This window comes from Paractinoplanes rhizophilus, assembly GCF_042664765.1.
Taxonomy (GTDB): domain Bacteria; phylum Actinomycetota; class Actinomycetes; order Mycobacteriales; family Micromonosporaceae; genus Actinoplanes; species Actinoplanes rhizophilus.
The window spans coordinates 57672-114968 of the sequence record NZ_JBHTBJ010000017.1 but is presented as its reverse complement, the minus strand read 5'-3'; the positions used below and the strand labels follow the sequence as shown (position 1 = coordinate 114968).

50 protein-coding genes (2 of these 50 running past the window's edge) are annotated in these 57297 nt (G+C 71.8%); 22 read left to right on the top strand and 28 right to left on the bottom strand.

The annotated features are described in order from the left end of the window. The 5 genes in view from manA to ACFQS1_RS22900 are tightly spaced (at most 43 nt apart) and all read right to left on the bottom strand, a layout consistent with a single transcriptional unit that may run on beyond the window. Positions 1 to 462, bottom strand: partial view of a mannose-6-phosphate isomerase, class I gene (gene manA, locus ACFQS1_RS22920; RefSeq protein WP_378971691.1) — the beginning only. 693 nt of this gene lie to the left of the window's left edge; the window shows 462 of its 1155 coding nt (coding positions 1-462); it begins with the start codon at positions 460 to 462; its stop codon lies beyond the left edge, outside the window. Between the two features lie 13 nt (positions 463 to 475). Next, positions 476 to 1441 (bottom strand): cation diffusion facilitator family transporter, encoded by a 966-nt coding sequence (locus ACFQS1_RS22915; RefSeq protein WP_378971689.1) that lies wholly within the window; start codon positions 1439 to 1441, stop codon positions 476 to 478. Further along, positions 1438 to 2643, bottom strand: a complete 1206-nt coding sequence (locus ACFQS1_RS22910; protein WP_378971686.1) for an SIS domain-containing protein — start codon at positions 2641 to 2643, stop codon at positions 1438 to 1440. The genes ACFQS1_RS22915 and ACFQS1_RS22910 overlap by 4 nt, the downstream gene beginning before the upstream one ends. Next, complete coding sequence (locus ACFQS1_RS22905; protein WP_378971684.1) at positions 2643 to 2828, bottom strand: Trm112 family protein; 186 nt, start codon at positions 2826 to 2828, stop codon at positions 2643 to 2645. The genes ACFQS1_RS22910 and ACFQS1_RS22905 overlap by 1 nt, the downstream gene beginning before the upstream one ends. Positions 2829 to 2871: 43 nt before the next feature. Beyond that, on the bottom strand, positions 2872 to 4251 hold the full coding sequence (locus tag ACFQS1_RS22900; RefSeq protein ID WP_378971681.1) for a phosphomannomutase/phosphoglucomutase: 1380 nt from the start codon (positions 4249 to 4251) through the stop codon (positions 2872 to 2874). 142 nt (positions 4252 to 4393) lie between these two features. Between ACFQS1_RS22900 and ACFQS1_RS22895 the strand changes: the two genes are divergently transcribed. The 4 genes from ACFQS1_RS22895 (at position 4394) to ACFQS1_RS22880 (ending at position 8752) form a co-directional block, all read left to right on the top strand. Further along, the gene (locus tag ACFQS1_RS22895) at positions 4394 to 5701 is read left to right on the top strand and encodes a GAF domain-containing protein (RefSeq protein WP_378971679.1); all 1308 of its coding nucleotides are present in this window, start codon (positions 4394 to 4396) and stop codon (positions 5699 to 5701) included. A gap of 40 nt (positions 5702 to 5741) precedes the next feature. Beyond that, positions 5742 to 7265: an aldehyde dehydrogenase gene (gene adh, locus ACFQS1_RS22890; RefSeq protein ID WP_378971677.1), complete on the top strand. Its 1524-nt coding sequence runs from the start codon at positions 5742 to 5744 to the stop codon at positions 7263 to 7265. 2 nt (positions 7266 to 7267) lie between these two features. After that, positions 7268 to 7648: a DUF779 domain-containing protein gene (locus tag ACFQS1_RS22885; protein WP_378971674.1), complete on the top strand. Its 381-nt coding sequence runs from the start codon at positions 7268 to 7270 to the stop codon at positions 7646 to 7648. Positions 7649 to 7933: 285 nt separating this feature from the next. Further along, positions 7934 to 8752: a polysaccharide deacetylase family protein gene (locus ACFQS1_RS22880; RefSeq protein WP_378971671.1), complete on the top strand. Its 819-nt coding sequence runs from the start codon at positions 7934 to 7936 to the stop codon at positions 8750 to 8752. A gap of 42 nt (positions 8753 to 8794) precedes the next feature. Here the strand turns inward: ACFQS1_RS22880 and ACFQS1_RS22875 are convergent, their stop codons facing one another. Beyond that, on the bottom strand, positions 8795 to 9160 hold the full coding sequence (locus ACFQS1_RS22875; protein WP_378971668.1) for a DUF3499 domain-containing protein: 366 nt from the start codon (positions 9158 to 9160) through the stop codon (positions 8795 to 8797). Positions 9161 to 9345: 185 nt separating this feature from the next. Here ACFQS1_RS22875 and ACFQS1_RS22870 point away from each other — a divergent pair, with 185 nt between their 5' ends. Continuing rightward, positions 9346 to 9819 carry a metallopeptidase family protein gene (locus ACFQS1_RS22870; protein WP_378971666.1) on the top strand — a complete coding sequence of 158 codons (474 nt, stop codon included), beginning with the start codon at positions 9346 to 9348 and terminating at the stop codon, positions 9817 to 9819. 12 nt (positions 9820 to 9831) lie between these two features. On the opposite strand, the gene ACFQS1_RS22865 is transcribed toward ACFQS1_RS22870, so the two are convergent. The 3 genes from ACFQS1_RS22865 to ACFQS1_RS22855 all read right to left on the bottom strand — a co-directional run bounded on the left by ACFQS1_RS22865 (position 9832) and on the right by ACFQS1_RS22855 (position 14047). Further along, positions 9832 to 10089: a WhiB family transcriptional regulator gene (locus ACFQS1_RS22865; protein ID WP_015619224.1), complete on the bottom strand. Its 258-nt coding sequence runs from the start codon at positions 10087 to 10089 to the stop codon at positions 9832 to 9834. 293 nt (positions 10090 to 10382) lie between these two features. Further along, positions 10383 to 12887: a bifunctional FO biosynthesis protein CofGH gene (locus tag ACFQS1_RS22860; protein WP_378971768.1), complete on the bottom strand. Its 2505-nt coding sequence runs from the start codon at positions 12885 to 12887 to the stop codon at positions 10383 to 10385. A 131-nt stretch (positions 12888 to 13018) separates the two neighbouring features. Continuing rightward, the gene (locus ACFQS1_RS22855; RefSeq protein ID WP_378971664.1) at positions 13019 to 14047 is read right to left on the bottom strand and encodes a hypothetical protein; all 1029 of its coding nucleotides are present in this window, start codon (positions 14045 to 14047) and stop codon (positions 13019 to 13021) included. A gap of 112 nt (positions 14048 to 14159) precedes the next feature. On the opposite strand from ACFQS1_RS22855, the gene cofD reads away from it, so the two are divergent. The 3 genes from cofD to ACFQS1_RS22840 all read left to right on the top strand — a co-directional run bounded on the left by cofD (position 14160) and on the right by ACFQS1_RS22840 (position 16938). Further along, entirely contained in the window at positions 14160 to 15116 is a 957-nt protein-coding gene (gene cofD / locus ACFQS1_RS22850) for a 2-phospho-L-lactate transferase (RefSeq protein WP_378971661.1), read from the top strand. Further along, complete coding sequence (locus ACFQS1_RS22845) at positions 15113 to 16222, top strand: coenzyme F420-0:L-glutamate ligase (RefSeq protein WP_378971659.1); 1110 nt, start codon at positions 15113 to 15115, stop codon at positions 16220 to 16222. The genes cofD and ACFQS1_RS22845 overlap by 4 nt, the downstream gene beginning before the upstream one ends. Before the next feature lie 155 nt (positions 16223 to 16377). Then, complete coding sequence (locus tag ACFQS1_RS22840) at positions 16378 to 16938, top strand: NUDIX hydrolase (RefSeq protein ID WP_378971656.1); 561 nt, start codon at positions 16378 to 16380, stop codon at positions 16936 to 16938. 300 nt (positions 16939 to 17238) lie between these two features. Here ACFQS1_RS22840 and ACFQS1_RS22835 read toward each other — a convergent pair whose 3' ends face one another. After that, positions 17239 to 19164: a hypothetical protein gene (locus ACFQS1_RS22835; RefSeq protein WP_378971653.1), complete on the bottom strand. Its 1926-nt coding sequence runs from the start codon at positions 19162 to 19164 to the stop codon at positions 17239 to 17241. Positions 19165 to 19510: 346 nt separating this feature from the next. On the opposite strand from ACFQS1_RS22835, the gene ACFQS1_RS22830 reads away from it, so the two are divergent. Continuing rightward, the gene (locus ACFQS1_RS22830; RefSeq protein WP_378971651.1) at positions 19511 to 21451 is read left to right on the top strand and encodes an acetoacetate--CoA ligase; all 1941 of its coding nucleotides are present in this window, start codon (positions 19511 to 19513) and stop codon (positions 21449 to 21451) included. Here the strand turns inward: ACFQS1_RS22830 and ACFQS1_RS22825 are convergent. Beyond that, on the bottom strand, positions 21429 to 22148 hold the full coding sequence (locus tag ACFQS1_RS22825; RefSeq protein ID WP_378971649.1) for a TIGR03089 family protein: 720 nt from the start codon (positions 22146 to 22148) through the stop codon (positions 21429 to 21431). The genes ACFQS1_RS22830 and ACFQS1_RS22825 overlap by 23 nt on opposite strands. A gap of 160 nt (positions 22149 to 22308) precedes the next feature. On the opposite strand from ACFQS1_RS22825, the gene ACFQS1_RS22820 reads away from it, so the two are divergent. The 3 genes from ACFQS1_RS22820 to lexA all read left to right on the top strand — a co-directional run bounded on the left by ACFQS1_RS22820 (position 22309) and on the right by lexA (position 25299). Beyond that, complete coding sequence (locus ACFQS1_RS22820; RefSeq protein WP_378971646.1) at positions 22309 to 23457, top strand: glycosyltransferase family 4 protein; 1149 nt, start codon at positions 22309 to 22311, stop codon at positions 23455 to 23457. A 19-nt stretch (positions 23458 to 23476) separates the two neighbouring features. Then, on the top strand, positions 23477 to 24592 hold the full coding sequence (locus ACFQS1_RS22815) for a mannose-1-phosphate guanylyltransferase (RefSeq protein ID WP_378971644.1): 1116 nt from the start codon (positions 23477 to 23479) through the stop codon (positions 24590 to 24592). 83 nt (positions 24593 to 24675) lie between these two features. Then, entirely contained in the window at positions 24676 to 25299 is a 624-nt protein-coding gene (lexA, locus tag ACFQS1_RS22810; protein WP_378971641.1) for a transcriptional repressor LexA, read from the top strand. A gap of 32 nt (positions 25300 to 25331) precedes the next feature. Here lexA and ACFQS1_RS22805 read toward each other — a convergent pair whose 3' ends face one another. The 4 genes from ACFQS1_RS22805 to ACFQS1_RS22790 all read right to left on the bottom strand — a co-directional run bounded on the left by ACFQS1_RS22805 (position 25332) and on the right by ACFQS1_RS22790 (position 29929). Next, on the bottom strand, positions 25332 to 26693 hold the full coding sequence (locus ACFQS1_RS22805; protein WP_378971639.1) for a peroxidase family protein: 1362 nt from the start codon (positions 26691 to 26693) through the stop codon (positions 25332 to 25334). A gap of 81 nt (positions 26694 to 26774) precedes the next feature. Beyond that, the gene (locus tag ACFQS1_RS22800; protein ID WP_378971637.1) at positions 26775 to 28373 is read right to left on the bottom strand and encodes a putative bifunctional diguanylate cyclase/phosphodiesterase; all 1599 of its coding nucleotides are present in this window, start codon (positions 28371 to 28373) and stop codon (positions 26775 to 26777) included. Beyond that, on the bottom strand, positions 28370 to 29185 hold the full coding sequence (locus ACFQS1_RS22795; RefSeq protein WP_378971634.1) for an SAM-dependent methyltransferase: 816 nt from the start codon (positions 29183 to 29185) through the stop codon (positions 28370 to 28372). The genes ACFQS1_RS22800 and ACFQS1_RS22795 overlap by 4 nt, the downstream gene beginning before the upstream one ends. Before the next feature lie 366 nt (positions 29186 to 29551). After that, entirely contained in the window at positions 29552 to 29929 is a 378-nt protein-coding gene (locus ACFQS1_RS22790; RefSeq protein WP_378971632.1) for a helix-turn-helix domain-containing protein, read from the bottom strand. A gap of 452 nt (positions 29930 to 30381) precedes the next feature. Here ACFQS1_RS22790 and ACFQS1_RS22785 point away from each other — a divergent pair, with 452 nt between their 5' ends. Next, on the top strand, positions 30382 to 31038 hold the full coding sequence (locus ACFQS1_RS22785; protein ID WP_378971629.1) for a sigma-70 family RNA polymerase sigma factor: 657 nt from the start codon (positions 30382 to 30384) through the stop codon (positions 31036 to 31038). A 20-nt stretch (positions 31039 to 31058) separates the two neighbouring features. Here ACFQS1_RS22785 and ACFQS1_RS22780 read toward each other — a convergent pair whose 3' ends face one another. Beyond that, positions 31059 to 32213, bottom strand: a complete 1155-nt coding sequence (locus ACFQS1_RS22780) for an acyl-CoA dehydrogenase family protein (protein WP_378971627.1) — start codon at positions 32211 to 32213, stop codon at positions 31059 to 31061. Positions 32214 to 32302: 89 nt separating this feature from the next. On the opposite strand from ACFQS1_RS22780, the gene ACFQS1_RS22775 reads away from it, so the two are divergent. After that, entirely contained in the window at positions 32303 to 33670 is a 1368-nt protein-coding gene (locus ACFQS1_RS22775) for a UDP-glucose dehydrogenase family protein (protein WP_378971624.1), read from the top strand. Between the two features lie 133 nt (positions 33671 to 33803). After that, positions 33804 to 39266 (top strand): SCO7613 C-terminal domain-containing membrane protein, encoded by a 5463-nt coding sequence (locus ACFQS1_RS22770; protein ID WP_378971622.1) that lies wholly within the window; start codon positions 33804 to 33806, stop codon positions 39264 to 39266. A gap of 336 nt (positions 39267 to 39602) precedes the next feature. Here the strand turns inward: ACFQS1_RS22770 and ACFQS1_RS22765 are convergent, their stop codons facing one another. From ACFQS1_RS22765 to mca, 8 genes are all read right to left on the bottom strand, one after another. After that, positions 39603 to 40034, bottom strand: coding sequence for a glutaredoxin domain-containing protein (locus tag ACFQS1_RS22765; protein WP_378971620.1), 432 nt, complete (start codon positions 40032 to 40034; stop codon positions 39603 to 39605). Between the two features lie 10 nt (positions 40035 to 40044). Next, the gene (locus tag ACFQS1_RS22760; protein WP_378971618.1) at positions 40045 to 40452 is read right to left on the bottom strand and encodes a thioredoxin domain-containing protein; all 408 of its coding nucleotides are present in this window, start codon (positions 40450 to 40452) and stop codon (positions 40045 to 40047) included. Positions 40453 to 40461: 9 nt separating this feature from the next. Continuing rightward, positions 40462 to 40959, bottom strand: coding sequence for a 5-(carboxyamino)imidazole ribonucleotide mutase (gene purE, locus ACFQS1_RS22755; RefSeq protein WP_378971616.1), 498 nt, complete (start codon positions 40957 to 40959; stop codon positions 40462 to 40464). Continuing rightward, complete coding sequence (locus tag ACFQS1_RS22750; RefSeq protein ID WP_378971614.1) at positions 40959 to 42101, bottom strand: 5-(carboxyamino)imidazole ribonucleotide synthase; 1143 nt, start codon at positions 42099 to 42101, stop codon at positions 40959 to 40961. The genes purE and ACFQS1_RS22750 overlap by 1 nt, the downstream gene beginning before the upstream one ends. 28 nt (positions 42102 to 42129) lie before the next feature. Beyond that, complete coding sequence (locus tag ACFQS1_RS22745) at positions 42130 to 44133, bottom strand: thioredoxin domain-containing protein (protein WP_378971611.1); 2004 nt, start codon at positions 44131 to 44133, stop codon at positions 42130 to 42132. A 39-nt stretch (positions 44134 to 44172) separates the two neighbouring features. After that, positions 44173 to 46716: an EAL domain-containing protein gene (locus tag ACFQS1_RS22740; RefSeq protein WP_378971609.1), complete on the bottom strand. Its 2544-nt coding sequence runs from the start codon at positions 46714 to 46716 to the stop codon at positions 44173 to 44175. Positions 46717 to 46965: 249 nt separating this feature from the next. Continuing rightward, positions 46966 to 47322: a hypothetical protein gene (locus tag ACFQS1_RS22735; RefSeq protein ID WP_378971607.1), complete on the bottom strand. Its 357-nt coding sequence runs from the start codon at positions 47320 to 47322 to the stop codon at positions 46966 to 46968. Positions 47323 to 47676: 354 nt separating this feature from the next. Then, entirely contained in the window at positions 47677 to 48555 is an 879-nt protein-coding gene (gene mca / locus ACFQS1_RS22730; protein ID WP_378971604.1) for a mycothiol conjugate amidase Mca, read from the bottom strand. 89 nt (positions 48556 to 48644) lie between these two features. On the opposite strand from mca, the gene ACFQS1_RS22725 reads away from it, so the two are divergent. Together ACFQS1_RS22725 and greA are read left to right on the top strand one after the other, a co-directional pair. Further along, positions 48645 to 49067, top strand: a complete 423-nt coding sequence (locus ACFQS1_RS22725; RefSeq protein ID WP_378971601.1) for a DUF4307 domain-containing protein — start codon at positions 48645 to 48647, stop codon at positions 49065 to 49067. A gap of 184 nt (positions 49068 to 49251) precedes the next feature. Beyond that, positions 49252 to 49746, top strand: a complete 495-nt coding sequence (greA, locus tag ACFQS1_RS22720) for a transcription elongation factor GreA (protein WP_378971598.1) — start codon at positions 49252 to 49254, stop codon at positions 49744 to 49746. Positions 49747 to 49755: 9 nt separating this feature from the next. On the opposite strand, the gene ilvA is transcribed toward greA, so the two are convergent. The 3 genes from ilvA to ACFQS1_RS22705 are packed head-to-tail and all read right to left on the bottom strand — an operon-like array spanning position 49756 to position 53548. After that, entirely contained in the window at positions 49756 to 50994 is a 1239-nt protein-coding gene (ilvA, locus tag ACFQS1_RS22715) for a threonine ammonia-lyase (RefSeq protein ID WP_378971596.1), read from the bottom strand. 20 nt (positions 50995 to 51014) lie between these two features. Next, entirely contained in the window at positions 51015 to 52373 is a 1359-nt protein-coding gene (locus ACFQS1_RS22710; RefSeq protein WP_378971593.1) for an amidase, read from the bottom strand. Between the two features lie 23 nt (positions 52374 to 52396). Further along, the gene (locus ACFQS1_RS22705) at positions 52397 to 53548 is read right to left on the bottom strand and encodes a cystathionine gamma-synthase (protein WP_378971591.1); all 1152 of its coding nucleotides are present in this window, start codon (positions 53546 to 53548) and stop codon (positions 52397 to 52399) included. A gap of 24 nt (positions 53549 to 53572) precedes the next feature. On the opposite strand from ACFQS1_RS22705, the gene ACFQS1_RS22700 reads away from it, so the two are divergent. The 4 genes from ACFQS1_RS22700 to ACFQS1_RS22685 all read left to right on the top strand — a co-directional run bounded on the left by ACFQS1_RS22700 (position 53573) and on the right by ACFQS1_RS22685 (position 56016). Beyond that, the gene (locus tag ACFQS1_RS22700; protein ID WP_378971588.1) at positions 53573 to 53986 is read left to right on the top strand and encodes an HIT family protein; all 414 of its coding nucleotides are present in this window, start codon (positions 53573 to 53575) and stop codon (positions 53984 to 53986) included. Between the two features lie 48 nt (positions 53987 to 54034). Continuing rightward, entirely contained in the window at positions 54035 to 54679 is a 645-nt protein-coding gene (gene msrA, locus ACFQS1_RS22695; RefSeq protein ID WP_378971766.1) for a peptide-methionine (S)-S-oxide reductase MsrA, read from the top strand. A 53-nt stretch (positions 54680 to 54732) separates the two neighbouring features. Then, complete coding sequence (locus ACFQS1_RS22690; RefSeq protein WP_378971585.1) at positions 54733 to 55218, top strand: hypothetical protein; 486 nt, start codon at positions 54733 to 54735, stop codon at positions 55216 to 55218. A 477-nt stretch (positions 55219 to 55695) separates the two neighbouring features. Next, entirely contained in the window at positions 55696 to 56016 is a 321-nt protein-coding gene (locus tag ACFQS1_RS22685; protein WP_378971583.1) for a hypothetical protein, read from the top strand. Positions 56017 to 56021: 5 nt separating this feature from the next. Here the strand turns inward: ACFQS1_RS22685 and ACFQS1_RS22680 are convergent, their stop codons facing one another. Beyond that, a complete protein-coding gene (locus ACFQS1_RS22680) occupies positions 56022 to 56198 on the bottom strand; it encodes a hypothetical protein (RefSeq protein ID WP_378971580.1) in 177 nt (58 codons plus the stop codon). Positions 56199 to 56325: 127 nt separating this feature from the next. Here ACFQS1_RS22680 and ACFQS1_RS22675 point away from each other — a divergent pair, with 127 nt between their 5' ends. After that, positions 56326 to 57297, top strand: partial view of a CYTH and CHAD domain-containing protein gene (locus tag ACFQS1_RS22675; protein ID WP_378971578.1) — the 5' portion only. 450 nt of this gene lie beyond the right edge of the window; the window shows 972 of its 1422 coding nt (coding positions 1-972); the start codon lies at positions 56326 to 56328; its stop codon lies off the right edge, out of view.

Genomic DNA, 57297 nt, shown 5'->3' with positions numbered 1-57297 from the left:
GTCGGCGGCCGCGGCGGGCGCCCGGAAGCCGCACAGGGCCTCGAACGGGGTGAGCGCCACCAGCATCTCGGGCTTGTGGTTGGCGTCGGTGTAGTTCCGGGGCAGCGCCGGGTCGGCCTGCTGGCGGGCGAACGCGGCGCGGGCGTACTCGAGGCCGGGGTGGGCCTGCAGGGACAGCGGGGCGTCGGCGCCCAGCACCTTGAGCAGGAACGGCAACCGCGGGCCGAAACGGGCCAGCACCTGCTCCCCCAGCTGGTCCGCCGGGCTGCCGGCGATGAGCGTGTCGAGGCGGACGCCGCCCGCGGACCCGCCGACCGTGGACGGGTCGTCGGGGTGGGCGCCCAGCCACAGCTCGGCCTCGGGGGCCTCGGTCGGGCCGGGACGGCCCTGGAGGTCGGCGATCGCGGTGTGCGAGCCCCACGCGTAGGGGCGGATCACGCCGGTCAGCGGATACACGGTCATAAGCGGCAAATTATCAGGAGCCGGCCGTGGCCGTGGCGCCCTCGGCCGCCGCCGACTGCGCCTTCCGCTCGTGGTAGATGTCGGGCTCGATGTAGATGACCCGGGCGATCGGCAGCGCCTCGCGGATGCGGCTCTCGGTCTCGTCGATGTGCTGCGCCAGCTCGTCGGCGCGCTCGGTGCGCGGCACCGCGATCTTGACGGCGACCAGCAGCTCCTCGGGGCCGAGGTGCAGCGTCTTCATATGGATGATCCGCTCGATGCCGGGGCCGGCCAGGATCGCCGCCTCGATCTTCCGGGTGTCCTCGGGGGTGGCGCCCTCGCCGATCAGCAGGCTCTTGGTCTCGATCGCCAGGACCACCGCGATGGCGACCAGCAGGAGGCCGATGGCCCCGGTGCCGATGCCGTCCCACACGCCGTCGCCGGTGATCAGCGTGAGCACCACGCCGAACAGCGCGAGGATCAGGCCGATCAGGGCGCCGGCGTCCTCGAGCAGCACCACCGGCAGCTCGGGCGCCTTGGCCCGGCGCACGAAGTTGACCCAGGTGGTCTTGCCGCGGGTGTGGTTGGACTCCTTGATCGCGGTCATGAACGAATAGCCCTCGAGGCCGATCGCGATGACCAGCACGACGATCGGCACCCACTGCCACGAGTGGATCGCCTCGGGGTGCTGGATCTTGTGGTAGCCCTCGTAGAGCGCGAACAGGCCGCCGACGCTGAACAGCACGATCGACACGATGAACGCGTAGATGTACCGCTCCCGGCCGTAGCCGAAGGGATGCTCGGGGGTGGCCCGGCGCCGCGACTGCTTGCCGCCGATCAGCAGCAGGAGCTGGTTGCCCGAGTCGGCCACCGAGTGGATCGCCTCGGCCAGCATCGACGACGAGCCGGTGAGCAGCCAGGCGACGAACTTGGTGACCGCGATGCCCAGGTTCGCCGTCAGCGCGGCGATGATCGCCCGGGTCCCGCCCTCGGCGCTCATTGGATACCTTCCGGCATGGGGTTGGACAGCTCCTTCATCTCGCTGATCGCGGGTACGGCCATCGGGTCGAGCCCGTGCGCCAGCGCGAGGTACAGAGACGCGAAATCGGGCACCGCGGTGAGCGAGGCGAGCCGCTCGATCGCCGAGCCGCCCTCGGCGGTGAGCACGTCGCAGCGCACGCCGCGCCGCTCGGCAAGGGTCTGCACCGCCTCGGCGCGGCGCTCCTCGACGGCGACCGGCTCGTCGGCGTCGTCCTCGGGGTTGAGGCCGCCGTCGCGGAGGACCACCAGCCGCAGGCGGGTGGCGTCGTCGTCGCGCTCGTCGCCGGGGTCGGCGAAGATGTCGCGCGACGACTCGGCCAGTCCGCCGAAGACGCCGTCGAGCAGGCCGACCCGGCCGCGGCCGACCTCGCCCAGCGCGCCGGCCATCACCGGGTAGCGCGCGTTCGCGGCGAGCGTGTCGGCGAAGCGCCGGGCCGCGACGGTGGCCAGCGGGGACGAGCCCCAGACGATCGGGATGGAGCCGGCCAGGCCGAGCGCGAGCGCCTTGGCCGGGTTGACGAACGAGTCGGCGCTCGGACGGCAGCGCTCGGCGTCGGCGTCCAGCCGGGTGGCGGTCTCGGCCAGGTCGGCCTCGTTGACCTTGACCAGGCCAAGGGCGCGGCCGGCCAGCAGCACCGGGACCGCGAGGCCCCAGAGGCTGGCGCGGGCCGGGGCGCGGCGGGGCACCGGGATGAACGGCGCGCGGGCCCGCTCGGCCATCGCCTGCAGCTCGGTGTCGGGGTTGCCGATCGCGATCAGGCGGGCGCCGCGGCGGACCGCCGCCTCGGCCGCGGCGAGGGCCTCGGGGCTGCGGCCGGAGGCGCTCACCGCGAAGACCACGTCGGCCGCGCCGACCCAGCCCGGGATGCCGGCGCTGCGGTGCCCGATGATCGGCACCGGGCAGCGGTGGCCGGCCACGGTGGCCAGGATGTTGCCGGTCAGGCCGGCGGTGCCGATGCCGGCGACGACGACCGCGCGCGGGCGGCCCTCGTCGGCCAGCACGGTCAGGTCGGTCTCGGCGGCCAGCGCCGCCGACTCGCGCACCTGGGCGCCCGCCGACGCGGTGGCCCGCAGCATGCCGCCCGGGTCGTTGTCGAGCATCGACTTCTCGTCGTCGAGCAGCGACTCGTCGGCCACCCGGTGCCCGTTCACTCCCGCCATCAGTTGGCCTCCGCCGAGGGCCGGCGGGCCTCGTCGAGCAGCAGCACCGGGATGTCGTCGCGGACCTCGAAAACGCGTCCGCACTCCGTACAGGTCAGGGTCTGCGCCCCGGCGTCGTACGTCAACGGCGCGTGATGCGTGTCCGGGCAGGCCAGGATGTCCAGCAACTGCGGATCGAGGGCCACCGAACGACTCCTTACGGTGTTACGGAACAGTAGGCCCCAGATCCTACCGGCGGACGATGGCCAGCACTTCGTCACGTAGGGATGCCATGCGATCCGGCTTGGGCGCTTCGACGTTCAGCCGCAGCAGTGGCTCGGTGTTGGAGGCGCGCAGGTTGAACCACGCGCCGTCCGGCAGGGTCACGGTCATGCCGTCGAGCTCGTCGACGGCGGCGCCCGGGAAGGCCGAGCGGACCTCCTCGACCTTGGCCGGCACGTCGGCCACCGTGGAGTTGATCTCGCCGGAGGCGGCGTACCGCTCGTACTCGGCGCCCAGCTCGGACAGCGGGCGCTCCTGACCGCCGAGCGCGGCCAGCACGTGCATGGCGGCCAGCATGCCGGTGTCGGCGAACCAGAAGTCGCGGAAGTAGTAGTGCGCCGAATGCTCGCCGCCGAAGACCGCGTTGGTGCGGGCCATCTCGGCCTTGATGAACGAGTGGCCGACCCGGCTGCGTACCGGCTTGCCGCCGTGCTCGGTGATGATCTCGGGCACCGCGGCCGAGGTGATCAGGTTGTGGATGACCGTGCTGCCCGGGAACCTGGCCAGCTCGCGCACGGCGACCAGCGCGGTGATCGCGGACGGCGAGACCGGGTCGCCGTTCTCGTCGATGATGAAGCAGCGGTCGGCGTCGCCGTCGAACGCGATGCCGATGTCGGCCCCCTGCTCGCGGATGGCCCGCTGCAGGTCGGCCAGGTTGGCCGGGTCGAGCGGGTTGGCCTCGTGGTTGGGGAACGAGCCGTCGAGCTCGAAGTACATCGGCACGATGGTCAGCGGCAGGGCCGGCAGCACCTGGTCGCCGAGCACGGCGGGCACCGTGTAGCCGCCCATGCCGTTGCCGGCGTCCACGATGACCTTGAGCGGCCGGATGCCGGAGAGGTCGACCAGCGAGCGCAGGTGCGCGGCGTAGTCGCGCAACAGGTCACGGGTCTCCACCCGGGCCGGGCCGTCGGCCTTCGCGTTGAGATCGGCGAGCAGCTGCTCGGCGCGGCGGCGGACCACGGCCAGGCCGCTGTCCTGCCCGACCGGCCGGGCGCCGGCCCGGCACAGCTTGATGCCGTTGTACCGGGCGGGGTTGTGGCTGGCGGTGAACATCGCGCCGGGCAGGCCGAGCGAGCCGGAGGCGTAGTAGAGCTCGTCGGTCGAGGCCAGGCCGATGCCGAGCACGGCGGCGCCGGCGGCGTTGACCCCGCGGCCGAACGCGGCGGACAGGCCGGGGCCGGACTCCCGCATGTCGTGGGCGATCACGATCTGATCGGCGTCGTCACCCGACTCGCGCAACATCTCGACGAAGGCCGTGCCGAGCGCGCGGGCCACCGACTCGTTGAGCTGGTCGGGCACAACGCCGCGCACATCGTAGGCCTTGACGAGCTTGGACAGATCGGACAACTCTCCCCCTCAGCCAGGTAACTCCCGCCGAGAGTAACGGAGCAACGGAAACGTCCGGATGGCATTCGGGCAGCACCACTGTTACGCGTGAACTTGTCGGACGACGTGAGGCCGGTCACGATGGGGGAACTGGAGGTGCCCCGTGGCCAACCCGTGGATCGCCCTCGATCACGGCGCCGATCCCGCCGAGCGCATCCGCCAGGTGGGGCGGGCCCACGAGCGCTTCCTGTCCGGCGACCTCGTGGTTCCGCAGATCCGATCGGTGGTCGCGGAGTCCTGGCGGCGCTCGGCCGACGCGCTGTCCGATCCCGACCGCACCGCGCCGATCGAGCTGGGCGACGACGAGCTGGCGGAGTACCGCGCGGCGCACCCGCTGGCACGGGCGCTGCCGCTCTTCCGCGACCTGCTGGGTGGGCTGGCCGAGGACGGCGACCACCTGATGGCGGTCTGCGACGCGTACGGGCGGCTGCTCTGGGTCGAGGGGGCCGGCTCGGCGCTGCGCCGGGCCGAGCGGATGAACTTCGTGCCCGGCGCCCGATGGGACGAGCAGCACGCCGGCACCAACGCGCCCGGCACCGCGATCGCCATCGACCACTCGGTGCAGATCTTCGCGACCGAGCATTTCAGCCGGTCGGTGCAGCGCTGGACGTGCGCGGCCGCGCCGATCCACGACCCCGGCACCGGGCGTCTGCTGGGCGCGATCGACGTGACCGGCGGCGATCACCTGGCCAACCCGAACAGCCTCGCCCTGGTCCGGGCCACCGCGATGGCGGCGGAGGCCCGGCTGGGCAGCCACCGGCTCGCGCCGGCGGCCGGCTTCGAGACGACGCCGCCCGGCGTCGCGGGGCGGGTGACCGCGCTCGGGCGCGACGAGGCCACGCTGACCTTCGGCGGGGCGCGGCGCCGGCTCGGCCGCCGGCACTCCGAGCTGGTCGTCCTGCTTCTGGCGCACCCGGAGGGGCGTACCGGTGAGGAACTTGGTCTTGATCTTTATGGCGACGCCGCGAGCCCGGTGACCGTGCGCGCCGAGCTGTCGCGGTTGCGCCGGGCGCTGGGGCCGGAACTGCTCGAGTCGCGCCCCTATCGGCTGCGCGCCGCCCTGGACGCCGATTTCCGGGCGGTGACCCGCCTGCTCGAGCAAGGCCGGGTCGCGCAGGCCCTGGCGGAGTACGCGGGACCGCTGCTGCCCGGCTCGGACGCGCCCGGCGTGACCCGGATGCGCCGGCTCATCGACGGCCAGCTGCGCGCGGCCGTCCTCGCGTCCCGCGACCGGGCCCTGCTGCGCGCCTGGCTACGGGCCCCGTGGGGCGCCGACGACCTGCACGTGTGGGAGGAGTACGCCAAGGTCCTGCCGCCGGGCGCGCCGGCCCGCCCGCTGGCCGCCGGCCGGATCCGCCAGCTGGCCGCCGAGTACGGGCTTGCAACGGGGTTGCAACGTTCCGGTAACTAACGTCCGCAAGCACCGATCCCCAGAGGTGCAAAGGACTGCCATGACCATCTACTCCCCGCCCGGTTCCGACGGCTCGATCGTCAGCTACCAGTCGCGGTACGACAACTACATCGGCGGCGAGTACGTCCCCCCGGCCAAGGGCCAGTACTTCGAGAACCCGTCGCCGGTCACCGGGCAGGTCTTCACCGAGATCGCCCGGGGCACCGCCGACGACGTGGAGAAGGCGCTCGACGCCGCGCACGGCGCCGCCGACGCGTGGGGCCGCACCTCGGTGGCCGAGCGCGCGAACATCCTCAACAAGATCGCCGACCGGATGGAGGCGAACCTCGAGAAGCTCGCCGTCGCCGAGGCCTGGGAGAACGGCAAGCCGGTCCGCGAGACGCTGGCCGCCGACATCCCGCTCGCGATCGACCACTTCCGCTACTTCGCCGGCGCGATCCGGGCCCAGGAGGGCACGGTCGGCGAGATCGACGACGACACCATCGCGTACCACTTCCACGAGCCGCTGGGCGTGGTCGGCCAGATCATCCCGTGGAACTTCCCGATCCTGATGGCGACCTGGAAGCTGGCCCCCGCGCTGGCGGCCGGCAATGCGGTCGTGCTCAAGCCGGCCGAGCAGACCCCGGCGTCGATCCACTACCTGATGTCGCTGATCGGCGACCTGCTCCCGCCGGGCGTGGTCAACATCGTCAACGGCTTCGGCGTCGAGGCGGGCAAGCCGCTCGCCTCATCCCCCCGGGTCGCCAAGGTCGCCTTCACCGGCGAGACCACGACCGGCCGCCTGATCATGCAGTACGCCTCGGAGAACCTGATCCCGGTCACCCTGGAACTGGGCGGCAAGAGCCCGAACATCTTCTTCGCCGACGTCAACCGCGAGGACGACGACTTCCTCGACAAGTCGCTCGAGGGCTTCTCGATGTTCGCGCTCAACCAGGGCGAGGTCTGCACCTGCCCGTCCCGCGCGCTCATCCAGCAGTCCATCTATCAGGACTTCCTGGCGGCCGGGGTGAAGCGGGTCGAGAACCTCAAGCAGGGCAACCCGCTCGACACGGACACCCAGGTCGGCGCGCAGGCCTCCAACGACCAGCTCGAGAAGATCCTGTCGTACCTGGACATCGGCCGGCAGGAGGGCGCCAAGGTGCGTGCCGGCGGCGGCCGGGCCGAGCTGCCGGGCGACCTGTCCGGCGGGTACTACGTGCAGCCGACGGTCTTCGAGGGCCACAACGCCATGCGGATCTTCCAGGAGGAGATCTTCGGGCCGGTCGTGTCGGTGGCGTCGTTCGCCGACTACGCGGACGCCATCAAGATCGCCAACGACACGCTGTACGGCCTCGGCGCCGGCGTATGGACCCGCGACATCAACCTCGCCTACCGGGCCGGCCGCGCGATCAAGGCCGGGCGGGTCTGGACGAACTCGTACCACCTGTACCCGGCGCACGCCGCGTTCGGTGGCTACAAGCAGTCCGGCATCGGCCGGGAGAACCACAAGATGATGCTGGACCACTACCAGCAGACGAAGAACCTGCTGGTGTCGTACAGCCCCAAGGCGATGGGCTTCTTCTAGAGATGACGGGGAAGGCAACTCGGGTGGACGTCACTCCCGCGGCCGCCGACCTGATGCGGCGGCTGCGGGAGCTGCACGGCCCGCTGATGTTCCACCAGTCCGGCGGGTGCTGCGACGGCAGTTCGCCGATGTGCTACCTCGAGGGCGAGTTCCGCACCGGCCAGTCCGATGTGCTGCTCGAGTCGCTGCGGATCGACGGGGTGGCCGAGCCGATCACCTTCTGGATGTCCGCCGCGCAATTCGAGCTGTGGAAGCACACCCATTTGACGGTGGACGTGGTCCCGGGGCGCGGCGCCGGCTTCTCGCTGGAGGCGCCCGAGGGCGTGCGTTTCCTCATCCGTTCGCGCCTGCTCAGCGAACAAGAGCTGGGCGAGCTGTCCTGAGTCTCCCGGGGGAGGGATCGTGGCGTAGCCGGATGGCTACGCCACGCCTCCATTTTGGGGGCATTCATCCGCGTGACCGAGCGGCACGTATTTCCTGGTGTGAAACGGCTGATTCGCTGGCTGTCCAAAAAGGCCGCAAATATCCGCATTCCGGCGCTTCTTTCGCGTGACATAGCTCCCGAAAGCATGCCAAGACGCGCAGGGCGGCTGGTGGTGGAGCGCTCCCGGCAGGCACTGTCGTGGTTCGAGCCGCCGATGGCACTCGAGCCGCCTGGGGAGGGTTTGATGCGGTTGCCGCAATCCCGGAAGCTGCTACTGTTCGGCCTTGCCGTGCTCATGGTGGGTCTGGCCGGGCGGGCTTTCGCGGGCACGACGCCGGGATCGCGTACGGATGCGAAACCGGCAGTCTCGGCGCCCAGCGCGACCAAACGCCCGGCGAAGCCGAAGCCGTCGCCGTCCAAGAAGGCGGTCGCCCGGAAGGTGTCGGCGCGCAAGGGCGTCGGCCCGGCCGGCAGCAGGATGACCACCGGCACCAAGGCCGTGGCGCTCACCTTCGACGACGGGCCCGATCCGAAGCAGACGCCGCAGATCCTGAAGTTGCTGGCGCAGCACCACGTGCACGCGACGTTCTGCCTGGTGGGCCGCAATGTGCGGAAGCATCCAGAGCTGGTGCGGCAGATCGTGGCCGCCGGGCACACCCTGTGCAACCACACCTGGGGGCACGACCTCGAGCTCGGCAAGAAGCCGGCCGCCCAGATCCGGGCCGACATGGCGCGCACCGATGCGGAGATCCGCAAGGCCGCGCCCGGCGCGAAGATCAAATACTTCCGGGCGCCCGGTGGCAACTTCACGCCCGGCGTCGTCGCGGTCGCCGGCTCGATGGGCATGGGCTCGCTGTACTGGAAGGTCGATCCGCGCGACTGGGACCACCCGAAGGGCGAGACGCCGGCACAGCACCGGGCCAAGGTGATCCGGCGGGTGGAGCACAACACGCACGCGGGGGCGATCGTGCTCTCGCACGACTACGCCCAGCCGGACACGATCGCGGCCTACCGCACGCTGGTGCCCTGGCTCAAGAAGCGATACGCGCTGACCGCGCTGTGATGAGTGGTCGCTCGCTTTCCGAGCCTGGCCAGTGCGTCGGCGTCAGTGCGTCGGCGGGATGACCCGCAGGTGGCCGCGGCGGCCCGTCTGGTGGCCGGGCAGGTCTCGCTCGTCGGAGCGCGGCGGCGGGGCCGGCGGGCGGGCCGCCTCGCGCACCGCGTCGGCCAGCGCGACCAGGTCATCGGTGGTGGGGGGCGGGGGCGCGAAGTCGCCGTCGTGCCGCACGAGCTCCCAGCCGCGGGGGGCGGTGAGGCTGCGCGCGTGCGGCTCGCACAAGTCGTACGTGTGTGGCTCGGCGAACGCCGCGAGGGGGCCGACGACGGCGGTCGAATCGCTGTAGACGTAGGTCAGTGTGGCGACCGCCTGTCGGGGACAGCCGTTCCGGGAGCAGCGCCGTGGGGACCTCACGGCGGCACGTTATCGCCCCACGGGCTCACGTGGGGGGCGTTGCCGCGCGACACGCCGACCCGCGCGCATCACGATTCGGACGACACGCCAACTCGATGGGGCGAAAACATCCGCCCCTCCTCGGGGGACACGCGGCGGAGCCCGGCTGCCACCGTGCGCCGCCGCCGGAGGACTAGGCTTGCAGGGTGACCACGAGCCCCGAGCGCCGCCGCAGCGAGAGGGCGACGCGCAAAGCCGGTCCCGGACACCCGGCCCGGCGCGATCGGCACGGTCGCGGCCTGCGCGGCCGGCTGGTCCCGGCCACCGTCCCGCTCGCCCGCACCAAGGCCGAGATCTTCGATGACCTGGTGCTCGACACGGTCGAGAGCCTCGAGCGGCGGTATGCCAAGGAGCTGGCCGGCGTCGAGTTCGCGGTGGAGGACGTGCCCCCCGACCTCAACGTCTACGACTCCGACGTGCTCGAGGACGGCGAGGTGCCGCTGGCCCGGCTGCTGCCCGGGCGTCCCGGCCGGCAGGAGCTTCCCCCTCGGATCGTGCTCTACCGGCGGCCGCTGGAATTCCGGGCGATGGACCGCGAGGACCTCGCCGACCTCGTTCACGATGTGATCATCGAGCAGGTCGCCAACCTGCTCGGGGTGGATCCCGACGAGCTGTCGTAAGGCCGGCCTCGGTCAGGCCACGCGCCGCTTCAGCTTGCGGCGCTCGCGTTCGGACAGCCCGCCCCAGATGCCGAAGCGCTCGTCGTGGCCCAGCGCGTACTCGAGGCATTCGGCCTTGACGTCGCAGCGGCCGCAGATCCGCTTCGCCTCGCGGGTCGACCCGCCCTTCTCCGGAAAGAAGGCCTCCGGATCGGTCTGCGAACACAGCGCCCGCTCCTGCCACTCGGGCGCGTCCCCGAGCAGGTCTACCCCTTCAACCTGCGCTTCCATCGGCGTGCCTCCCAATTTCCGCGCCGGCATCGCTGCCGGCGCTGACCCCCCACGCACGCGGCGTGTTTTTTGCGGGCCTTGAACCCCTCCTGCCCGCAACCCCACCGAAATTACACGCGTGTAAGACGTGCGTCGTCAAGCCGAACCTGATAAATAGGCCCGTTTCCCCGGCGCGCCTTCGGCGCGTCGTGGTCCCGTTCCAGCCCTATCTCTCCGGAGCCGCACAGGGTTACGCCGCCGAGGCGCGTCACGCCCAATTTAACCCGATTTGTGATCTCGGGCCAGAGTCTGTCCTAACGACGGCCATACACCGTGGTGCGCTCCACGGCCGGGCGGCCCGCCGAGGCGGCCAGTTCCTTCAGCTCGGCGACGGTGCGGGCCGAGCCGTGCTCGGAACCGGCCATGCGCGAGATGGTCTCCTCCATCAGCGTGCCACCGAGATCGTTGCAGCCGCCGTTGAGCATCGCCTTGGTGCCCTCGTCGCCGAGCTTCACCCAGGAGCACTGGATGTTGCCGATCCGGCCGTGCAGGAGGATGCGGGCCATCGCGTGCACGACCCGGTTCTCCCGCCAGGTCGGGCCCGGGCGGGCGATCCCGGCCAGATAGATCGGGGCGTTCGTGTGGATGAACGGCAGCGCCACGAACTCGGTGAAGCCGCCCGTCACGTCCTGCACGCCGGCCAGCACCCGGAAGTGGCCCAGCCACTGCCGCGGGTGGTCGACGTGGCCGTACATCATGGTCGAGCTGGACCGGATGCCCACCTGATGCGCCGCGGTGACGACCTCGACCCACGTGCTGGCCGGCAGCTTGCCCTTGGTGAGCACCCAGCGCACGTCGTCGTCGAGGATCTCGGCGGCGGTGCCGGGGATCGTGTCGAGGCCCGCCTCGCGCAGTTCGGCGAGCCACTCCTTGACCGGCACGCCCGCCTTCGAGGCACCGGTGACGATCTCCATCGGCGAGTACGCGTGGACGTGCATGCCGGGCACCCGCTGCTTCACGGCGCGCACCAGATCGGCGTACGCGGTCACCGGCATTTTGGGGTCGATGCCGCCCTGCATGCAGACCTCGGAAGCGCCGTCCCGCCACGCCTGCTCGGCCCGGTCGGCAACTTGCTCGACGCTCAACCGGTACGCGTCGGCGTCCTGCTCGCGCTGGGCGAACGCGCAGAACCGGCAGCCGACGTAGCAGACGTTGGTGAAGTTGATGTTCCGGTTGACGACGTAGGTGATGTCCTCGCCGTTGACCTCCTTGCGCAGGTCGTCGGCGATGCGGGCCAGCTCGTCCAGCGCGCTGCCGTCGGCGTTGAACAAGGCCATCGCCTTGTCCTCGTTCTTCTTCTCCAGGAGCGCGGCCGGGTCCTCGGCGGCCAGTTTGAGGCCTTGCAGCACATCGGTGGGAGTGCTGCTGTCGCTGCCGCTCTTGACGTGGGCCGCGACCTCTTTCCAGTCGCCGTAGACGTCGTCGAAGTCTGATCTTTTCGCCGCGCTGCGGCCCGTCGTGTCGATAGTGGCGAACAGGTCGATGCGCCCGCTTCCCATCGCGTCATCGGGCTCCTGCCACGGTTTTCCGGCTGGCAACGCGCTTTCGTCGGCCAGGCCGTCCGCGCCGGCCAACGCCTTGACATGCGGCGCCAGGCGCGGATCCAGCCAGCCCTCGTTCGCGCGCTTGACGTACTCGGGGTAGATCGTGAGCCGCTCCCGCAGGACAAATCCGGCTTCGGCCGATTTTTCGCGCAGTAGCTCGATCTGTGGCCACGGGCGCTCGGGGTTGACGTGATCGGGGGTCACCGGCGAGACGCCGCCCCAATCGTCGATGCCGGCCCGCAGCAGCAGGGCGAACTCGGCGTCGATCAGGTTGGGCGGGGCCTGGATGCGGGCCCGCGGGCCCATGATGACCCGGGCCACCGCCACCGTCGCGGCCAGCTCGCGCAGCTCGGCGTCGGGCATCCCGCGCATCGCCGTGTCGGGCTTGGCCCGGAAGTTCTGGATGATGACCTCTTGGATGTGGCCGAACTCGCGGGCCGTGCGCCGCATCGCGAAGATCGCGTCCACCCGCTCGGCCCGGGTCTCGCCGATGCCGATCAGGATGCCGGTGGTGAACGGGACCCCCACCCGGCCGGCGTCGTCGAGCACCCGCAGGCGCACCGCCGGCTCCTTGTCGGGCGAGCCGTAATGCGGGCCGCCCGGCTCGGACCACAGCCGGGTCGCGGTGGTCTCCAGCATCATCCCCATGCTCGGCGCCACCGGCTTCAGCCGCTGCAGGTCGGCCCAGCTCAGCACGCCCGGATTGAGGTGCGGCAGCAGGCCGGTCTCTTCCAGCACGGCGATCGCGCAGGCCCGGACGTAGTCGAGGGTGGAGTTGTAGCCGCGCTCGTCCAGCCACTGCCGGGCGGCCGGCCAGCGCTCCTCCGGACGGTCGCCCAGCGTGAACAGCGCCTCCTTGCAGCCCTGCGCGGCGCCCTGGCGGGCGATCTCGAGGACCTCCTCACGCTCGAGGAAGGCGGCGGGCAGGCGGTGCGGCACGGTGGCGAACGTGCAGTAGTGACACCGGTCGCGGCAGAGCCGGGTCAGCGGGATGAAGACCTTTTTCGAGTACGTCACGACGCCCGGCCGACCGGCCTCGCGCAGGCCCGCGTCCCGGATGCCGCCGGCGATCGCCAGCAGATCGTCGAGCCGGTCGCCGGTCGCGGCCAGCAGGGCGACCGCCTCATCGGTGTTCAGCGCCTTGCCGTCCGCGGCGCGGCGCAGCGCGCGGCGGATGCTCGCGTCGGTCGGAACCGGCTCCTCCCCCGGCGCCACCGTGGACGGGACTGAAGACTCGTTGGCTGCAACCACGCAGTGCAGCCTAGGCCGGAAAGTCGCGGGTTGCGCCGGTCGGGCCCGGGCGCGCGCAGTGGAATAGGACACGGCGGCGCCCGGGGCACATCGGTCTACGGACGGGGCGGGTCCTGGTCGGCGGGGCCGAAACCGGGACGTTCGTCGCCCAGTTTCTGGGTGCGGTCGTTGATCTCGCCCTGCGGGACCACCTGGGTGGGCTCGGCCGGCGCCGGGTAGGTCGTGGCCGGGTAGGTCGATGCCGGGTAGGTCGATGCCGGCGGGGCCTCCGGGGCGGGCGACGCCGGGGCCGGCACGCCCGACGCCGGGACGGCCGAGGCCGGGGGCGGGGCGAACGGGCCCGGCGGGACCGGCTGGGTGGGGCCGGCCGACGGGTGGGGAATCGGGGCGGCAGGCTGGTTCCAGGCCGGGGCCGGCTGGCCGTACACGCCCGGGCCGTAGCCCTGCTGACCGGGCGCCGGCGGGTAGCCGCCGGGCGGCGGGGGCGGCGGGAAGCCCGGCTGGCCCGGCTGACCCGGTTGACCCGGTTGACCCTGCTGGCCGGGCGGCGGACCGTAGCCCGGCTGACCCGGGTACGTGCCCGGCTGGTTGTAGGCGGGCTGGCCGTACATGCCCGGCTGGGGCTGCGGCTGCTTCGGGCGCGGCGTGTAGAACATGTTGCGCCAGATCTGGAAGACGGCGTACGCCGCGACGGCGAACACCGCCAGCCAGGCGACCCGGGCGAGCAGGCCCTCCAGCGCGCTGCGGGCGCCGTTGTGGTCGGCCTCGTTGATCAGGCCGATGAACACGCCGAAGACGATGCCGAAGAGCGCCATCACCGCGTACTCGATGACGGCGACCAGCACGATCAGCTGCGCCTTGGGGTGCCGCGGCTGCACCAGCACCGCCAGCAGCACCGCGGCCAGCGGGAAGCCGATCGTCTCGAGATTGACGAAGGCCCCGAAGCTGGCCTGCGTGCGGTAGCTGAACTGGCCCTGCCCATCCGGGATCAGATCGAGCAGCGCCAGGAAAATGAAGATGGCGGCGGCACCGACCAGGGCGTACACCGCGAGGTCGCGGAGCGGGCGAAGGTACTGGCCGGCCGTCTTGACCTCGCCCGGCACGGGCTGCGGTTGGCTGGTCACGGTTTCTCCCTGACGTGACGATTTGTGGTCGGCCCAGCGTAGACCGCCGCCGCATCGGCCACCGGACACCCGGCGGGCGGTTCTGTCATACCCGTGCGGGAGGATGGCCGACATGCGGATCGTGGTCCTTACCGGTGGCATCGGCGGTGCGAAATTCCTCGTCGGCGTGCGGGCGCACGCCCGGGCGATCGGCGCCGAGGTCACGGCCGTCGTCAATGTCGGCGATGACGTGCGCATGCACGGCTTGCAGATCTGCCCCGACCTCGACAGCGTGATGTACACGCTGGGCGGCGCGCACGACCCCGAGCGGGGCTGGGGCCGGGTCGGCGAGACCTGGGTGGTCAAGCAGGAGCTCGCCGCCTACGGCGTCGAGCCGTCGTGGTTCGGCCTGGGCGACAAAGACACGGCCACCCATTTGGTACGCACGCAGATGCTCACCGCCGGCTATCCCCTGTCCCAGGTCACGGCCGCCCTGTGCGAGCGCTGGAAACCCGGGCTCACCATGCTGCCGGCCACCGACGACCGGCTCGAGACGCACGTGGTGGTCGACGTCGAGGGCGAGCGCAAGGCGATCCACTTCCAGGAGTGGTGGGTCCGCTATCGCGGCGACCTGCCCACCCACCGCTTCGTCTTCGTCGGCGCCGACGCGGCCAAGCCGGCCCCCGGCGTGATCGACGCGATCGCCGGCGCCGACGTGGTGCTGCTCGCCCCGAGCAACCCGGTGGTCAGCATCGCCCCCATCCTCGCGGTCGAGCCGATCCGCGAGGCGATCGCCACCGGCCGGGCGCCCGTCGTCGGCGTCTCCCCGATCATCGGCACCTCCCCGGTGCGCGGCATGGCCGACAAATGCCTGGCCACCCTGGGCGTCGAGGTGAGCGCCGCCGGCGTCGGCGGGCTGTACGCCGCCCGCCGCGACAACGGCCTGCTCGACGGCTGGCTGGTCGACACGTCGGACGCGGGCGCCGAGGTCCCCGGCGTGCCGACCCGCGCCGTGCCGCTGTGGATGAGCTCCGAGGAGGCCACCGCCCACATGGTCGCCGACGCCCTGGCCCTGGCCGGTGTGGCATGACCGCCACCGACGGCCTCGAGATCCGGCCGGTCCGCGGCATCGGCGACATCACTCCCGGCGACGACCTGGTCGAGCTCATCGCCGCCGCGGCACCCTGGCTGGCCGACGGCGACGTCCTGGTCGTAACCAGCAAGATCATCTCAAAGGCCGAGGGCCGCCTGGTCGAGGTCCCCGCCGACGGGCCCGAGCGCGACACGGCCCGCGCCGCCGCCCTGGCCGCCGAGACCCGCCGCGTGGTCGCCCGCCGCGGCCCCACCGCGATCGTCCAGACCCGCCACGGCTTCGTGATGGCCGCCGCCGGCATAGACGCGTCCAACGTCGACAAGACCCACCTGGTCCTGCTCCCCGCCGACCCCGACGCCTCGGCCCGCGCCCTGCGCGACGGCTTCCGCGCCCGCGGCCTGCACGTTGCGATCGTCGTCTCCGACACCATGGGCCGAGCCTGGCGCAACGGCCAGACCGACGTCGCCCTGGGCGCCGCCGGCATCGCCCCGTTCCGCGACCACCGCGGCGAGACCGACCCGTACGGCAACGAGCTGCAGGTCACCCAGATGGCCGTGATCGACGAGCTGGCCGCCGCCGGCGAGCTGGTCAAGGGCAAATGCGACCAGGTACCGGTCGCCGTGGTCAGAGGTTTCTTTCCCTCTGACACCGCGGGCGCTCTTCGAAGTGTGAGCGAGAATGCCGATCCGGGCGCTCGCGCCCTCCTGCGCGACGCGGCGAGCGACATGTTCAGCCTGGGCACCGCCGAGGCGCGCGCGGCCGGCCTGCTCGACGCCGCGCTGTTGCCCGAGGCCGGCGAGCGGGCGCTGGCCGGTCTGCCGGTCGACGACCAGGCGGTCGGGCGTGCGCTGGCCGCGGTCGCCCCCGTGCTGGCCCGAGGCACCACCGTGACGCCGGCCGACGTGCTGCCCCACAACGGCGCGACCGCCGCGCTGCACCTGACCGCCCGCGACACCACCCCGGCGGGCTTGATGCGGTTGGGCGCCGACGCCCACCGGCTGCGGGCAGCCCTGGCCGCCGAGTCGATAGCGACGGTCGTCCTCCCCCACGAGGACGGCATCCGCCTCGACCTGTCCACCCTTGCCCCCGAGAGCGACCGATGAGCAGGCCCGCTAAGGAAGGCATCCGCCTCGACCTGTCTACCCTTGCCCCCGAGAGCGACCGATGAGCAGGCCCGCTAAGGAAGGCATCTGCCTCGACCTGTCCGCCCTGACCCCCGAGAGCGACCGATGAGCAGCCCCGCTGATGAGGGCAACCGATGAGTGACGTCCTGCACGCGGACGCGATGCGGGTCCTCTCCGCGTGGCGGGCCACCACCGAGGAGGGCGACCTGGCTCGCAAGCGGGCCCTCGAGTTGCTCGCGGAGGGCCCCGGGACGCTGACCCGGGCGCATCGGGCCGGGCATCTCACGGCCAGCGCGCTGGTGGTGGACGCCGACGGCCGCGTGCTGCTCTGCCTGCACGGCCGGCTGGGCAAGTGGATGCAACTGGGCGGCCACTGCGAGCCCGGCGACACCACCCTGGCCGAGGCGGCGTTGCGCGAGGCCACCGAGGAGTCCGGCATCGACGGCCTGACCCTGGACCCCGACCCGATCGACGTGGACGTCCACGACGTCCGGTGCGGCGCCGGCGACGGCACGCCCGCGACCGGTTCCACGCACTACGACGTGCGCTTCCTGGTCCACGCCCCGGCCGGCGCCACCGAACACCTCAGCGACGAGTCGTCGGCGCTCGGCTGGTTCCGCGCCGGCGAGCTCCCGTCACCGCTGGCCTCCGCCACGGCGCGGCAGATCCCACCGGCGCTCTCCCGCCTGGTCTGACCGCGCGCCCACAGTTTGTCGGGCCGCGGGCGTCACCGGTTTGGCGCACGACGCGCGTCACCGGTTTAGCGCACGACGCGCGTCAGGGTTCGGCGCACGACGCGCGCGTCACGCTTTGACACGCGACGCGTGCGTCAAGCCTTGGCACACGACGGGCGCGTCACGGTTTGGCGCACCGCTAGCTTCCGCCGCTTGTCGCATCGCGCGCGTGGCCGCAGTCTGTCGGAGCGCGCGCGTGGCGGCGGTTTGTCGGAGCGCGCGTGGCCGCAGTTTGTCGGAGCGCGCGCGTCGGGTCGCCGGTCAGTCGGTTTCGCTGGGGCCGCGCTGCGCGGGGATGTCGAGGGGCCGGGTCGGGTCGTCGGCGAGTTCGTCCTGGGGGCGTTCCATGTTCAGGACGGTCAACGAGCGCTTGCCGGGGCGGGTCGCCTCTTGGTGATCCTCGGCGGAGGGCGGAACGATCGGGCTGGTGGGATCCTCGGCGAAGCGGGGGGCCTCGGCCTCGGCGATTGAACTCGGCGCGTCGGTCTCGGTGGTCAAGCTCGGCGCGTCGGCTTCGGCGGCTTCCGCGGTCTCGGCGGCCTCAACGGTCGAGACCGGCACTCCGGCGTCGGCGAGCGTGGCGTCGGCGATCGCGGGCGAGGCCTCGACGTCGGCGATCGCGGGCGAGGCCTCGGTCTTGGTGTCGACATCGGTGTCGGTGATTGACCTTGGGATCGGGGCATCGGCGCGCGGGGGTGGCGGGCGGAACGCGAGCACGTCCGTGGTGTCGCCGGGGCGGGAGATCAGGGCCGGGCGGATCACCTGGGTCTTCTCGTCGTCGACCGTCTTGTCCGCCAGGCGGATCACCTGGGTCTCGTCGCCGCCCACGTCCCTGGTGGCTCGGGTGGACAGGTCGCGCGTGCGGTGACCGGGCTCGGCGCCGGGGGACCGCACGGGGAACTGCAACACCTGGCTGGTGTCGCCCGGCTTCGGGAGCTTGATGACCTGGGTGCTGTCCTCCGGGTCCGGCGCGGGGAACGGCACCACCTGCCGCCCCGGATCGCTGCCGCCCACGGGCAGGTGCACCACTTCGGCCGAGTCGCCTACCGGGAGGCGCACGACCTGGGTGCGCTCGTCGGCGTCGCCCACCGGAAGCCGCACGACCTGGGTGCGCTCGTCGGCGTCGGCCACGGGCAGCGGAATGACGGTCGACTTGTCGGGGTCGGCGACGAAAGCCACGACGGTCGTCTCGTCATCCGGAGCCTCGTGCGGCGGCGCTTCGGTGGCGGCGGTGGGCTCGTCCCCCGCCTCGGGCAGCACGACGGCCTTGAACACCGAGACGGTCTCACCCTCGGCGGCCGTGTCGGAGTCGAGCGCCGAGTCGGAACCCGAGGTCGCGTCAGAGCCGGAGGCCGCGTCGGAACCGGAGGCCGCATCAGAGTCGGAGGCCGCATCGAATCCGGAGGCGGCATCGAATCCGGAGGCGGCATCGGAATCGGGCGTTGCGTCGGAGTCGGGCGCGTCGGCGTGTGTGGTTGCGACCGTTTTCTCGTCCGACGGGGCGGCGCCGTCCGGGAGCGCGACCGGGGAGCCCACCGCGACCGTGAGATCGTCGCGCGCAGGCCCGGGCAAGGGGGCAGTGGCGTCGGCGGCGTCGTCGACCACGATCGTGGTCGAGTCGGCGGGGGGTGAGGCAACCCGCAGGACGGTCGTGGGGTCGGCGTCCATGTGCGGGAGAGCGGGCCGCGCGCCGATCACCGTGGTCTGGACGACGGCCAGCGGGGTGCCGTGGGCCGGGGCGGCACCGCGGGCGCGGCCGATCTGGCCGATCAAGGGCAGGACCGGCGGCTCGTACTTCTCCCAGCGGCGGGCGCTCAACGCCGTACAGATCAACGGGACCGCAAGCAAGGCGGCCAGGCCGTAACCGGGGCGCGAAACGTCGAAACCGTCCTTGGCCACCGACGGAGGCCAGACGTCGGCGTAAGCCGACGGGGCCAGCAGGGCCCACGCGGCGATCGCCAGATAGGCCAGCCCGGCCAGCAGCGGACCGGCCGGGGAGATCGGGCCGAGCACGAGGATGCCGTAGGCGGCGCCGGCCAGCAGGAGCAACAGCAACCCGGTCAGGTTTTCCACGGCGAAGCCGTCGCGGCCGCGGGCGGTCAGGTCGCCGGTGAGGCCCACACCGGTCAGCACCCAGGCAGCCGGCGCCAGGACGAGCGAATAGAGGATCGACCTGATGTGGCGCAACGTGTACTCCCCGGGTGGGTGCTGCTCCAGGACGCTACCCGCGCCGGGCAACCTCCGGTGGGGCCGTCCCGGACCCCTCATGGTCAACTGCACCAGCACAAGCGGCGAAATTGCCTCGGGCGGCCGGGCACAGTTGATGACCGATCAGCCACCCGTCGATGTGGCCCGGCAACCCGGTCGCGTCCCGGGTGTGGTGCCGCCGGACATGGACGACCGGCGCCGGCCGCACGCAGAATCGGTCGTTCAAAGGCGCGGCTGAGGCGGCGGTCGGAACGCGCGACCGAGGCGGCAGAAGGCGTGGCCGAGGCGGCAGAAGGCGCGACTGAGGCAAAGTTAAGGTGTGTGCATGACGGGCACAGTGCTGTGGGAACCGCCGGCCGACGTTCGCGAGACCACCCGCATCGGTGACTATCTGCGCTGGCTGCGGGGCCGCGGCCACGACTTCGCGAACTACGAGCGGCTGTGGGAGTGGTCCGTCACCGACCTGCCGGGCTTCTGGCAGTCGATCTGGGACTACTTCGAGGTGATCAGCCACGACCCGCCGACGGCCGTGCTGGCCGACGCGAGCATGCCGGGGGCGAAATGGTTCCCGGGCGCGACGCTCAACTATGCCGAGCACGTGCTGCGCATGCCGGGACGCGACGACGAGGACACGGTCGTCATCGCGTACTCGCAAACTCGCCGGCCGATCAGGCTGACCGCGCGGCAGCTGCGCGACCAGGTGCGGAGCGTGCGTGCCGGGCTGAAGGCCCGCGGGGTCGGCAAGGGTGACCGGGTCGCGGCCTATGCCCCGAACATCCCCGAGACCTACGTGCTGATGCTGGCCGCCACGAGCCTGGGCGCGGTCTTCTCGTCGTGCGCGCCGGAGTTCGGCAGCCGCAGCGTGATCGACCGGTGGAGCCAGATCGAGCCCAAGGTCCTCGTCGCGGTCGACGGCTACAAGTACGGCGACAAGGCGATCTCGCGCGCCGAGGAGACCGCCGCGATCACCGCGGCCATCCCGTCGATCGAGCACGTGATCACCATTGGCTACCTAAATCCTGAAATAAGCAATTGGCCCGGATTGTCGGGCGAGGAGCCGCTCGCCTTCGAACCGGTTCCGTTCGATCATCCGCTCTACGTGCTCTACAGCTCGGGCACCACCGGCCTGCCGAAACCGATCGTGCACGGCCACGGCGGCATCCTCCTCGAGCACCTCAAGATCCTGGCGCTGCACCACGACCTGGGCCCGGAGGACCGGTTCTTCTGGTTCACCACGACCGGCTGGATGATGTGGAACTTCCTGGTCAGCGGCCCGGCGGTGGGCGCGTCGATCGTCATGTTCGACGGCAACCCCGGCTTTCCCGACATGTCGACGTTGTGGGATCTGGTGGACGAGGCGGATATCTCGTACTTCGGCACCAGCGCTCCCTTCCTCATGGCCTGCCGCAAGGCCGGCCTGCGCCCCGGCAAATCGCGGCTCAAGGCGGTCGGCTCCACCGGCGCGCCCCTGCCTCCCGAAGGGTTCGACTGGGTCTACGAGGCGGTGGGCACGCAGCTGCAATTGCAGTCACTTTCCGGGGGTACGGACGTGTGCACCGGCTTCGTCGGCGCCAGTCCCCTGCACCCGGTCCGCGAGGGCGTGATCGCCTGCCGCTGCCTGGGCGCCCGGGTCGAGGCGTACGACCCCGCCGGCAACCCGGTCATCGACCAGCTCGGCGAGCTGGTGATCACCGCGCCGATGCCGAGCATGCCGGTCGGCTTCTGGGACGACCCGGACGGCAAGCGCTACCGCGAGGCCTACTTCGACGTCTTCCCGGGCGTCTGGCGGCACGGCGACTGGATCACCATCGGCGAGGACGGCAGCTGCGTGATCACCGGCCGCTCCGACGCGACGCTCAATCGCGGCGGCGTTCGCCTGGGCACGGCCGAGTTCTACTCGGTGGTCGAGGCGTTGCCCGAGGTCGTCGACTCGGTCGTAGTGCACCTCGAGCAGGCCGGCAACCCGAACGGCGAGCTGCTGCTGTTCGTGGTGCTCGCCGACGGCGCCGAGCTGACCGATGAGCTCGTCGGCACGATCCGCCGCGAGCTGCGTACCGCGTTGTCCCCGCGGCACATTCCGGACGAGATCTTTCAGGTACGGGCGGTGCCCCGCACCCTGTCGGCGAAGAAGCTCGAGGTCCCGGTCAAGCGCATCCTCACCGGCACCCCGGTCGAGTCGGCCGCCGCCAAGGGCGCGCTGGTCAACCCGGACTCGCTGGTCGCCTTCGAGGAGCTCGCCGCGGTCAGGCGGAAAGAACGACCGTGACCTTCTCGGCGAGGGTGCGCGCGTCCAGCTTGGCCGGGTGCAGGTTGGCGCAGAGCACCACCGACGCGCCCACGGCCAGCGGCGCGAAGAGCCAGTCGGCCGGGTCCGGATAGGCGCGGGTGTCGACCAGCACCCGGTCGCCGGCGGTGATGCCGAGCTCGGCCGCCCGCTCGGCGGCCGTACGCATCACCGCGAGGTGGCTCAGCTCGACCGGGCCGGCCAGCGCGCGGTCGTCGGGCGAGACCGGCGCGCCGCGGAAGTGGTCGCCGTAGTTGCGCACTTCTGTCACATAGTCGACAGAACCGGGCGGCAGCTCGCGCAGCGGCATGGCGAGCGGCAGCAGGCCGGTGGCGAACCGGTCGGTGGCCGGCCACTCGGTCACCGGCTCCACCCCGGCGAACAGGGCATCCACCGCCTGCGGGCGGCCCGGGAAGGCCACCGCGAGGCCGGCCGACCACGCGCCCAGCGCGATCGCCGCCGTCTGCCAGTGCGGCGGGAGCAGCACCGCGGCCGTGTCGCCGGGGCCCAGCCCGAGGCCGTCGACGACGAGGTTCGCCGTCTTCGACACCCAGTTGTCCAAGGTCGCGCCGGACAGCTCGGTGCGGTCGCCGGAGGCGTCGTCGTACCAGGTCAGCAGCGGAGTGGTGGGGTCTCGCCGGACGGCCGACGTGAGCGCCTGCGGGATCGTCGTGTGCACCGCTCCCACGATAATCGCGTCACCCTGGGTAACCGATCCTGGACGGGCAATGAGTTCCGGGAAACGCCGCGAATCAAGCGGTGCCGCCGTCACGTACCCGATGCATTCCGGGCGTAGGCTTGCCAGTGGTCTGAATTACAACCTCTTTGGGAGTTGCCTCGTGACCGCCGGTCGCCCCCCGCGAGTGCTAGTCGACGCCACCAGCGTCCCCGCTGATCGGGGAGGTGTCGGCAGATACGTCGACGGCCTCCTCGGCGCCCTCGGCCGGCTGGATCCCGACCGGGTCGATCTAGCCGTCGTGGCGCAGCGTTCGGATGCGGAGCGTTACAGCCGCATGCTCGGCGACGCCGAGGTGATCGCCGGCCCCGCCGCCGTCGCCCACCGTCCCGCCCGCCTCGCCTGGGAGCAGACCGGCCTGCCGCTGCTCGCCCAGCAGGTCGGCGCCAGGGTGCTGCATTCGCCGTTCTACACCTGCCCGTTGCGGGCCGGCTGCCCGGTGACGGTGACCGTGCACGACGCCACCTTCTTCACCGAGCCCGAGCACTACGACAACACCAAGCGCACCTTCTTCCGCAGCGCGATCAAGACGTCGCTGCGCCGCGCCGCGCGGGTGATCGTGCCGAGCAAGGCGACCCGCGACGAGCTGATCCGCCTGCTCGACGCCGACCCGACCCGCATCGACGTGGCGTACCACGGCGTCGACCAGGCCGCCTTCCACGCCCCGTCCGAGGAGGAGAAGGCCCGTGTCCGGGCCCGCCTGGGCCTGGGCGACTCGGGCTATGTGGCGTTCCTCGGCGCCAAGGAGCCGCGCAAGAACGTGCCCAACCTGATCCGCGGCTGGGCCCGCGCGGTGGCCGACTGGCCGCACCCGCCGGCCCTGGTGCTCGCCGGCGGCCAGGGCCACGACGACGAGATCGACCGCGCGGTCGCCGAGGTCCCGTCGCACCTGCGCCTGCTGCGCCCGGGCTATCTGCGCTACGCCGACCTGCCCGGCTTCCTCGGCGGCGCGCTGGTGGCGTGCTATCCATCCTTCGGCGAGGGTTTCGGCCTGCCCATCCTCGAGGCGATGGCCTGCGCGACCCCGGTGCTGACCACGCCGCGGCTGTCCCTGCCCGAGGTGGGTGGCGACGCGGTGGCGTACACGACGGAGGATCCCGACCGGATCGCCGCCGACCTGGCCGACCTGCTGCACGACGAGCAGCGCCGGATCACCCTGGCCAAGGCCGGCTTCGACCGGGCCAAGGAATTCACCTGGGCCTCGAGCGCGGAAGTGCATGTCACCACGTGGAAACGAGTCGCGACCTCCTGAGCCACTACACTCTGTGCGCATGAGTGAGCAACGGGGTGCGCTGTACGGCGTGGTGCTGGCGGGCGGCACCGGAACACGCCTCTGGCCCCTTTCGCGGGCCGGTCACCCGAAGTTCCTGCACCCGCTGACCGGCACCGACGCGTCCCTGTTGCAGGCCACGGTGGACCGTCTCGACGAGCTGACCGACCCCCACCGGATCTTCGTGGTGACCGGCGTCGCGCACGCCGCGGCCGTCTCCCGCCAGCTCGCCGGCGTGCCCGAGGAAAACGTCCTCGTCGAGCCGTCCCCGCGCGACTCGTGCGCCGCGATCGCGCTCGCCGCCGCCGTGATCGCGCGCCGCGACCCGGAAGCGGTGATGGGCTCGTTCGCCTCCGACCACCTGATCTCCGACAAGGCGCATTTCACCGAGGTCATCCGGCAGGCGACGGCCGGCGCCCAGCAGGGCCTGCTGATGACGCTGGGCATCACGCCGACCCGCCCCGAGACCGGGTACGGCTACCTGGAGTGCGGCGGCGTGATCGGCGACGGCCCGGTGCTGGCGGTCGCCGAGTTCAAGGAGAAGCCGTCGTACGACGTGGCCGAGAGCTACGTGAAATCCGGCAACTACCTGTGGAACGCCGGCATGTTCGTGTGGCGGGTCGACGTGTTCCTGGCCGAGCTCTCCCGCCAGCAGCCGCAGCTCGCGGCCGGCATCTCCCGGATCGCCCAGGCCTGGGACTCCCCGGCCCGCGAGGAGGTGCTCGGCGAGGTCTGGCCGACGCTGCCGCGCATCTCGGTCGACTACGCGGTGATGGAGGGCGCGGCGACGGTCGGCCGGGTCGGCACCGTTCCCGGCGACTTCGGCTGGAACGACGTGGGCGACTTCCACACGCTCGGCGAGGTGCTCGCCTCCGACACCGCCGGCAACGTCGTGGTCGGACACACCGACGAGAACAAGCCGGGCGTGCTGCTGCGCGAGACCGAGGGCCTGGTGGTCGTGCCGACGACCGGCCGGCTGGTGGCCGCGATGGGCGTCCGCGACCTGGTCATCGTGGACAGCCCCGACGCGGTGCTGGTCTGTCCCCGCGACCGGGCGCAGGAGGTCAAGCAGCTGGTCGACCAGCTCAAGGACGCGGGCGAGCTCGGCTACATCTGACCTTCCGGCGCCGGCCGGCGGCTTCCGTCACCCGTTCGACGGCGATTAGCACAAATGATCGAGAAATGTAGTATCGTCACGGCATGGCTTCCCCAGCGCCGGAGCTCACACCACGACAGCGACAGATCCTCACGATGATCCGCGAGTGGGTCGATCGGCACGGCTATCCGCCGACCATGCGCGAGATCGGGGCCGCCGTCGGCCTCGCCTCTCCGTCCTCGGTCGCCCACCAGCTCAAGGTCCTCGAGGAGCACGGCCACATCCGCCGCGACGCGCGCGGCTCGCGGGCCGTGGCGCTCTCGGCCGACAAACCCGATGCGGTGATGCGGGCCGACGACGTTCGCGTCCCGCTGCTCGGCCAGATCGCGGCCGGCACGCCGATCCTGGCCGACCAGCACGTCGAGGACGAGTACACGTTGTCGCAGAGCCTGGTCGGCCGCGGCACCCTCTTCGCCCTGCGCGTCAAGGGCGACTCGATGATCGACGCCGCCATCTGCGACGGCGACGTGGTCGTGGTCCGCCAGCAGCAGACCGCGGAAAACGGCGACATCGTGGCCGCGCTGATCGACGAGGAGGCCACGGTCAAGGTGCTGCGCACCGACGGGCGCAACGTCGACCTGGTGCCCCGCAACCCGGCGTACTCGGTGATCCCCGGCAACAACGCCGTGATCCTCGGCAAGGTGGTGTCGGTCCTCCGGCGCGTCTGAGACGCGACCGCCCCGGCCGCCGGGATGACGGCCTAGCCTGCCCCCATCATGATCAGATCGGCCAGGGCGAGCTCCGCCCCCGCCGCCGGCAGCGTGGGCCGCCAATCCGGCTCCGCGCTCAAATAGCTGGTCGGGTCGGCCCGCAACAGCCCGATCAAGACCTCCGCCACGATCCGCCCGCCCACCGGCCCCAGCCGGTCCCCGTTGTCCCCCCGGCTCTCCGCCTCCTTGAGGATGTAGAACCACAACGGCGTGCCCTCCGACCACGGCTGCCCCAGCTCCTCCGCGGTGAGCGGCGACACGCCCATCGCGCGGGCCACCGCCTGCCCGCTGGGCAGCTTCGTCGTCTCCCCGCGCAGCAGGTCACGCACCGCCAACGACCGGTACGCGCCCATCCGCACCTCGCCCGTCACCTGCGACGGCAGGCCGATCAGACTGGCCGCCAGCCGCCCGTCCAGCCGCTTGGCCCGCTGCGCCGGCGGACGACCCGGCACGTCGAAGATCTGGGTCAGATCCAGCCGCCGATCGGCGGGCAGCGGCCCGAATCCCACCAGATCGGGGAAGAGCGCGAACGACGGTCCGCCGGCCACGAGCCGATACGAATGGCGAATCTGCCCGTGCCCGTACCGATAAGCGGCGTCCGCGAACTCGAGCGGAATGAACGCGTCGGCGGGCGCGAACCACCGTCCCCCGGCGTCGAGCACGTCGCCGACCAGGTCGCCGCCCACCAGCCGGGGCAGGAAATCGTGCACCACCACCCACTGGTAGTGCCAGGTCAGCACGTTCCGAGCCCGATCGAAGACCCGGGCCGGCGGCACCCCGTCCGCCCGCAGCCGGTCCACGATCTCGTTGTGCGCGCGCAGCAGGGCCACGTGCAGGCTCAGCGAGAACAGATGCACATCGTTGCGCGGGTCCCCGATCAGCGCCGTGCCCTGCTGGTTGCGCGGCACATCCCCGCCGTCCGGCCCGAGCAGGAACTTGGCCGGATCGCCCACGTCGTACAGGAACGGCGAGCCCACCGGCCCGTCCGAGTAGAGGATCTCCAGGTCGAGCTTCGGCGCCCGCGCGTTGCGCAGCGCCGCCGGGTCGGTGCCCCCGTCGATCGCCGACCGGTCCGCCGTGATGTCGTGCGCGACCAGCTGCCCGAAGAACGGCCACCCCGCCGCCTCGGTCGCGTCGTCCCCGCCCGGCGCCAGCGAATCCAGCACCGCCGCCGCGTCGCAGATCCCGCCGGTGTCGCCCGCCCGGATCAGCAGCTGCGGATCCGCGCCGAGCGGCGCCAGATGCGGAAACATCCGCCCGTACCGCGCCGCCCCCGTCGGCCGATCGACCGACCGCACCGGGCTGAGGCAGTGATCCCGGGCCGCCAGGTGGCTGCCGTGCGAGATGGTCATCGTCCCTCCGAGGTTCGGCTACCCAGTGGTCCCGCCGTCACCGCCTCGACGGAGGTCGCGCCGGCGAGGACAAGCCGGTAGTCAAGCGACATGGAAGCCGCACCCGGCGACACAGCCGCGCGAGTCGGCGGGGGATGGCCGGCCGAAGTGGTAGCCCTGGCCGGTGTCGCAGCCCAGCGACCGCAGCAGCGCCTCCTGCTCGGCAGTCTCGATCCCCTCGGCCGTCACGGTCAGGTCCAGGGCGTGGCACAGGGCGATCGTGTGCCGCAGGACCGCGGGCTCGGCCAGGAACTCGGCGGCCAGCTTGACCGTCGAGATCGGCAGCTTCGACAGCAGGGACAGGCTCGAATAGCCGGTGCCGAAGTCGTCCATGGCCAGCCGTACGCCGAGGTCGGCGAGGCGCCTGAGGGCGGCGTACCCGTCATCCAGCGCGACGCTCTCGGTGATCTCCAGTTGCAGGTTGCCGGGCGGCAGGCCGGCCCGGTGCAGGATGTCCGCCACGTCGGCCGGCAGCGTCGGCTCGCTGAGCTGCAACGGCGACAGGTTGACGCTGACCATCAGGTCGTGCCCGGCTCGCCGCCACCGCGCGGCCTGCCGGCAGGCCCGCTCGAGTACGTGCCGGCCGAGCGGGCGGATCAGGCCGGTGTGCTCGGCGAGCGTGATGAAGTCGGGCGGGCCGAGCAGCGGGCCGCCGGGGCGCTGCCAGCGGGCCAGCGCCTCGGCGCCGATCACCGCGCGGTCGGCCAGGCGATAGAGCGGCTGGTAATACGCCACGATCTCGCCGTTGTCCAGGGCGGACGGGAGGTCGGCGGCCAGGCGGTGCCGGCGGCGGTCGGCCTCGGCGCGGGCCGGCTCGAAGACGGCGTGGTCGCGGCGGTCCTGCCGGGCCCAGCCGAGCGCCAGTCGCGCGTCGCGCAGCCGGTCGTCCGGAGCTCCGCCGCCGGCCGCCTCGACCAGGCCCGCCCGCACGTCCACATGCAGCGGGAGCAGGACCCGCCGGGCCTCGTCGGCGACCTTCGGCAGGTCCTCGGCCACCAGGGCGAATTCGTCGTTGCCGAGATGCGCCACGAAAACGCCGGTGAGCTGCCGCAGCATCGCGGCGACCGCGGTGAGCAGGGTGTCGCGGCCGAGGGTGTCGGCGAGCTCGGGAAAGCGGTCGATGCCGAGCAGGCAGAGCCCGATCCCGTCGCCGGCCGCGAGGTGCTGCCGCAGTTGCTGCTCGTTGGGCAGGCCGGTCACCGGGTCGTGCTGGAGGCGCTGCTGGAGGTCGGTCTGGACCCGTCGCCAGTGGATCTTCTCGGATCGGTTCATCTGCTCGGCGGCGCCGACCGCCGCGTTGCGCTGCGCGGTCACGAACCCGGTCGTGACGTGTTCCAGCAGATCAAGGACCCGGACACGTACGATCGAAAGATCGCCCCCGATCAATGGGGGCAGCTCCGCCGCGAGCAGGTGCACGGTCATCCCGATCACCGGCGGCGCCGACATCCGCAGGTCGACGAGCTCGGCGCCGATCCGATCCCCGACGGAGGCGTCGAACGGCTCGGCGCGGACGGCCGCGACCAGCTCCTCGAGCAACTCCTGAAGGGCGGCGCGGGCCCGGGCGCGTACGCCGGGGACGAAGCCCGCACGCGCGATGCCCCGCAGCCACTCCTCGGCCAGATCGGCCCTCGCCGGCCTCATCGTTTCCGCGCCACCGCGACCAGCGCCGTCGGCTGCGGCGGATCGTCCGCCTCGTCGGGGTCGGGATGCCAGTCGGTGGCGCTCGCCACCCCCGGCGGCACGAGCTCGAAATCGTCGCCGATCAGCGCCGCGATCTGCTCCGGCCCGCGAATGATCACCGGAGTCGGGGTGCGCTCGTAGAGCTTGCGGACGCGCTCTTGCGCCTCCCGCCCCTCGGGAGTTGGCTCCGGCCCGGCGTGCGACAGGACGAGGTAGCTACCGGAGACCAGCGAATCGCCGAGCCGCTTGAGGATCCCGGCCGGGTCGGCCGAGTCGGGCACGAAATGCAGGACCGCCACGGTCAGCACCGCCACCGGCTCGGAGAAGTCGATCAGGCGCAGCACGTCGGGGTGATAGAGGATGCCCTCCGGGTCGCGCAGGTCGCCCTCGATCACGTGGGCGTACGGGTTGCCGTCGAGCAGGCTGCGGCTCTGCTGCACCGCGATCGGGTCGATGTCGACGTACATGACCCGGGCGTCCGGGCTGGCCTCCTGCGCGACCTCGTGCACGTTGCCCAGCGTCGGGATGCCCGATCCGATGTCCAGGAACTGCCGCACTCCCGCGCCGGCGAGCCAGCGCACGGCCCGGCCGAGGAAGGCCCGGTTGGCGCGGGCGATCAGGGCCGCCCCGGGGAACGCCGCCTCCGCGCGGTGCCAGAACTCCCGGTCCACGGTGAAGTTGTGCACGCCGCCGAGCGCGTAGTCGTAAACCCGCGACGCGTCCGGAACCGTGATGTCCACACCGTCCGGCACCCATCCATAGTCCTCGGCCATCCGGTTATTCAAGTACGTATATCGATCGAGGGCCAGTATCCCGGTGATTCCGCTACCCGAAGCAACCTCGCGTCTGTGGCATACGTCAGGTGCGCAGTGACGTACACCGAAGGGAAGACGCATGGCCCACCGTGCCCGCTTGTGGATCGCCACCGCCCTGGCCGTCGCGGCCTGTGGCACGCAAGCACCGGCCACTCCCCCGGCCGGCCTCGATGCCGGTCCGGCGGCCAGCCCCGCGGCCGCCTCCACCGCCACCTCGCCCGTCGCCGAGATCCCGCCGGTCCCGCGAACGGCGCAGAAGGTCACGTATCCCGCACACACAGCAGCCAGGTCAGATACAGCAGCCGCCGATCTTGAAATTGCCCGCTACCCGCGGATGAGCGGGGTGAGGTCGACTTCGACGTCGTGTCCAGCGATAGTGACGACGACGCGAGGGCGGTCACCGGCGGCGGCGAGATAACTGGCGAGTGTCGACAGCAGCATGTCGGGGCGGCTCTCGATCCGGCTGATCTCGGACTGCGCGACGCCCATGGCTTTGGCCAGCTCAACTTGAGTGAGATCGGCCGCCTTGCGAACCGCGGCGATGTTCTCAGCGTAGATGCGGTCGGTTTCGGCCATCTCCGCGCGAATGGTGTCGACGCGGCCGGTCGCCCCGCGGCGTGCTCGCAGCCGGTCGATTCGGGCCTGCGCGGCGTCAGTGCCGACGAACTCGGTGGAATCGATGCCCGTGGGCTGGCTAGCCATCGGTGCCTCCATCTGTCTGCCTCAAGTAGGCCGCGATCACCTGATCGGCGCGGCTGCCGACGCTGTTGTAGAACACGTCACCCATTTGTGCCTTGTCATTGCCGAACAACACGATGACCGGCGGGGCATCGACTGGAAACCAGACGATCAGCCTGATCGCAACACCGTTCCGGAACGGGTGCGACAGCCGCCAAACCTCGTGAGTCCTGGACTGGCGGACGCGCTTGAGCGTCGGAGTGTCGTCCGCGGGCGGTTCTTGAGATCCTGAAGGTATTCCAACTGGGCAGTAACAAGATCGAGCTGCTCTTCCGCCCTGCTCTGCCCGTCAGCTGCTCGGCGCTCGAGCTCGGTCAACCATCTGTCGAACTCGCTCGACCAGTCGATCAGCATAACTTGAGTATAACACCAACAGCATATTGCGCGTCCAGGCCGACGGGCGCCGGCTCCGCGGCATGTTCCGTGAGCTGCGCGACCCGCAAACCGCCGATGGAGAGCGCTCACGGTTGCGGGCCAACCTCATCGGCGACAACGCCGATCTCGCCCGCCGACTCGCCAAACGGGAAGCGCGCTGCCTGCCCGAGCCTGGCGACGCCGCGAACGCGTGGACTGTCGCCCTGGTCAAGGCCGTGGACGGACACAACCCCCGCTGTGGTGACTTCGTGCCGTACCTGCGCAAATGGATCTTCGGCGAGGTGCGTCACGAAGCCCGGCGCGAATGGCAGTCCGGCACCTCCGCCGACCTGCGGGCAAGCGCCGCCCGTATCAGCCAGGCACGGGACGACCTGCACCAACAGCTACGCCGCGAACCCTTCCTAACGGAGATCGCCACCCACCTGCGCCTTCCAGTCGCCGCAGCGGCCGACGTCCTGGACGCGCTCGCCGCCCGCCACAGTCGACCTCTGGAGCACAACCTTGCCGCGCCCACCACGTCCGCGCAGGTAACGGGATTCTCGGCCGGGATGCAAAACCGCCTGGCGCTGCGCCAGGGCCGCCAACGCACTGTCATCGACCTCCGCTACCTTCACGGGCTCGACGACGCCGAAATCACAGAGCAGGGCCGAAAACAGGGCCGACTGTCGACAGTCGACCCTGCTCTGAACCCAAGCTGACCTGCTAAAACTCGCCTCTATCAGTCCTTGAGGAGCTGCCGCGCCATCACGATGCGCTGCACCTGGTTCGTACCCTCGTAGATCTGGGTGATTTTGGCGTCCCGCATCATGCGCTCGACCGGGTAGTCGCGCGTGTACCCGTACCCCCCAAGCAGCTGCACCGCGTCCGTCGTGATCTCCATGGCGGCGTCGGAGGCGAAGCATTTCGCCGCCGCGCCGAAGTACGTCAGGTCCGCGTCGCCGCGCTCGCTCTTGGCGGCCGCGGCGTAGGTCAGCTGGCGGGCCGCCTCGAGCTTCATCCCCATGTCGGCCAGCATGAACTGGATGCCCTGGAAGTCGCCGATCGGCTTGCCGAACTGCTTGCGCTCCCTGACGTACCCCCGCGCGAAGTCGAGCGCCCCCTGCGCGATGCCGATGGCCTGGGCCGCGATCGTCACCCGGGTGTGGTCGAGGGTCTTCATGGCGGTGGCGAAGCCGGTGCCCTCGGCCCCGATCATCCGGGACGCCGGGATGCGGACGTTGTCGAGGTAGACCTCGCGGGTCGGCGACCCCTTGATCCCCAGCTTCTTCTCCGGCGCCCCGAAAGACACCCCTTCATCCGACTTTTCCACGACAAATGCGGAAATGCCGCGCGACCGGGCGGCGGGATCGGTCACCGCGAAGACCGTGTAGTACTCGGACACCCCGGCGTTGGTGATCCACCGCTTCACGCCGTTGAGAACATAAAAATCCCCATCGCGTACGGCTCGCGTGGTCATCGAGGCCGCGTCGGAACCCGCCTCGGGCTCCGACAGGCAGTACGAGAACATCGCCTCCCCGGAAGCGACCTTGGGCAGATACTGCTGCTTCAAGGAGTCGGAGGCCGAGAGAAGCAGCGGCATCGTGCCGAGCTTGTTCACCGCCGGGATCAGCGACGACGAGGCGCACGCCCGCGCCACCTCCTCGATCACGATCGCCGTGGCGAGCGCGTCCGCGCCCGCGCCGCCGTACTCGACGGGGATGTGCGGCGCGTGGAAGTCCGACGACCGCAGCGCGTCGTACGAGGCCTTGGGGAACTCGCCGGTCTCGTCCGCCTCGGCGGCGTTGGGCGCCACCCGCGCGTCGCAGACCTCACGCACCGCAGCGCGGATGGTCTCGTGATCCTCCGGCAGGCGGTAGACGTCGAACTCAGACATGGCGGTGGCCCTTTCGCAACGAGGAAACCCGACGCTATGTTACTGGCGCGTAGCGCTCGCCCACCAGGGGCTCGATCGTTAGCCCGAGTGTGACACTTCCCCGCCTGTCGTTCCTGGGCACCGGCTATCTGGGCGCCACCTACGCGATCTGCTTCGCCGAGCTGGGCTACGAGGTGATCGGCGTCGACGTGGACCGGGCCAAGATCCAGGCACTGACGGGCGGCCGGGTACCGTTCCACGAGCCCGGCCTGGACGACCTGCTCCGCCGCAACCTGGCGAAGGGCCGGCTGAGCTTCAGCACCGACTACGCCGACGCCGCGAACCGGGCGGAGGTGCATTTCATCTGCGTGGGCACGCCGCAGCGCGGCGACGGGATGGGCGCCGATCTCACGTACGTGGAGCAGGCGGTGACCCAGCTGGCGCCGCTGATCAAAAGGCGGGCCCTGATCGTCGGAAAGTCCACCGTGCCGGTGGGCACGGCCTCGTGGGTCGAGCAACTGGTCGCGAAGCTCGCCGACCCGGCGCTCGGTGTCGAGGTGGCGTGGTCCCCGGAGTTCCTCCAGGAGGGCTTCGCGGTCGAGGACGTGCTGCGCCCCAACCGGATCGTCGCCGGGGTGCGTTCCGCGTGGGCGAACGACCTGCTCGCGGCCGCGCACAAGGGCGTCTTCGACCTGGCCGCCACCGAGGACCGCGAGGTGCCGCTGGTGATCACCGACTTCGCCACGGCGGAGCTGGTGAAGGTGGCCGCGAACGCGTTCCTGGCCACGAAGATCAGCTTCATCAACGCGATGGCCGAGGTCTGCGAGGTGGCCGGCGCGGACGTCACCCAGCTGGCCCGGGCGATCGGCTACGACCCGCGGATCGGCAACAAGTTCCTCCAGGCGGGGTTGGGTTTCGGCGGCGGCTGCCTGCCCAAGGACATCCGCGCGTTCCAGGCGCGGGCGCAGGAGCTGGGCGCGGGCGAGGCGCTGCGCTTCCTGCACGAGGTCGACCTGATCAACACGCGGCGGCGGGGCCGGGTGCTCCATCTCGCGGCCGAGCTGCTCGGCCGGCCGGTCGGCCCGGCCGGGCCGGACCTCTCCGGCACGCGGGTGGCCGTGCTGGGCGCGGCGTTCAAGCCCAATTCCGATGACGTACGCGACGCGCCCAGCCTCGCCGCCGCGGCCGCCTTGGCCGCGGCCGGGGCCGAGGTGCGGGTCTACGACCCGCAGGCGATGGCGAACGCCCGCCGCGCCCAGCCCGCGCTCGGCTACGCGGAGTCGCTGACCGACGCCGTGAATGAAGCTGAGCTCGTGGTGGTGGCCACCGAGTGGGCGGAGTTCCGCAACGCCGATCCGGCGGTGCTGGGCGGGCTGGTCGCCGCGAAACGGGTCATCGACGGCCGGAACTGCCTGGACCCGGCCCAGTGGGTGCGCGCCGGGTGGACCTATCGGGGGATGGGTCGCCCGCCGGCGTGACAACGTTCGCGGCGTTTCGCGCCCGTTTCCATAGATCTCCGCCCGCGTGAGCCTGTTCTAATGAGGTGTCGGACCGGCATGCTCTAGTTGTCCCCTGATGATCGAGCCGCCGGCCGGGGGTCGAGGAGGTGCCGTGGGGCAGGCAGGGAAGTCCGACAGCTACGACGAGGAGCTGGCCCGGATCGATGCCTCGATCGCGGAACTGAAGATCCGCGACATGGCCGCCGCGAAGGAGCGCACCACCATCGCCGCCAAGATCCAGGCGGCCCAGTTCCAGCGGGACATCCTGGCGCACGCCAACCAACAATCAAAAGCCAAAAAAGCCGCAAAATCCCGACGCGTACGGCGTAAGCCCGCCGAAGAGTTCGCGCCGCCGCCCCCGCCCTCGGGTCACCGCGGCGAGACGCCGCCGCCCGCGCCGTCGGGTCATCGCGGCGAGGCGCCGCCGCCCCCGCCCGGCGCCCGGCCCAGTGGCGCCCCGCCACCGCCCGGCGCCACGCCGATGACCGAGGCGCCGCCGCCCCCGCCCGGCGCCCGGCCGGCCGGCCCGCCGCCCACCATGACGACCGGCTCCCCGACGACGGGCTCGGCATCGGCCGGCTCCGGGCCGACGGGTGCCGCGGCAACGGGCTCCGCCACGGGCAACTCCGCCACGGGCAGCTCCGCCACGACCGGCTCCGGCACGACCGGCTCCGGCACGACCGGCTCCGGCACGACCGGTCGCCGGCGCGGCGGGGGCACCGGTCCGCGCCCCGAGTGGGCGCCCCCGGGCTCGCCGCACACCGGTCCGCCCGGGGTCGCCACCGACGGGGTGACCGCGCTGGTCGACGACCCGCCGCCGACCGAGCGGGTCGCGCCGCCCCCGCGCCGGGCCGGCTTCACCGGCGGCGAGCAGCACCCGCCCGAGGCCTCCACCCAGTCGGTGCAGAACATCCTGCTCGCCCTGGGCGCGCTGCTCATCGGCGTGGCCGCGGTGGTCTTCGCCGGCGTCGCGGTGAGCAGCCCGCTCGCCCGCGCCCTCATCCTGGCCATCTTCACCGCGATCGCGCTGGTGGCGGCGCCCGGCATCGCCCAGCGCGGGCTGAGCTCCACCGCCGAGACGATCGCCGCCGTCGGCCTCGCGCTGCTGCCGATGACGCTGTACGTGCTGCACGGCACCAGCCTGGCCGACGGGCCCCGGGTCTCCCTGCAGATCTATCTGGGCGTCACCTTCGCGATCACGTCGGTGGCCGCCTTCCTGTACGCCACGGCCACCCGCCTGAGCGCGCCCCGGTACGCCACCGTCGTCGCGCTCCAGCCGGTGCCGCTGCTGCTCGCGTACCCGTCGATCGAGAGCCCGGCCGGCTGGGGCATGGCCCTGACCGTGGTGGCCGTGCTCGACCTGCTGCTGCTCACCACCGTGATCCGCAGCGGACGGCTGGTGCCGCAGTGGCCGATCGGCCGCCCGGTCGGGGCCGACCGCGAGACGCTGGCCGCCGCCGACGCCGGGGCGGCCGACTACCTGCGCCGGGGCGACCCGGCCGACCCCGGTTCATACAGCGCGGACGCCCCGCCGCGCCCGGAGTCGCTGCCGGAGGAGCCCGACCTGATCATCTCGGGGATGACCGGCCCGCGGCGGCGCTGGCTGCGTACCCGGATCTTCCCCGGCCCCCGCCCGGCCGGCGCCCCGCCCGCCGGCTCGGTCCCGCTCGCGCCGCCGGCCACCCCGCCCTCGGCCGACTGGCTTCGCGAGCTCACGTTCGCGCTGCTCTGCGTGGCCAGCGCGGGTGCCCTGCTCTACTCCTCGGTGGCGCTGCTGCAGGCCCGGGCGGTGCCCGACGCGATGCGCTCGAGCCTCGTGCTGGTGCTGGCCGCGCTCGTCGCCGTGGCCGCGGCCGGCCTGCTCGACAACCTGCCGGCCCGCAACATCACCGGGGGCGTGCTCACGCTGGCCGTGATCGGCTCGGCGGCCCGGACGGCCGACGTGGTCGACCCGCGCTGGACGCTGGTCGTGGCGGCCGCCACGGTCGCGGTCGCCGGCGCGGTCGTCGGCCTGCTGCCGCAGCCGGTCCGGGTCGGCCCCGAGATCGCCTCGGCGTGCGCGCTGGTCATCCTGGGCGTCTTCCTCACCATCGACGGCCTGCGGGCCGCGCTCGCGCCGCTGTCGGCCGCCCGCCCGATCTGGCACGCCGACACGGCCGCGTACGCGCAGAAGATCGCCGACGCGGCCGGCCCGTCCGGCTGGCTGCTCGCGTTGAGCGCGCTGCTGCTGACCATCGCCGCCGCGCTGGCCCTGCCGCGCAACTGGCGGCACGAGGGCGCCGTGATCGGTGTGGCGCTGACCGCGCTGGCCGTGCCCGCCTCCCTCGGGCTGCGCTGGTCGGAGGCGCCCTGGCCGCTGGTGCTGGCGGCCATCGCGATCGGCGGCGCGGGCCTCGCCGCCGGCACCAAGCGCATCGCCGTCACGCACGTGGCCGCGGCCGGCACGGTCGGCCTGTTCGGCGCGGGCGCCGCGCTCAGCGCCTCCTGGCTCACCGCGGCCGTGCTCACCGCGCTGGCCGGGGCCGGCGTGATGATCGCCGTGGCGGCCCGGCAGATCCCGATCCGGCTGTACGCGTGGCTGGTCGGCGACTGGGCGTCCGGCGCCGCCGCGCTCGCCCTGCCCGGCGCGGTGGTCACCGGCGCGCTCGCCGTCTCCGACAAGGGCGCCGGCCCGCCGCCCACCGAGGCGGTCACGGTGCCCGCCCTGGCGGTCGGCTTCCTGGCCGTGGCCGCGACGCTGAGCTACGCGGCCGTCTTCCAGGTGGCCCGCCGCGAGATCAGCGTGCCGCTCACCGCCGGCGCCGGCCTCGGCGCGGTCGCGCTGGCCCTGGCCGCGCTGCTCGCCCCGGGCGCGACCGCGCCCGACATCTGGGTCGGCGCGCTGCTGCTGATCGCGGCCGGCCTGCTGTTCTTCGCCAAGTCGATCGACAACGGGCGGCGCAGCGACCGGGTGCTGGACGGGCCCGACATCGCCGCGGCTGCCGCCACGGTCGCCATCTGCGGCGCGCTGGCCCGGGTGTTCGCCCTGGCCTTCCCGGAGGCGCCGCTCGCCGTGGCCGGCGTGGTGGTGCTGATCGTCGCGCTCGGCGTGGCCGCCCTGCCCGACGACTGGCGGCGCGGCCCGGTGCGCGGTCTCGCGCTCGCCGGCGTCGTGGTCGGCGCGATCGCGGGCTGGCAAGCGCTGGCCGGCGGCGTCAAGATCATCGCCCTGCACGGACCGGTCTGGGCCGGCGACCTGACGCAGTACCCAACGACCGCCCCGGCCGGCGCCTGGCAGGCGCCGTTCGCGCTGATCGTGGTGGCCATCGCGGCCGCGTTCGCGGCGCCCCGCCCGTGGTCGTACGCGATCTCGGCGACGGCCGGCGCGCTCGCCGCGATCGGCACGCCGTTCGCGATCGGCCTGCCGTGGTGGTCGCCGCTGCTGGTCGGGGGCGCGGTCGGCGTCGCGTACGCGATGGCCGCGGTCGCTGCCACCGACCCGCGCGCCGCCCTCAGCCGCGCCGTCGCCGCGGCCGCCGTGCTCCTGCACGCGGCCGGCGCCGGTCTCGCCCGGCCCTGGTCCACCGGCGCCGCCCTGCTGATCATCGCGGCCATCGGCGCGCTCACCGCGGTCATGGCCCGCACCCCGGTCGCCTACACCGTCGCCCCCGAGGACGCGCCCCTGGACAGCGGCGGCTTCTGGTCGCCGGTCGTCACCGAGGCCGATCTGGCCCGCGACGACACCGGCATGCCGCGGCACCGCGCCCAGATCGGCGGCGCCGCCACCGGCGCGATGTTGCTCGCGCTGCCCGGCGTCTTCGCCGCGCTCGCCGCCGCCCAGGACTACGGGGCCGAGAGCAGCGGCGCCCAGGTCGTGCTGACCGCGGCGCTGGCCGCCTCGAGCCTCAGCCTGGCGCTGCTCGCGCTGATCGCCCGCTGGATACCGCAATATCTGCCGTGGGCCACGGTCGGCCTGGTGCTCGGCGCGACGATCACCGCGTTCGCGTCCATCCCCACCGACTACTCCACCGCGCTCTACGCCGCCGCCGCGGCCCTGCTCGGCGTGCTGGCCGAGCTCCTGCGCGGCGCGATCCCCGCGCCCGGCCTCACCGTCGCGCGCTCCCGGTCGTGGTCGGGCTCCCGATACGCGGCCCGCTGGACCAGCCTGCGCCCGAGCGGCCTCAGCAACCGCTGGCTGGTCGACCCGGCCACCAGCGCCGTCGTGCTCGCCCTGGTGCCGACCCTGCTGGCGATCTTCTCGATCACGCCGGCCCTGCGAGCCGCGCTGGTCGACCCGCTGCAGCAGATGCGCCACATCTGGGACGGCCCGATCCCGGCGCTGTCCCAGCCCGCGTCCGGCTACGTCGACGCCACCAGCGTCCTGGCGATCGTCCTGCTCACCGGGGCCGCGGCGCTGGCCGCGATCGGCTTCGGCGGCAAGACGTCCGAGGCCGTGCCGGTCATCCTGCCCGGCGTGGCGATCACCATCCTGATCGCGCCGATCGCGCTGCACGCGCCGTTCCCGGCGGCCACCACCGCCGGCCTGGTGGTCTTCACGATCGCCATGCTCGGCCTCGCCCTCACCCCACCACCCGCGGGCGGGCGCGCCGGCCTGCTGCGCACCACCCGCACGATCGTCTTCGTGATCGGCCTGCTCGCCGGCAACGCCGGCCTGGCCGGCAGCCTGGCCCGGCAGGACCTCACGCTGTTCACATTGGGCTCCGCGGTCGGCGTCGGCCTGGTCGCCGCGCTGGCCGGCCGCACCCAGACGGCCCGCATCCTGGGCTGGCTGTTCGCCGCCGTGATGGCCCAGCTGTTCGTGCTGGCCGCCGCCATCGCGGGCGGGGTGACCCGGGAATGGGCCGCCTTCGGCGTGCTGGGCGTCGGCGCCGGCCTGCTGATCATCGAGGCCACGGTCCCCCGGCTCGGCCTGCCGCAATACCGCGCCGAGGCCACCACGGTCGAGTGGGCCGGTTACACGTCCGCGGTGCTGGCCGGCGCGCTGGCCTTCGACTCGCCCGCCCACCTGGCCGCGCTGCTGGCCGCGTGGGGCGCCGTGCTCGGCCTCGCCGCCTCCCGCACCGGCCGCTCGCCCAGCCAGCGCCGCCTGCTGTTCTGGCTGGCCGTCGGCTTCGAGATCGTCGGCTGGTGGCTGTTCATCGCGCTCGCCGACGTCGCGCTCCCCGAGGCGTACACGCTGCCGTTCGCCGCGCTGGCCCTGGCGGTGGGCGTGGTCGAGTCCCGCACGCGCACCGACCTGAGCAGCTGGGCCGCGTACGGCCCGGCGCTGCTCGCCGCGTTCGTCCCCACGATCGGCATCGTGCTGGCCGGCAACGGCGGCGACCTGCGCGAGGTTCTGCTGCTGCTGGCCGCCGTGGCCACGCTGATCGTCGGCTCGACCTACCGCCAGCAGGCGCCGGTGGTGGTCGGCGCGGTCGCCACGGCGATCACCGCGATCCATTTCGCGGTCACGCTGGTCGGCCCGTGGCTGGTGCTGCTGCCGCTCGGCATCGTCCTGCTGATCTTCGGCGCCACCAACGAGAACAGGCGGCGCACCCGCGAGGGCCTGCGCGACGCCCTGGTGAAGATGCGCTGACCCCGGCAACCCGCACCCGGGCCCGGCACCCGGCGCCGACGCATCTCCGCCGGCACCCACGCCCTGCCCACCGAGCGCATCGCCGACACCGGTGGCGCTGATATATCCGGAAATATCGACATACTTCCGGTGAGCACGCCTGGCCGCGGCGCAAGTTGATTAGTTCGCGCGCGCCGCGAACGGCACATCATCAAGATCCCGCGGCCACACCGACCACGCGACCCGGCACGCCAACGCGATCACCCAGCACATTGATTAGTTCGCGCACGCCCCGAACCGCACATCATCAAGATCCCGCGGCCGCACCGACCGCGCGACCCGGCACGCCAAGGGCGATCAGGTGCGGACGAGCTCGCGCACCCGTTCGGGCTGGGGGTTGACCATCGCCTCGCCGCCCGCGATCACCGTGGGCACGGTCTCGTTGCCGTCGGCCACCGCGCGCACCGACGCCGCGCCCTCCGGGTCGGACCAGATGTCCACCCAGTGCAGGCGATGGGCGTCGCGGCCGATCGCCGCCCGCAGCCGCATGCAGAACGGGCACCCCGGCCGCCAGTAAACGATCGGCCGCCCATCGGCCGCGCTCCGCGACCGCGCCTCGGCGTCGGCGATCGACTTCGGGAACGCCCGCGGCGACACCAGCACCGCGATGATCGCGAACACAACGAAGAGGCCGACCGCCGCGCCCACGGACCCGGCGACGAGCTGGGACACGCCGAACGCCAGCGCCAGGACGAACATGCTGATCGACAGACCCCAACGGCGCATCATGGCCGTGACGCTACCGCACCAGCTCCCGCACCGCCGACGCCGTCGGATTGACCAGCGTCGTCCCGTTGAGCACGACGGTGGGCACCGCCTCCACCGACGCGGCCGCCGACGGGTCCTTCCAGACGTCGACCCAGTGCAGCCGGCCGGCCCGGCCGCGCAGCGCCCACCGCAGTCGCAGGCACCAGGGGCAGCGCAGGCGCCAATAGACAATCGGCCGCCCGTCCGCGGCGCTCAACCGTGCGGCCTCGGCCGCGCTGACCGACCGCGGGAACATCCACGGCGAGACCACCACGCCGAGCGCGGCGAAGAAGCCGACGAACAGCACCGCTCCCACCAGCCGATCGTCCAGCAGCCGCGCCCCGCCATAGGCGGCCGCGAGCGCGAACAGGACCCCGGACAACCCCCACCGCCGCAGCATGGCCGGAGACTAGCCGAGCAGGCGCTGCCGCAGCGCCGTGTCCTTCTCCTCCACCAGCTTCTCCAGCCCCGCCTGGAAGGCCGCCATCCGGGCCCGCAGCGCCGGATCCGACGCGCCGAGGATGCGCACGGCGAGCAGCCCCGCGTTGCGCGCTCCCCCGATCGAGACCGTGGCCACCGGCACCCCGGCCGGCATCTGCACGATGGACAGCAGCGAGTCCATCCCGTCGAGGTGCTTGAGCGGCACCGGCACGCCGATCACCGGCAGCGGCGTCAGCGCCGCCACCATGCCGGGCAGGTGGGCCGCGCCGCCCGCACCGGCGATGATGGCCTTGATGCCACGGCCGGCCGCCGACTCGGCGTAGTCCACCATCTTGCGGACGGTGCGGTGGGCCGAGACCACCCCCACCTCGAACGGCACCTCGAACTCGGCGAGGGCCAGCGCCGCCGCCTCCATCGTGGGCCAGTCCGAATCGCTGCCCATGATGATGCCGACGACCGGCGCCATTACGAACCCTCCTGAAGCCACTTGGCGGCCCGGGCCGCGCGGGCCCGCACCGACGTCATGTCGTCGCCCAGCACGGTCACGTGCCCGATCTTGCGGCCCGGCCGGACCTGCTTGCCGTACAGGTGGACCCGGGCGCCCGGGTCGGTCGCGAACAGGTGGTGCAGCCGCTCGTCGATCGAGATCCCGCCGGCCGCGCCGCCCAGCACGTTCGCCATCACCACGGCCGGCGCGGTGAGCGTGGTCGCGCCCATCGGGTAGTCGAGGACCGCCCGCAGGTGCTGCTCGAACTGCGAGGTGCGGGCGCCCTCGATCGTCCAGTGGCCGGAGTTGTGCGGCCGCATCGCGAGCTCGTTCACCACGATGCCCTCGGCGGTCTCGAACAGCTCGACGGCGAGCAGCCCCACCACGCCGAGCGCGTTGGCCAGGTCGATGGCGAGCTGCTGCGCCTCGATCGCGCGCGCCTCGGAGAGTCCGGGCGCGGGCGCCAGCACCTCGACGCAGATGCCGTCCCGCTGCACGGTCTCGACCACCGGGTACGCCGCGACCTGGCCGAACGGCGACCGGGCCACCAGCGCGGCGAGCTCGCGCCGCAACGGCACCCGCTCCTCGACGAGCAACGGCGTGCCGCTTTCGAGAAGCGCGGCAGCCTCGGCCGCCGACGAGAGCATCCAGACGCCGCGCCCGTCGTACCCCCCGCGGACGGCCTTGACCACGACGGGCCAGGACCCGTCCGCGAAGCTCTCGATGTCGGCCGCCGTCTCGGCGCGCCGCCAGCGCGGCACCGGCGCGCCCAGCGCCGCGAGCCGCTCCCGCATCCGCCCCTTGTCCTGGGCGAACACCAGCGCCCTCGATCCCGGGAAGATCTTGACGCCCTCGGCCTCGAGCGCCTCGATGTGCTCGGTCGGCACGTGCTCGTGATCGAACGTGACGGCCTCGCACCCCTTGGCGAACTCGCGCAGCGCCGCGAGATCGGTGTGGGTGCCGATGCGCACATCGGCCGCGACCAGGGCGGCGCTGTCGTCGGGCGAGGCACTGAGCACGCGCAGTGACTGGCCGAGGGAAATGGCGGCCTGGTGGGTCATCCGGGCCAGCTGGCCGCCGCCCACCATGCCGACTACGGGCAGACCGGTTCGGGTATCCATCGCCCCGCCAGCCTAGCGACACCCCAGCTCAAGCGTCTTTCGACCCCAACTGCGCCACCAGCTCCCCGGCATCGGTCACCGGGCGCTCGCAGACAAAGCCCCGGCACACGTACGCCGTCGGCAGTCCCCCCAGCAGCGGACGATCCGCCAGCAGGGGCACGCCCGGCCGATCCGGCTCGCCCGCGACAATTACCGCGCCGGCCGGAGCGTGCCGATAGGCCGCGGCGGCCAGCTCGCCGTGGTCGTCCTTTTCCGAAACCAGGGCGATCTCGTACGGCCCGGAGAGCGCCGCCTCGGCCACCGCCGCCGAGTAGCCCGCGAACCGCGGATGCCCGCCGATCAGCGGCGCGACCTTTTCCAGCGCGGCGTCCGCCGCCTCGCGATAGCTCGTCTCGCCCGACAACGCGGTGTATCCCACCAGCGCCGCGCAGATCGACGAGAACCCGGACGGCGTCGCGTTGTCGGTCGGGTCGGCCGGCCGCGTCACCAGCCGCTCCGCGTCGTCGGCCGTGTCGTAGAACCCGCCGTCACCGGTGCCGAAATGCGCGAGCGCGACGTCGAGCAGCGCCTTCGCGCTTTCCAGCCAGCGCCCGTCCGCCGTGAGCTGATGCACCGCGAGGAACGCCTCGGCCACGCAGCCGTAGTCCTCCAGCACGCCCACCGGCTCGCCCGCCACCCCGTCCCGCGAGACCCGCCGCAGCCGCCCGTCCACCAGGTGCCGCGTCGCCAGCACCTCGGCCAGCCCGATCGCCGCCGCGCGGGACTGCTCGTTGCCCGTCAACACGCCGTGCTCGGCCAGCGCGGTGATGGCGAGCCCGTTCCAGGAGGCCACAACCTTGTCGTCGCGCGCCGGCTGAGGCCGGCTCGCCCGGGCGCCGAGGAGCTTTTCGCGTACGCGATGCCATCGCGCGACCAGCGACGGCTCGGCGGCGTCGATGTCCCGCGCCAGCACCAGCACGCTGCTGCCGTGCTCGAACGTGCCGCGCTCGGTGACCCCGAAGAGATCGGCCGCCCACGCGCCGTCCTCGTCGCCGAGCACCTCGGCGAGCTGGGCGGGCGTCCACGCGTACGTCAGACCCTCCACGCCCGCGGCGTCCGCGTCCAGCGCCGACGCCAGCCCACCGTCGCGCGTGCCGAGATCGCGCAGCAGGAACGCCGTCGTCTCGTCCGCGATCCGCTTGGCGAACGGGTCGCCGGTCAGCCGCCACAATTGCGTGTACGCCCGCAGCAGCAACGCGTTGTCGTAGAGCATCTTCTCGAAATGCGGCACCGTCCAGCGCGCGTCCACCGAATACCGCGCGAATCCGCCGGCGAGCTGGTCGTAGATCCCGCCGCGGCCCATTCGCTCGGCGGTTTCCCGCACCACCTCGAGCGCCTCCGCGTTTTCGGTGCGCTGATGGTGCCGGAGCAGGAAAAGCATCCCCATGTGCGGCGGAAACTTCGGCGCGCCGCCGAACCCGCCGTACGTCTTGTCGCGGTCCTTCAAAAGATTGCCCACCGCCGCCGCGAGCAATTCCGCCGAGATCGGCGCCGTCGGCCCACCCACCAGCTGAGCCCCGCCGATCGCCTCGACCACCTTGGCGCCCTGCGCCACCACCTCGTCGCGCTTGTCCCGCCAGGCCTCGCGCACCGACTCGAGCAGCCGGCCGAAATGCGCCTTGGGGAAATAGGTCCCGCAGAAGAACGGATCGCCGTCCGGCGTCGCGAAGACGGTCATCGGCCACCCACCCTGGCCGGTCATCGCCTGCGTAGCGGTCATGTAGACGGCGTCGACATCGGGCCGCTCCTCGCGGTCGACCTTGATGGAGACGAAGCCGTCGTTCATCGCCCGGGCGATGTCGTCGTCCTCGAACGACTCGTGCGCCATCACGTGACACCAGTGACAGGCCGCATAACCCACGGAGATCAGCACCGGCACGTCGCGCTCCCGGGCCGCGGCGAACGCCTCGGCCGACCACTCCCACCAGTCGACGGGGTTGTCTTTGTGCTGGAGCAGATAGGGCGAGGTCGCGTTACCGAGGCGATTGGCCATACCCCACCCTCTCACGGGGCACCGACAGTTTCGCGGCGGTCAGGAGGCGTCGTCGGCGCGAAGGGGGCGGATGTTGTTCGGCGCGGCGTCGGCCAGTTGCGTCAGCGCCTGCACGATGCGGTCGGCCGGCATCGGCTTGCAGAAGTGGTATCCCTGGGCGTTCGGGCAGCGCAGCTCGATGAGCGCGGCGCGCTGCTCGGTCGTCTCGACGCCCTCGGCGACCACTCGCACGCCCAGGCGGGCGCCCAGCTCGACCGCGCCGCGCACGACCGCCTCGGCAGCCGGGGAATCGATCATGTCGTCCACGAAGGAGCGGTCGATCTTGATCTCATCCACCGGGGCGCGGGTGACCATCGACAGCGTGGAGAAGCCGGTGCCGAAGTCGTCCAGCGAGAGCTGGACGCCGGCGTCGCGCAGCTGGGCCAGGATGTCGTCGACGATGGGCTGGTCGCTCACCGCCACCGACTCGGTGATCTCGAGGACCAGGCTGGACGCGGGCGTGCGGTGCTGACGCAGGGCCTCGGCGACCTGCCCGGGGAAGCCGCGGTCGAGCAGGCTGCGGGCCGACACGTTCACCGAGACGGGGAGGTCGATACCGGCCTTGTTCCACCCCGCGGCGGCCGAGAGCGCCAGGTCGAGCACCCGGCGGGTGAACGGGGTGAGCAGCTCGGTGTGCTCGACGACGCGGATGAAGTCGCCCGGGGAGAGCTGGCCGCGGCGCGGATGCCGCCAGCGGACCAGCGCCTCGACGCCGGTCGGGGCCGCGGTGATCAGGTCGACCGAAGGCTGCAGGTGCAGCACGATCTGGTCGTCGGCGGCGAGCGCGTCCTGCAGCTCGGCCAGCAGGGCCAGCTCGTCGGTGGTCACCGCGTCGCGGCCGGCGTCGTACGTGGCGATCGCCAGCTCCTGCTGTTTCGCCTCGTCCAGCGCGAGCGAGGCGCGCCGCACCAGCTCGCCCAGCTCGACCCGGCCGGCCCGGGCCACCACCACGCCGACGGCGATCTCGACGGCCATGCGTACGCCGGAGACCTCCATCGGTATCGCGATCCGCTCGACCAGCTCGCGGGCCCGCCGCACCGCCATCGGCAGCGGGGTCGGTGTCTCGTGCCGCGGGGTCGCCGAGTCGGCCAGCGCGGTGATGGCCGGAACGAGGATCGCGAACTCGTCGTCGCCGGTGCGCGCGACCAGGTCGGTCTCGCGGGACAGGTCGGTCAGGCGCTCGGCGACCTGCTTGAGCACCTGGTCGCCGCAGCGGTGGCCGAGGGTGCCGTTGACCTCCCGGAAGCCCTTGATATCGAGGAGGAGCAGGCCGATGTGGCGGTCGCGCTGGACGCCGCGCACCAGCTCGTCGCCGTCGGCGAGCAGGCTGGCCCGGTTGCGCAAACCGGTGAGCCGGTCGTGCACGTCGTCGTGGTCGACGCGCCGGCGCAGCTCGGTCAGCTGCTCCTGCACCGACGCATCATGCAGCGCCGCCGCGAGCGCGTCGCCGTAGGCGGAGATCGCGGCCTCGTCCCGCGGCGCCGGCAGGGTCGGGTCGGCCAGCCAGACGGTGATCTCGCCGATCGGCTCGCCCGCGATCGCCATCGACCGGGTGATCGCCGGGCCCGGCAGCCCGGAGAGGTAGGCGTCCTGGCCGGGACCGTCCTCGGCGTACCGGTGCTCGCCGCCGGGGCCGCGCACCTCGATCTCCACCCGCCGGGCGCCGAACACGTCGAGCGCGCCGCGGAGGCCGGCGGCGGCCACGTCGGACTCGCTGCCGGCCGGCATGGCGGCGGTGGCCGCGGCGAACGACTCCCACATCCGCCGCTCCTCCTCGGCACGCAGGTGGAAGCGGTAGGTGCGCTGCAGCAGCCAGAGCCCGGGCAGGAAGGCGACCAGCCAGATCGGGCCGCGCAGGAGCGCGAACACGGCGCCGAGTCCGACCAGGACGTTGCCGACGAACATCGGGATCTTCGCGTACGGGATCCGTGCGAAGATCTGCGCGGTGGCGGCGTCGCGGTGCACCGTGAGGGTCAGCGCCGCCAGGCCGAAGGTGATCAGAAGGTACGCGAGCGCGCCGGCCACCAGGGCGCCCTGGGTCTGCACGTTGAGCACCGGGGCGTTCCCGCCGATGACGCGGGCGACCGTCGCCGCGCCGGCCGAGCCGAGCGACAACGAGGCGGCCAGGTGCGCGACCTCGGCGACGTTGCGGTGCTCGTCCAGCCAGGACAGCAGGGCCCAGGCCACGGACGCGCCCACCAGGGTGGCCAGCGGCAGCCAGCCAGGGGGCGAAACAACGTACCCGATGATGAAAGCGGCCTCGCCCCAGGAGACGGAGACGACGCCGCGACCGAGCTTGAAACGTAGCCGAGCGAGTTGGCCGGCGGCCACGAGCAGTGCTGCCAGACCCACTCCGGCCATTACCGAGAGTGGACGATGGTCGGGTCGCTCGACGGGCAGCAGAACCCCGCCGACGGACACCAGAATCGCCGCGCCGACGACCGCGGCGGTGAGGGTGCGCACGCCCCGGGACCGCCCCGCGAGGCCGGCCGCGGCCATCCAAGAGCGCCGGACGCCCGTCCCGGAGACGGGTGGGGCGGTCATGAGTTGTCCCTGTTCACGAGTGGCACTCGCGAATGCACGTGCATCTGCAGGAGCGAAATGCGGGGGCGGAGGATGGTCATTTTCGGCGCCCCCTTCCGCGCAGGGTCGGGGGCCGTTGAGACCCCCGGCGGAAGGCTAAATCAATCCCGATGAACACAACAAGGGTTGACGTACGACCCGTGTCCGGCTTTTGTCTGACCAATACGGAGGGTAGTGGCGGTTTCGTTCAGGAAACCACCGCCCACGTGGTCAAACGGTGCCCCGGTCGCCTTCCGCGTGAGTTGCGTCACTCTGAGTAGTAACGCCCTTGACCTCGGATTCCACGGCAGGCTGATCATCGCCCGATCGATCCTGATCGACCTCGGGGCGAAGCGGTTCGACGCCTGAACGCTCCATGTCCTCGTCCAGCCGTGCGATCTCAGCCTCACGCTCTGTCTGCTGTCCGTCAGGGAAACTGTCGGGAAGCCGACGCAAGCGCTTGTTCATATTGCGAATCAGCAAGACAGTCGCTATGGACATCAGCACGATGACGAACAGCCCCATCGGCCCGGCGAGGCCGCCCGACCGGGTGTCGCCGAAGTTGTTGACCGCGAAGATGACGTCCACGCGCGAAGTCTACTGCCGCGTTGAGCCCCCGGACGACGAGCCTGGCTGGTACTACCTCCCTCGCGCAAACACCCCGCCGCGTATAGGACTTCATGCCAACCGCACAGCGCTAAGTACTCAGCTGGCTGAGCTGGCTGGCTCCGCTTCGCTCCGCAAGGCGATCGCGGGTGTCCCCGGGGCGGGGAGTCCCCTGAAGCCCGGGAGTCATAGGTGGGGTCTCCCCCGTGTGGGCAAAGTCGAAGTGCGAACCCCACGGGGGTGGGGGGCCCGCGAGCCGTGACACGCCAGCGCAGTGACCCGGCGCGGACCGTCAGCGCCAGCCCAGCGGCACCGCGCGGGCGGGCCGGGGCTGGGTCAGGCGTCTGCGTGTTCGTGGATGCCGGCGAACAGGTCTGACTCCGGGACGGGGCTGTCGACTACCGAACGGGCCAGCTCGAAGTCCTCGGTGGGCCAGACCTTCTGCTGGAGCTCGAGCGGGATGCGGAACCAGAAGCCGTCCGGGTCGACCTGGGTGGCGTGGGCGCGCAGGGCGTCGTCGCGGACGTGGAAGTACTCGCCGCACTCGACGCGGGTGGTGATTTTGTCGCCGCGGTCGTCGCGGTCCTCCCACTTCTCCAGCCACTCCGTGTACGGCGACTCGAGGCCGGCCGCCAGCATGCCCTCGTGCAGGGCCAGCATGCGGGCCCGGGTCCAGCCGGAGTTGTAGTACAGCTTCAGCGGCTGCCAGGGCTCGCCCAGCTCGGGGTACTTCTCCGGGTCGCCGGCCGCCTCGAACGCCACCACCGAGATCTTGTGGCACATGATGTGGTCGGGGTGCGGGTATCCGCCGTTCTCGTCATACGTCGTCATGACGTGCGGGCGGAACTCGCGGATCAGCTTGATCAGCGGCTTGGCCGCCTCCTCGGGGTCCTGCAGGCCGAAGCAACCCTCGGGCAGCGGGGGCAGCGGGTCGCCCTCGGGCAGGCCGGAGTCGACGAAGCCGAGCCACGCCTGGTCGACGCCGAGGATCTCGCGTGCCTTGGTCATCTCGGCGCGCCGGATGTTGGCGATGTCGGCCAGCACCTCGGGGCGGTCCATCTTCGGGTTGAGCACGCTGCCACGCTCGCCCCCGGTACACGTGGCGACCAGCACCTTGACGCCCTCGTCAACGTATTTAGCCATGGTCGCGGCGCCCTTGCTCGACTCGTCGTCGGGGTGGGCGTGCACCGTCATGAGGCGCAGCTGCTCGGTCACCGAAGAACTCCTCTGAAGAACGGAGTGCGAAGATGGACCCTGCCATTCTGGCCGATCCCCCCGACAAGAAACGCATGAGAGGTCGTCCGGTGAGCGAGACGCACACCACAAACCCGGTGTTCCCGCCGGGACGCTACGGGCACCGGCGCGACGGGCGCCGCCGCCCGGTCGTGCCGATTCTCATCCTGGCGCTGGTCGTCGCGGCGTCGGTGCTGATCTCCGTCAAGCTCTACCAGCGGTACGGGCAGACCGACTACCAGCCGCAGATCGTCGGCTGGCAGGAGCCGTCCGACACGACCATGACGATCAAGTTCACGGTGCGGGTGCCGGCCGGCGAGAAGGCGGAATGTGTCCTGCGCGCCCGCGACTACGGCGGCAACGAGGTGGGCCGCCGCACGGTCGTGGTGGGGGGCGGCGACGCGAACGCCACCACGATCCGGGCCGAGGAGCCGGTGACGACCACGAAGCGCGCCTCGGTGGGCGACATCGTCGGTTGTCAACCGGCCGACTGACCCGATCCCGCCACCCGGGAACCGCCGGCGAAACCGCCCGACGGCTGCCTACCGGGTCGGGTTTGAACAGGGCAAGATCGAGCAATCCAGGCGCCGAGCGTACCGCTGGTAAGCTTGGTGATTCGCTCCGTTCAGCATGCGATGACGATGTTGAGCGTTCCCCGTCCCAGCAAGGAGATCGACCGTGTCCAGTTCAGAGACGCCCAAGACTTGGCTTTCTCAGGACGCTCACGACCGGCTGCAGGCCGAGCTTGACGAGCTGATCGCCGCGCGGCCCGCGGTGGCCGCGGAGATCAACGCTCGTCGCGAGGAGGGCGACTTGCGGGAGAACGGCGGTTATCACGCCGCTCGCGAGGAGCAGAGCAAACAGGAAGGCCGCATTCAGTACCTCAAGGAGTTCCTGCGCAACGCCGAGGTCGGCGAGGTGCAGACGGCGGAGTCGGTGCAGCCCGGCTCGGTCGTCACGATCTACTTCGACGACGACAAGACCGACACCGAGACGTTCCTGCTCGGCTCGCGCGAGATCGCCTCGACCACCGACCTGACCGTGTACAGCCCGGAGTCGGCACTCGGCAAGGCCATCCTCGACGCCAAGACCGGCCAGACCGTGACATACACGGCCCCCAGCGGCGCCGACATCAAGGTCACCGTCGTAGAGTTCGGCCCTTTCGAGGGTTAAGCAGCAGCCTCAGGGCGTTGCGTCGGCCAGAAGCGCCACGCGGTAACCGGAGTCCCGCAGGTCCGCGATCAAAGCAGTTGAATGATCCGGGCCGCGGGTCTCGACCGACAAGGCCACCTCGACCTCACCGAAATTCAACCGCGGGCTTTCGCGTACGTGTGCGACGTCCACGACGTTTGCCCGTTGCGCCGCGATCTGGCCCAGCAGGCGAGCGAGCTCGCCGGGGCGGTCGTCGCAGCGGACCGCCAGGCGCAGGAAGCGGCCCGCCGACGCCAGGCCGTGCTCGATGACCCTGAGCAGCAGCATCGGGTCGATGTTGCCACCGGAGAGGATCGCCACCACCGGGCCGTCCGCCGGCACGACCGCGCCGGTCATCAGCGCCGCCACGCCCGCCGCGCCGGCCGGCTCCACCACCATCTTGTGCCGCTCGACCAGCATCAGCAGCGCCGCCGACAGGTCGTCGTCGGTCACCGTGACGACCTCGTCGACCAGCTTGCTGACGTGCGCGAACGTCAGATCCCCGGGCCGCAGGACGGCGATGCCGTCCGCGATGGTCAGGCCGCGCTCGAGCTTCTGCGGCGATCCGGCGGCCAGCGAGGGCGGGTACGCCGCCGCGCCCGCCGCCTGCACGCCGACGATCCGGACGTCGGGCCGCAGCGCCTTGACCGCCACCGAGAGACCCGAGACGAGGCCGCCGCCGCCGACCGCGGTGACGATCGTGGCCGCCTCCGGCAGCTGCTCGAGGATCTCCAGGCCGACCGTGCCCTGCCCGGCGATGATGTCGGGGTGGTCGAAGGGGTGGATGAAGATCGCGCCGGTCTCGTCCGCGAAGCGCCGGGCGGCATCCAGAGCGTCGTCGACGCTGGTCCCCGCGTACTCGATGGCCGCGCCGTAACCACGGGTGGCCGTGACCTTCGGCAGCGGCGCGCCCTCCGGCATGAAGACGGTGGCGGAGGCGCCCAGCAGCCGCGCGGCCAGGGCGACGCCCTGGGCGTGATTTCCGGCGCTGGCGGCCACGACGCCCCGCTTGCGCTCGGCGTCGGAGAGCCGGGCGATTCTCGTGTACGCCCCCCGCACCTTGTATGAGCCCGCACGCTGCTGGTTCTCACACTTGAGCCAGGACGGCACCCCGGTGATCTCCGACAGCGGGCGCGAGTGGATCAGCGGCGTCGCCTCGACGACCCCGGTGAGCAGCTCGCGCGCCGCCTCGATGTCGGACAGGGACAGCAGGTCAAGCGGATCGCGCATGGATGCATCGTGCCACTTGATCACCCGAAGGCGTGACGCTGCCAGGGGTTGGCCACCTCGAGCTGCCCGGCGATCGAGAGAAGCAGCAGCTCGGAGTCGGGCGGGCCGACGATCTGCACGCCCAGCGGCAGCCCGTCCGGGCGGGTGCCGACCGGCACCACGATCGCCGGGAGGCCGGCCACGTTCCAGGGCGCGGCGTACGGCGCGTACCTCATGCTCACCGACATGTTGTGCCGCCACGACCGGGCGGAATAGCTGTCGGCCGGCGGCGGCGCGGCCGCCAGCGCCGGCGTCAGCAGGACGTCGATCTCGCGGTCGGCGAAGAATTTGATCGACTGTTCGCGCCAGGCGTCCCGATGCGCCTGCTTCACCAGGCCGACGCGCCACGCCCACTTGCCGAGCCGGACGTGCCGGCGGGTGCGCGGCTGGAGCTTGCGGACGTCGAGGTGCTGCGACTCGCGGTACGCGGACGCGAACCAGGTGGCGAGCACGCGCAGGCCCAGCGCGTTCGGGTAACGCGGCTCGGCGATCACCGTGTCGTGCCCGGCCTTGGTCAGGAAGGTCGCGGCCGTGGCCACCGCGCCGAGGTTCGGCTCATCGGGCCGGATGCCGACCACCGGCGACCGGGTCGAGACGCCGATCCGCAGCTTGTCCGGCTCGACCAGCCTGACCGGGTCGCGGCCGGCGAGCACCGAGAAGCCGAGCGCGGCGTCGGCCACGGTGGTGGTGAGCACCCCGTTCTCGACCAGGCCGAACCAGTCGTCGATGCCGAGCTCGGCCGGGATCACCCCGCGACCCGGCTTGAGCCCGACCAGCCCGCAGCAGGCCGCCGGGATGCGGATCGAGCCCAGCCCGTCGTTGCCCTGGGCGATCGGCACCAGCCCGGCCGCGACCGCCGCCGCCGAGCCACCGGACGAGCCGCCGGGGGTGCGGTCGCGGTCCCAGGGGTTACGGGTCGGGGCGTCCTCGTCGTCGGTGACCGCCCACAGGCCCATCTCGGGCATGCGGGTCACGCCGACGACGACAGCGCCCGCGCCGCGCAGCCGCCGGACCACCTCGTGGTCGCGCTCGGCGACCGGCTGGCGGGCCGCGGCCGAGCCGCCCCAGGTGGGCAGCCCGGCCACCGCCGTGTTCTCCTTCACCGCGACCGGCACCCCGGCCAGCGGAAGGTTGGCCAGGTCCTCCTGGTCGTCGACCTTCTCCGCCTCGGAGAGCGCCTCGCCGGCCCGGATCACCCGGAACGCGTCCAGCGACGGGTCGGAGATGGAGATCTGCTCGATCGTGTCGGCGACGACCTGGGTGGCGGACACGTCACCGCGCCGTACCGCCCGGGAGATCTGCTTCGCGGTGGCGCCCACCCAGCTCGAACCGTCCGACATCCCCAACTCCGTATGATCAAGTGTCAGCCGAGCGCCTGCTCGAGGTCGGCGAGCAGATCGTCAACGCTTTCGATGCCGACAGACAGTCGCACGAGATCCGCGGGGACTTCAAGCGGCGAGCCCGCAGCCGACAGGTGTGTCATCTGTCCCGGGTGCTCGATCAGCGATTCGACTCCGCCGAGCGACTCGGCCAGCACGAACAGTTTCGTCCGGTTGCAGATCTGGATCGCCGCCTCGGGTCCGCCGGCCGCCCGGAACGACACCATCCCGCCGAAGCGCCGCATCTGTTTGGCCGCGGTCTCGTGCCCCGGGTGCGACTCCAGGCCCGGGTAGAGCACGCTTTCGACGGCGACGTGCTCACCCAGATAACCCACGATGCGCTCGGCGTTGTCGCAATGACGATCCATGCGTACGCCGAGGGTCTTGATCCCCCGCAGCGTCAGCCACGCGTCGAACGGCCCGTTGACGCCGCCCATGGCGTTCTGGTGGAACGCCAGCATCTCGCCCAGATCGTCGGTCGCCGTGATCAGCGCGCCGCCGACCACGTCGGAGTGTCCACCCAGGTACTTGGTGGTCGAGTGCACGACCACGTCGGCGCCCAGGCCGATCGGCTGCTGAAGGTACGGCGACGCGAACGTGTTGTCGACGACCAGCATCGCGTCGTACTCGTGGGCGAGGGCGGCCAGCGCCGCGATGTCGGCGACGTTGAGCAGCGGGTTGGTCGGGGTCTCGGCCCAGATCAGCCGCGTGTGTCCGGGGCGGAACGCGGCCCGCACCTGGTCGAGGTCGTCGAGCGGGACGGCGGTCCAGTCCAGGCCCCAGTTCTCGGCCACCTTCGCGAAGAGCCGGTACGTCCCGCCGTACGCGTCACCGGGAATGACCACGTGATCACCCGGACGGCACACCGCCCGCAGCAGGGTGTCCTCGGCCGCCAGGCCGCTGGCGAAGGCCAGCCCGCGGCGCCCGCCCTCGATCGCGGCCAGGCACTCCTGCAGCGCGTCGCGGGTCGGGTTGCTGGAGCGGCTGTATTCATAGCCCAGCCGGGGCGCGCCGACGGCATCCTGGGCGTAGGTGCTCGTCTGATAGATCGGAGGCACCACCGCGCCCGTCCGCGGATCCGGCTCTTGACCGGCGTGGATGGCGAGGGTGTCGAAGCCGTAGCTGTTAGCCGTCATGTTCCGCAAGGCTAGTCTCGCGATGTGGCGGACTGCTTGTTCTGTGCGATCGTGGCGGGCACCGTTCCCGCTTTCAAGGTCATCGACGTGCCTTCCGGCGTGGGCTTCCTCGACATCCGGCCGGTGTTCAAGGGCCATGTGCTGGTCGTTCCCCGGCAGCACGTGGTGACGCTGCCCGAGCTTCCCTCTTCCGATTTGGCCGAGTATTTCGGGCTTGTGCAGCGGGTGACCGCGGCCGTGCCTCCGGCGCTCGGCGCCCAGGGCACGTTTGTCGCGATAAACAACGTGGTGTCGCAGTCGGTCGCGCATCTGCACACCCACGTCGTGCCGCGGACAAAAGGGGACGGGCTGCGCGGCTTCTTCTGGCCGCGCACGAAATACGCGAGCGACGAGGAGGCCGCCGACTACGCCGCGAAAATCGCTTCCGAGCTCGGGTAAGGGTTGCCTAACTGCCGGCGTTACATCTGGCGGATGAAGGGAGTGACCGTGTTCCTGCGGTACAAGAAGCTCGAGCTGCCCACCCCCGACCAGGCCCTGCCGGGCCGCCCCCGGCAGATGCCGGTGGCCGACAAGCACGTCGTTCTCGGCACCCCGATGAGGGGCCCGTGGCCCGAGGGCCTCGAGGTCGCGGTCTTCGGAATGGGCTGCTTCTGGGGCGCGGAGCGCATCTTCTGGCGCCTCCCCGGCGTGTACTCGACCGCGGCCGGCTACGCCGGCGGGTTCACCAGCAACCCCACCTACGAGGAGGCCTGCTCCGGCTCGACCGGGCACGCCGAGGTGGTCCAGGTCGTGTACGACCCCAGCAAGATCAGCTACGAGGACCTGCTGAAGGCCTTCTGGGAGAACCACGACCCGACCCAGGGCATGCGCCAGGGCAACGACGTCGGCACGCAGTACCGTTCGGCGATCTACACGACCACGGACGAGCAGTTGGAGACGGCGCGCAAGTCCGAGGAGCTGTTCCAGCCGGTGGTCACGGCGGCCGGCCACGGCCGGATCACCACCGAGCTCAAGCCGCTGACGACGTTCTACTACGCCGAGGACTACCACCAGCAGTACCTGTCCGACGCGAAGAACCCGTACGGCTACTGCAACCACGGCCCGAACGGCATGACCTGCCCCTCGGCGTGAGACGATGAGATGGGAGGTGACCTGTCGTGCGTCGGTATGCCAAGCCATTCGTCGTGGCGGACGATCTGGCGCTGCTCAACGGGCCGATCACGGGCGTCGTCACCTTGCCGCGTCACCTCGACTGGTCGGGCGCGGCCGACTACGACCTCGACGCTCCCGGCCGGATGGTCGACCTCTACCGCACGGTCCTGATCGAGGCCACCAAGCCGGCCGATCTGCACGACTTTCTTGATCGGGAAACCCTCGCCCGACTGTGGCGCGCGCTCTGGCTGCCGCCCGATCTCCGCCGGGCGTGGGAGGAGCGCTATTTCCTCGACATCGACGCCGTTCTCGCCAGCGGTCGCTACTCGGGCGACCAGCTGCTCCGGCTGGCCGAAGCCGCCGATCCCGGATTCGATCGCGCCATGTTCGCGGACGTGCTCGGGGCAATGGACCAGATCAGCGATGCCGCGTTCGCAGCGTATGGCGTCGACGCTCCCGCCATTGAGCGGCTCCGCGAGCGCTTCGCCGCTTGGCGGGTCGAGCTACGACCGGAATAAGTGACTCCGGCGGGCAACAACGAACGGCGCAGCCGGGCTTCTGTGTATCAGAGGGGTGCCCGGGCGGCGCACCGCGACCAGATCCGCGCCGACCTGTCTGATGTAGAAGTACCTCGGCTGGACCAGCTTTTTTCGGGATGACGATCTCGACGACCCTGGAGCCGAACGGGAAGTCGTCGTCGCCGAATCGGAACACCAGGTTGTCGGGGTCCTTGTCGCCCAGGGCGAGGACGTCGATCTTGTCGTAGGGGTTGTTGTCGAAGCGGGCGGCGAACTGCTCCGGCGTGGCCGAGGCCGCGAGCTCCTTGACGAACTCGATGCGCGGGTGGAACTGGCTCGACGGGTGGCTGTAGTTCGCGTTGAACTCGACGAAACCGCGGCCGCCCCGGGTCACACGCCGGGTGGAAAAAGATCGACATATCCTGACATGCTGCGCACACTGGGAATCGATGAGCTACCACCCCGGGAGGTGCGACCATGCCAACCTTCAACAGCGAGGAGGAGCGAGCCGCCTGGGCTCTCGCCGAATCCCTCAGCGAGCAGGCGCGCACGATGATGCGGCAGGCCGAGGCCGCGCTCGAGACCTGGAAGACGGGCAAGGAGATGAACCGGCTGCGCTGCGAGCGCAAGGGGATCAGCGCCTCCGACGCCGAGATCCGGTGGGCGGCGTCGGCCAACTCGAAGAACGCGCTGACCGACAACAGCTTCCACGTCGGCCTCGCGACGATGTACTACGGCGCCGCCACGGCGAGCTACTCGCGGGCGCTGTATCTGCGCAGCCGGGAAAGTTACCGCTGAATGCGCTAATCCTGCTCGGCGCCGGGTGACTCCACGACCGGGGACGCCGGCGGCCGCGGCGGGCGCGGGTTGTCCGGCGTCGCGGCGGACGCCGGGGTCGCGAGCGCGATACCCAGGACGGCACCGGCGCCGATCAGGCCGAGCCCGGCGAGCGAGACCTTCCGCGTCTCGGGCTTCTCCATGAGCTACCTCCAAGAGCACAACGGGGGCCGGCGACCAACGGTGCCAGGAACAGCTGAGACGAACCTGTGCAGAAGCTGCCAATCGTTTGGTCTGTGTCCGTGACCACAGGTCCGGCACCATGAACTGATGGAGATCGCCAGCGAGACCGAGCGTAAATACGACGTCCCCGAGAACTTCGTACTGCCTTCGCTGGACGGCATCGCCCGGACGGCCGCCGCCAAGACGCACGATCTCGACGCCACGTACTTCGACACCGATGAGCTGACCCTGATGCGAAACCGCCGGACCCTGCGGCGGCGGACCGGCGGCGACGACGCGGGCTGGCATCTCAAGACCCCTGGCAGCGGCGGCAGCCGCACCGAGCACCGGCTCCCCCTCGACGGCGACGACCAGGACACCGTTCCGGCCGAGCTCCGCGGCCAGGTCCGCGCGCTCATCCGCCGTGAGCGGCTGCGGCCGATCGCCCGCCTGCGCACCCGCCGGGTCGAGACGCCGCTGGTCGACGGCGAGGGCCGCACGCTCGCGCTGATCGCGCAGGACAGCGTGCGGGCCGAGGCCGACGGCGCCGAGCAGCGCTGGCAGGAGGTCGAGGTCGAGTTGGTCGGCGGCGATCCCGCCGTGCTGGAGGCGGTCGAGCGCCGGCTGGTCGACGCGGGCGCCACGCCCGCGGCCGGCCCCTCGAAGGTCAGCCGTGCGCTCGGCGATCGCCTCCGGCCGGAAACGCCCAAGACCGAGAAAACCAAAAACCCGGTCTTCGCGTACGCCCGGGAGCAGCGCGACGCCCTCGCCGCATACGACCCGGGCGCGCGGCAGGCCGACCCCGAGTCCATTCACAAGATGCGGGTCGCCACCCGGCGCCTGCGCAGCAGCCTCAAGACGTTCAAGCGCTCGTTCCCCGGCTTCGAGGCGGTCGGCCCCGAGCTGAAATGGCTCGCCGACCTGCTCGGGCAGGTGCGCGACGGCCAGGTGCAGAAGGGCAAGCTGCTCGCCGGGGTGGAACGGTCCGGCCCCGACTTCGCCGAGGCCGCCGCCCGCATCCGGGAGCACCTCGACCGCCAGGTCCGCGACGGCCAGGCCGCGCTGGCCGAGGCCCTGGAG

Bases quoted from the DNA above. Each gene is read 5' to 3' on its own strand.
- ACFQS1_RS22915 (WP_378971689.1), bottom strand. From the start codon at position 1,441: ATGAGCGCCGAGGGCGGGACCCGGGCGATCATCGCCGCGCTGACGGCG.
- ACFQS1_RS22910 (WP_378971686.1), bottom strand. From the start codon at position 2,643: ATGGCGGGAGTGAACGGGCACCGGGTGGCCGACGAGTCGCTGCTCGAC.
- adh (WP_378971677.1), top strand. From the start codon at position 5,742: ATGACCATCTACTCCCCGCCCGGTTCCGACGGCTCGATCGTCAGCTAC.
- ACFQS1_RS22885 (WP_378971674.1), top strand. From the start codon at position 7,268: ATGACGGGGAAGGCAACTCGGGTGGACGTCACTCCCGCGGCCGCCGAC.
- ACFQS1_RS22880 (WP_378971671.1), top strand. From the start codon at position 7,934: ATGCGGTTGCCGCAATCCCGGAAGCTGCTACTGTTCGGCCTTGCCGTG.
- ACFQS1_RS22865 (WP_015619224.1), bottom strand. From the start codon at position 10,089: ATGGAAGCGCAGGTTGAAGGGGTAGACCTGCTCGGGGACGCGCCCGAG.
- cofD (WP_378971661.1), top strand. From the start codon at position 14,160: ATGCGGATCGTGGTCCTTACCGGTGGCATCGGCGGTGCGAAATTCCTC.
- ACFQS1_RS22845 (WP_378971659.1), top strand. From the start codon at position 15,113: ATGACCGCCACCGACGGCCTCGAGATCCGGCCGGTCCGCGGCATCGGC.
- ACFQS1_RS22840 (WP_378971656.1), top strand. From the start codon at position 16,378: ATGAGTGACGTCCTGCACGCGGACGCGATGCGGGTCCTCTCCGCGTGG.
- ACFQS1_RS22830 (WP_378971651.1), top strand. From the start codon at position 19,511: ATGACGGGCACAGTGCTGTGGGAACCGCCGGCCGACGTTCGCGAGACC.
- ACFQS1_RS22815 (WP_378971644.1), top strand. From the start codon at position 23,477: ATGAGTGAGCAACGGGGTGCGCTGTACGGCGTGGTGCTGGCGGGCGGC.
- lexA (WP_378971641.1), top strand. From the start codon at position 24,676: ATGGCTTCCCCAGCGCCGGAGCTCACACCACGACAGCGACAGATCCTC.
- ACFQS1_RS22805 (WP_378971639.1), bottom strand. From the start codon at position 26,693: ATGACCATCTCGCACGGCAGCCACCTGGCGGCCCGGGATCACTGCCTC.
- ACFQS1_RS22800 (WP_378971637.1), bottom strand. From the start codon at position 28,373: ATGAGGCCGGCGAGGGCCGATCTGGCCGAGGAGTGGCTGCGGGGCATC.
- ACFQS1_RS22795 (WP_378971634.1), bottom strand. From the start codon at position 29,185: ATGGCCGAGGACTATGGATGGGTGCCGGACGGTGTGGACATCACGGTT.
- ACFQS1_RS22790 (WP_378971632.1), bottom strand. From the start codon at position 29,929: ATGGCTAGCCAGCCCACGGGCATCGATTCCACCGAGTTCGTCGGCACT.
- ACFQS1_RS22785 (WP_378971629.1), top strand. From the start codon at position 30,382: ATGTTCCGTGAGCTGCGCGACCCGCAAACCGCCGATGGAGAGCGCTCA.
- ACFQS1_RS22780 (WP_378971627.1), bottom strand. From the start codon at position 32,213: ATGTCTGAGTTCGACGTCTACCGCCTGCCGGAGGATCACGAGACCATC.
- ACFQS1_RS22765 (WP_378971620.1), bottom strand. From the start codon at position 40,034: ATGATGCGCCGTTGGGGTCTGTCGATCAGCATGTTCGTCCTGGCGCTG.
- ACFQS1_RS22760 (WP_378971618.1), bottom strand. From the start codon at position 40,452: ATGCTGCGGCGGTGGGGGTTGTCCGGGGTCCTGTTCGCGCTCGCGGCC.
- purE (WP_378971616.1), bottom strand. From the start codon at position 40,959: ATGGCGCCGGTCGTCGGCATCATCATGGGCAGCGATTCGGACTGGCCC.
- ACFQS1_RS22750 (WP_378971614.1), bottom strand. From the start codon at position 42,101: ATGGATACCCGAACCGGTCTGCCCGTAGTCGGCATGGTGGGCGGCGGC.
- ACFQS1_RS22745 (WP_378971611.1), bottom strand. From the start codon at position 44,133: ATGGCCAATCGCCTCGGTAACGCGACCTCGCCCTATCTGCTCCAGCAC.
- ACFQS1_RS22740 (WP_378971609.1), bottom strand. From the start codon at position 46,716: ATGACCGCCCCACCCGTCTCCGGGACGGGCGTCCGGCGCTCTTGGATG.
- ilvA (WP_378971596.1), bottom strand. From the start codon at position 50,994: ATGCGCGATCCGCTTGACCTGCTGTCCCTGTCCGACATCGAGGCGGCG.
- ACFQS1_RS22710 (WP_378971593.1), bottom strand. From the start codon at position 52,373: ATGTCGGACGGTTCGAGCTGGGTGGGCGCCACCGCGAAGCAGATCTCC.
- ACFQS1_RS22705 (WP_378971591.1), bottom strand. From the start codon at position 53,548: ATGACGGCTAACAGCTACGGCTTCGACACCCTCGCCATCCACGCCGGT.
- ACFQS1_RS22685 (WP_378971583.1), top strand. From the start codon at position 55,696: ATGCCAACCTTCAACAGCGAGGAGGAGCGAGCCGCCTGGGCTCTCGCC.
- ACFQS1_RS22680 (WP_378971580.1), bottom strand. From the start codon at position 56,198: ATGGAGAAGCCCGAGACGCGGAAGGTCTCGCTCGCCGGGCTCGGCCTG.